Raw genomic sequence first — 57,115 nt, forward strand, 5'->3', positions numbered from 1 at the left:
CGCTCCAGCCCCGCTGAATGACTGGTTTATCAGTCGATTCAGGTCATCCTCGTTGCCCTGACTCCAGCATGGTTTCCGGACGAACCCATTGTTCGAATTCATCGTTGGTCAGGTAGCCGAGTTCCAATGCCGCTTCGCGCAGGGTACTGCCCTCTGCATAAGCCTTCTTGGCGATTTCCGCTGCCTTGTCGTAGCCGATGTGGGGATTCAGGGCGGTTACCAGCATCAAACCTCGTTCCAGATGTTCAGCCATACGCGCAGGGTCTGGTTCGAGTCCCGCTATGCAGTGGGTATTGAAGTTGCGGCAGCCATCAGCCAGCAATCGGATCGACTGCAGCAGGTTATGGGCGATCACCGGTTTGAACACATTGAGCTGCAAATGCCCCTGGCTTGCCGCGAAACCGATGGTCATATCGTTGCCCATGACCTGGCAGGCAAGCATCGACAACGCCTCGCACTGGGTCGGGTTGACCTTGCCGGGCATGATCGAGCTGCCGGGCTCGTTGGCCGGCAGTTTCACTTCGGCGAAGCCGCCGCGAGGCCCGGAACCCAGCAAGCGCAAATCATTGGCCAGTTTCATCAGGGCCACGGCCAGGGTCTTCAAGGCCCCGGAAAGCGCGACCAAGGGCTCATGCCCAGCCAATGCGGCGAATTTGTTGGGCGCGCTGACGAAGGGAAGCCCTGAAAGAGCTGCCAGTTCCGCAGCGATGGCTTCGGCGAAACCGTGCGGGGCATTCAGCCCGGTGCCGACGGCCGTGCCGCCTTGGGCCAGTTCATAGACAGCCGGCAGGCTCTGACGGATCGCCCGTTCGGCGATGTCGAGCTGGGCTACGAAGGCCGAGAGTTCCTGGCCGAAGGTGATCGGGGTGGCGTCCATCATATGGGTCCGCCCAGTCTTGATCAGCTTGTTATGGCGCGCGGCTTGCTCGGCGAGCCCACCGGACAGCTCGGATAACGCCGGCAAGAGATCGGCATGGATGGCCTTGGCGGTGGCGATATGCATCGCGGTAGGGAAGCAGTCGTTGGAGCTCTGCGCACGATTGACGTGATCGTTGGGGTGCACGGGGCTTTTGCCGCCCTTGCTGCCTCCAGCCAGTTCGTTGGCGCGCCCTGCTATCACTTCATTGACGTTCATGTTGCTCTGCGTGCCACTGCCTGTCTGCCAGACCACCAATGGGAACTGATCGTCGTGCTGGCCATGCAACACCTCGTCGGCGGCCTGTTCGATCAAGCGGGAAATATCGGGCTGCAGGTCTCCGATGCGGTTGTTAACCCGTGCTGCTGCTTTCTTGATCAGAGCCAGGGCATGCATCACTTCGATCGGCATGCGTTCGCCACCGATTGCAAAGTTGCTCAGCGAGCGTTGGGTCTGGGCACCCCAGTAAGCCTGTTCCGGCACCTCTACTGGGCCCAGGCTGTCGGTCTCGGTACGTGTCATGCCGTTGCTCCATGGTTCGAATTACTTGTTTAGGCTGCGTTACGACACTGGGGGTTCCGTGGTGTTGCAGCCCGTTGCTTGAGCCATTGGAACTCCAGGCGCAGAATGTGTCCATTGAGGGCTACCTATCGCCCATCCAAGGTATTTCCAATGTCCACGCACCGTACCTTCCGTTTTTGCTGCGCATTTGCCCTCAGCTGTATCGCCGTTTCGTCGATGGCCGACAATGCAACCCACGCTGACAGTGCCGAGCGCTTCCTCCAATTGGCGAATGCCGAGCGCCTCGCGGTGCCGGTTTATGCCCAGGTCCAGCAAATGTTCGCGCAGCGCTTTGCCGAAGCCCAGGCGCCGGGGAGCAAGAGGGCGCTGCTCGAGCGCTACCAGGCCAAGGCCGATGCGGCGTTGGACAAAGCCATCGGCTGGGACAAGCTGAAACCTGATCTGGTCGCGCTCTATACCAGCCAGTTTTCCGAGCCTGAATTGAACCAGCTGATCGACTTCTATCAATCGCCGTTGGGCAAGAAGATGCTCGCCAAGCTGCCGGAGCTCAATGCCCGTTCGGCGCAGCTGACCCAGGCGAAACTGGAAGCCGCTGTGCCGGAAGTGAACCAGCTGCTGGCCGACATGACGGCCGAACTCGATACCCAGAAGCCTTGAGAGAGCCAGGCATGCCCAAACTCGATTCGATCCAAGACGCCCTGCAAGCACTCCAGCCCGAGCACCTCGAAGTGTTCGATGAAAGCCACATGCACAGCCGGGGGCAGGAAACCCACTACAAGGCCGTGATCGTCAGCCCGCAATTCGCCGGCTTGAATTCGGTCAAGCGCCACCAGAAGGCCTATGCCGCGATGGGGGCGCTGATGCAGCAGATCCACGCACTAGCGCTGCATACCTACACACCGGAGGAGTGGCGCCAGCAAACTGCGGTGCCATCCTCGCCCGTCTGCGCCGGCGGGCATAAATAGACGGGACCAGCTTACCGCCCGCGCGCCCGTTGTGCCTTGTTTGTTAGACTTTTCCTCGCGCCGGCCGTTGCCGGCGCTTTCGTTTGTATCCGGTCCGCCCTTTACGCGGGCGACCACTGGTGGACATACCCATGACACAGAAGATCGTCGTCGCAGCGTTGTACAAGTTCGTGTCCCTACCGGACTACGTCGCGTTGCGTGAGCCCCTGCTCGAAATACTCAGCGACAACGACATCAAAGGCACGCTGCTACTGGCCGAAGAGGGGATCAACGGCACCGTGTCCGGCACTCGCCAGGCGATCGATGCGCTGCTCGCCTGGTTTCGGCGTGATGCGCGACTGGCCGATATCGATCACAAGGAATCCTACTGCGACGAACAGCCGTTCTACCGCACCAAGGTCAAGTTGAAGAAGGAGATCGTCACCTTGGGCGTGGTCGGGGTCGATCCCAACCAGCGCGTCGGTACCTATGTCGAACCGCAGGACTGGAACGCCCTGATCGCCGATCCGGAGGTGCTGCTGATCGATACGCGCAACGACTACGAGGTGGCCATCGGCACCTTCGACGGTGCGGTCGATCCGAAGACCCGCTCGTTCCGCGAGTTTCCCGCCTACATCAAGGCGCACTACGATCCGACCAGGCACAAGAAGGTGGCGATGTTCTGCACCGGCGGTATCCGTTGCGAGAAGGCATCGAGCTATATGCTCGGTGAAGGGTTCGAAGAGGTCTATCACCTCAAGGGCGGCATCCTCAAGTATCTGGAGGAGGTGCCCGAGGCGCAGAGTCGCTGGCGGGGCGACTGCTTCGTGTTCGACAATCGGGTCACCGTACGGCACGACCTGAGCACCGGCGATTTCGATCTGTGCCACGCCTGTCGCTCCCCGGTTTCCGTGGCGGATCGGCAATCCGAGCACTACGCTCCGGGTATCAGCTGTCCGCACTGCTGGAATACCCTGAGCGAGAAGACCCGGGCCAGTGCTCGCGAGCGACAGAAGCAGATCGAGCTGGCCCGCCAGCGCAACCAGCCGCATCCCATCGGACGCGACCCCCGGGAGCTGGAGCGCTGAGCAGGCCGCATGCGCCGAGTAGTGGAGTATCGAAGTGGCTCGACTGATTTACGTGATGGACCCCATGTGCTCCTGGTGCTGGGGGTTCGCACCGGTGCTGCAGGAGCTGGCCGAGCAGGCCGGGGCGCAGGGCGTGCAATTGGAATGGGTGGTCGGTGGGCTGCGCCGCGAGCGGGCGGCTATGGACCAGAGCGGGCGCGCGCGGACGCTCTCCTACTGGCAGGCGGTGCGTGCCGCTACCGGCCAGCCGTTCAATCTTGTCGCGGGGCTGCCGGAGGGCCTGGTCTATGACACCGAACCCGCCTGCCGGGCACTGGTGGCGGCACGCGGTATCGACCAGGCCCGCGTCTGGCCGCTGGCAACGCTGATCCAGCAGGCGTTCTATGGGCAAGGCCGCGACGTGACGCAGCCCTCGCTGCTGGTGGAGCTGGCCGAAGCGGCCGGTATACCGCGCGGCAGGTTCGCCGAGCATTACGACTCCCAGGAGGCGAGGGCGGCCACGGCGGCCGATTTCGCCTGGGTGGAAAATCTCGGGATCGCCGGCTTCCCGACCTGCTGGCCGAGGGCGGGGGACGGCTGGCATTGCTGACCAACGGTTACCAGCCATTATCGGTTCTGGCCCCGTTGCTGGGGCGCTGGCTGGAGCACAATACCCATGCCTGACCGGCTCAGTTGGGCGGAGATCCGCCGGCTCGCACTGCATCATCGCAAGGCGCTGCTCCTGGCTAACCTGATCGCGGTGCTGGCGACCCTGTGCAGTGTGCCGATTCCCCTGTTGCTGCCGTTGCTGGTGGACGAGGTGCTGCTGGGCGAAGGAGATGCCGCGCTGCAGGTCATGGATCGCTTCCTGCCCAGCGGCTGGGAGACCGCGGCTGGCTATATCGGCCTGATGCTCTGCATCACGCTGCTGCTGCGTCTCTCGGCGCTGGTGTTCAACGTACTGCAGGCGCGCCTGTTCGCCCGGCTGTCCAAGGACATCGTCTATCGCATTCGGATCCGTCTGATCGAGCGGCTCAAGCGCATCGCACTGGCGGAGTACGAGAGCCTGGGTGGCGGCACGGTGGCAACGCATCTGGTCACCGATCTGGAAACCATCGACAAGTTCATCGGGGAAACCCTCAGCCGCTTCCTGGTGGCGCTGCTGTCGATCATCGGCACGGCCGCCATCCTGGTCTGGATGCACTGGCAATTGGCGCTGCTGATCCTGCTGTTCAATCCGCTGGTTATCTACGCCACGGTGCAACTGGGCAAGCGCGTCAAGTACCTGAAGAAGCTGGAGAACGACAGCACCTCGCGCTTCACCCAGGCACTCACCGAGACCCTTGACGCGATCCAGGAGGTCCGCGCCGGCAATCGCCAGGGCTTCTTCCTTGGCCGTCTCGGGCTGCGCGCCCGCGAAGTGCGCGATTACGCGGTGGCCTCGCAGTGGAAGACCGACGCTTCCAATCGCGCCAGTGGTTTGCTGTTCCAGTTCGGCATCGATGTGTTCCGCGCGGCGGCAATGCTGACCGTGCTGTTTTCCGATCTCTCCATCGGCCAGATGCTCGCGGTATTCAGTTACCTCTGGTTCATGATCGGCCCGGTGGAGCAACTGCTCAGCCTGCAATATGCCTTCTACGCGGCCGGCGGTGCGCTGGGGCGGATCAACCAGTTGCTGGCCCGGGCCGACGAACCGCAGTATGCCGGTGGCCGCGATCCGTTTGCCGGCCAGTCGACTGTCGCCATCGACGTGCATGGCTTGCAGTTCGCCTACCAGGACGAGCCGGTTCTCGAAGGCCTGGACCTCAGCATCGCGCCCGGGGAGAAGGTTGCCGTCGTCGGCGCCAGCGGCGGTGGCAAGAGTACGCTGGTGCAGTTGTTGCTGGGGCTCTACCAGCCACAGGCCGGGCAGATTCGCTTCGGCGGCGTGCCGCTGGAGGAGATCGGCTTGAACACGGTGCGCGACAATGTCGCCGTCGTGCTGCAGCATCCGGCGCTGTTCAACGACACCGTGCGCGCCAACCTGACCATGGGGCGTGAGCGGGACGACGCGCTCTGCTGGCACGCCCTGGAAATCGCCCAGCTGGCGGAGACCATTCGCCAGTTGCCGAACGGACTGGACAGTGTGGTTGGGCGTTCTGGCGTGCGCTTGTCCGGTGGCCAGCGCCAGCGGCTGGCGGTCGCGCGCATGGTGCTTTCCGAGCCGAAGGTGGTGATCCTGGACGAAGCCACCTCGGCGTTGGATGCGGCTACCGAATACGCCCTGCACCAGGAATTGAACCGTTTCCTTAGAGGCCGCACGACACTGATCATCGCCCACCGTCTGTCGGCGGTGAAGCAGGCCGACCGGGTTCTGGTATTCGATGGTGGACGGATCGCGGAGGAAGGTGATCACCAGCAACTGATCGCCGAGGGCGGCCTGTACGCCCGGCTGTATGGGCACCTGCAGCACTGAGCGGAACGGAGTCATAAAAAGGCGATGCCGGGTTACTGGACTAGCCCGATGGGGTATGCGCCGATAGGCTGGCGCTGAGCGCAGCGAAGCCCAACTGGAATCGACACGAACGTGTTGGGCTTCGTCGCTTTGCTCCTCAACCCAACCTACGCGCCTCAGGCTATGCGCCCCGAGCCAACCTGCAACCTATGCAGTGGCAAGCGAGACATGGCCTAAAAAAACCGCCCCGTTGGAGCGGTTCAAAACCAAAGGTTTGCTTGGCCCGGCCGTCTCGCGACGGCCGGCACCCGGTCAGAAGGACTTGGAGACCGCGACGGTCAGGTTGGAGTCGCAGTAGTCGTCCTTGCCATAGGTGGCTTCGCAATCCGCCGAGGCGATGTCGGTGTCGGTATAGGTCAGCGTCACGTCCAGGCCGAAGAGGGTCTTGCCCACGCCGACGGCCCAGTCGTTGTAGTCCTCGCCACCGGCCTTTGCATCGGTGTAGCCGTAGCTGGCGAACAGGGTCGTTTCGTAGGGCAGCTCGTATTCGTAGCCGGCCCAGGTGTAGGACGGGTGCACGCCGGTCTCGACGCCGTACTTGTAGCCCAGGGTGAAGCCGTAGGCGGTGATGCTCGGGATGATTTCGTAGCTGTTCCACTCGCTGGCCTGCGGATAGGCGTACTTGGCCAGCTGCAGGTCGGCGGAGATGTCATCGGTGAAGCCATAGCCGTAGCCGACGTAGTAGTCGACTTCGATGTCGGCGCCGCTGGTGTTGCCCGGGAACGCCGCATCGTCGACGTTCGAGGCCCAGATCCCGGCATACAGACCGCTTTCGTGTGCGACGTCCAGGCTGCCTTGGATAGCGGTTTCGCCAGCGGTCTGCGATTGGCCGCGCCAGATGTAATCGCTGGCCAGAGTGGCGGTCATGCTGACGTCGAAATCGCCGAGTGGAGAGGGCACCGTCTCGCTGACGGCCAAGGCGCTGAAGCCCATTGCGGACGCTGCGGCAACTGCCACTGTGAGTTTTTTGAACATGCTTTGACTCCCTGTGTCGGTACGCGAGGGTGGGCCCTCGTCCTGGAAACCTGATTGCAGTAATCAGGGTGAGGCTCTCAAAGCAGGATGCTTGCCAATTCATAAAATTATCCATAAATCATATGGATACTGTTGTTTTTGGTGTGCTGCAGAAGCATCGCTGCGCTGCGCTGGGGCGCTTTGCCAGCATCCGAAAGAGACTGCACCGCTTCGATGCATCGGGTATGTCCAGGCCGTCAGTCTTAAGGCGCCAAAAAATCCTGTTTAATTACTCAACTATTAGTAATCTTTGCCGACTCACCTGGGGTGCCCTTCATTTGTGGAATGTTTTCGATGGAATCAGTGCTGAATTTCTTCACCAACATCCCGGTCGGCAAGAAGCTGATCTACGGCTTTGGCGTGGTACTGCTGCTGACCCTGGGCGTGGCCGGTACCGGCTTTATCGCCGTCGACGAAATCCTCGGGCGGGCGAGCCAGATCAATCAGTTTTCCACGCTCAACGCCTCCATTCTCGCGGCGCGGGGAAACGAGCGTGACTATGCGCTGACGCGTCAGCAGGCCTCGGCCGATGGGCTGCGCAAGTCACTGCAACAGCTCGACGACGAGCTGGTCGCGCTGGCCGCCAGTTCCGGCAACGTGGAGCACGCCTACCTGGCGCGGATTCGCCAGGCCGCGGACGAGTACGGGCGGCAATTCGATGAATACGGCGAGTTGATCCAGCGGGGTGTCGCGTTGCGCACGCAGATGCAGAACGCCGCTCAGGTCAGCCGCGAGGAGTTCGAATTCATCGAACTCGATATGTACGATGCGGTGCGCGTCCTGCGGCTGGAGGGGGATCGCCTGAAGGGCAGCGATCCGCTGACCATCGCCGAGGCCACCTCGGGGCTGACCAAGCAGATTCTCGACATGCGCACCCTGGAGAATGTCTATGTCGGCAACAGCTCCGATGCTGCGGTCAAGAGCTGGCAGGAGCTGCACGACAACGTGGCGGCTGTCGGTAGCAATCTGAAGGTCTGGCTGGGCGATGACCAGCAGGCTTCGATGGACAAGGCGCTGGCCGAACTCGAGAACTACCGTGCCGCCTTCGCTGAGTTCCGCCAGAATCGCGACAAGCGCCTCGCGCTGGAGCGCTCGATGGACCAGCAAGCGGAGGTGGTGATCGATGCCGCCGGCGAGGCGTTGGCCAGCGCGACTGCCGCCATGGAGCAGCAGCGCCGCAGCACCTATACGCTACTGGCCGTCATCGGTGCGTTGGCGATCTGCATCGGGCTGCTGGCAGCGGTGTCGATCTCGCGGATGATCGTCGGACCGCTGCGTGCGACCGTGCAGCAGGCCCAGCGCGTGGCCGGCGGGGACCTGACGTATTCCCAGGCGAGCACGCGGCGTGATGAGGTGGGCCAGTTGCAGAACGCCATGCACAGCATGACCGAAAGCCTGCGGGCCCTGATCGGGCGTATCGGTGGGGGCGTCAGCCAGATTGCGGCGGCGGCCGAGCAACTTTCCGCCGTTACCGCGCAGACCAGTGCCGGTGTGCAGACCCAGCGGCTGGAGACCGAGCAGGTCGCAACGGCCATGCACGAAATGGCGGCCACGGTGCAGGAGGTGGCGCGCAACGCCGAACAGGCCTCGACTGCCGCGCGCCAGGCCGATCAGCAGGCGCGCCAGGGCGATCGGGTGGTGCAGGATGCCGTCGGCCAGATCGGCAACCTGGCCGGCGAGGTCGACCAGTCGGCGCATGCCATCGAAGCGCTGCATGCCGAAAGCGGGCGCATCGGCAGTGTGCTGGAAGTGATCCGTGCGGTCGCCGAACAGACCAACCTGCTGGCCCTCAACGCGGCCATCGAGGCGGCCCGGGCCGGCGAGCAGGGCCGTGGTTTCGCCGTGGTGGCCGACGAGGTACGCGCGTTGGCGCGGCGCACCCACGATTCCACCGAAGAGATCGAAGGCCTGATCGGCAACCTGCAGCGGGTCGCGCAGCAGGCTGTCGAGCAGATGCAGAACAGCCGCGATCTCACCCAGCGCACGGTGGATCTGGCCAATGAGGCCGGCGTCGCCCTGGGGCGTATCACCGAGTCGGTTTCCACCATCGAGCAGATGAACCAGCAGATCGCCGCGGCGGCCGAGCAGCAGAGCGCGGTTGCGGAGAACATTTCCGAGAGCGTGACCCGCGTGCGCGACATCGGCGATCAGAGTGCCAGTGCCACCGAGCAGACGGCCGGGGCCAGTGCCGAGCTGGCGCGGCTCGGCGTCGAGCTGCAGGAGCTGGTCCGGCAATTTCGTACCTGAGCGAAAAAGGGCGAGCCTGCCCGGGCTCGCTCTGCCTCAGCGCTTGCCGTCCAGTTCCGCCGCCCAGGCTGCCAGCGGTAGCGGCGGATACTGTCGCCAGATGCGTGTCCAGATCTGCCGCAGGCGATCCAGGTCGCCGCGCTCGGCCGGCAGGCGTTCCGGCCGAGCGATCGGTTGCCAGCCGTTTTCCGTGCGTTCGGCCAGGGGGAAACGGAAGGGATGGAAGCCGGTCATGCCCAGGCGCAGGTCGGTGACCAGCAGGCGGCCAGCGCTTTCGTCGTAGCGCAACACATCGCCGGTGAACCAGCGCAGCCGCGCGTGTTGTGGCGAGTCCCGCAAGGCCGCGGCCAGATGGCCGCCGCGCGGAAGGCGCACCAGCTCCGGCGGGCCGTCGTCCAGCCAGCTGACCAGTGCCTCGTGATAGAACTCGCCGTCCACCACGATCACCCGCCACAACAGGCTGTTGAACGGCGTCGGCGTGCTGAACAGGCGTTCGGCCCGGATGCCGTCCCGGGCCATGATGTCCCGTACGCGCTGCTCGGCCATCTGCTTGCCGGCCAGGGTGAAGCCCAGGTACAGCGAGGAAACCACCAGCGCCAGCAGTGGCCAGCGCGCGATCCGTCCGTGCAGGCCGAACAGCGTGCCGGCCAGCACCGCCAGCAGTAGCGGCACGCTGTACAGCGGATCGATGATGAAGATGCTCGACCAGGCGACCGGCGATGTGTGCAGGGGCCATAGCAGCTGGGTGCCGAAACTGGTGAAGGCGTCCAGCAGCACGTGGGTCACCAGCACCAGCCAGAGTGTGAGGAACAGACGTCCGCCGGAATAGCCCGGGTGGGGGCGCCAGCGCCTGGCCAGCCAGGCCAGCAGCGCGGCGGCCAGGCTGACCACCAGCAGCGAATGGCTGAAGCCGCGGTGATAGGTCATGTTGGCCACGGCATCGCCGTAGTCGATGACCACGTCGAGATCGGGGAGCGTGCCGAGCAGGGCGCCGTAGAGCAACGCCTTGCGGCCCTGCCAGCGGCCGAGCAGGGCGGCCTGGACGCTGGCGCCGAGTACGGCCTGGGTGATCGAATCCATGGAGCGGTCCGTTCGAAGCGGGGTTTTACCTTAGCCCAATGCTTCTGCGCACATGCGGCGAAATTCAATTAAAAACATGTCGTAATTGCCGAGACATACGACAATGCCGGGCCTGATCCTCGCGACGAGCTGCCATGCTGGAAATCGCCAATTCCGTTCAGTTGCCGGATGCCGAAATCGAACTGACCGCCATCCGCGCCCAGGGCGCCGGCGGGCAGAACGTCAACAAGGTTTCCAGCGCGCTGCACCTGCGCTTCGACATCAATGCCTCGTCGTTGCCGCCGTTCTACAAGGAGCGCCTGCTGGCCCTGCGCGACAGCCGGATCACCCGCGAGGGCGTGGTCATCATCAAGGCGCAGCGTTACCGCACCCAGGAGCAGAACCGCGCCGATGCGCTGGAGCGCCTGGCCGAGCTGATCCGCAGCGTCGCCAAGGTCGAGAAGGCGCGGCGTCCGACCAGGCCGACGCTGGGCTCCAAGAAGCGCCGGCTGGAGGGCAAGAGCAAGCGCGGGGCGATCAAGGCCGGGCGGGGCAAGGTGGAATATTGAGGGGGGCGCTGCGCCGCCGCCGGCTGGACCGGGCGTTGGCCGCCCGGTCGCCGGCGCTCAAACTTCGATCGCCTCGGCCGGCAATGGCTGCTGCTGCAGCGAGCCGAGGAATTCATCGCCCCAGCGGCGAATATCGTTGAAGCTGACGATGCCGTACAGCTCGCGCAGCCGCGCGCGGGCTTCGCTTTTCGGCATGTTCAGCGCCAGATAGCAGGTTGCGGCGAGATCGGCCGTGTCGTGCGGATTGGTCAGGAGTGCGCCCTTGAGTTCCGCCGCGGCACCGGCGAACTCCGAGAGCACCAGCACGCCGCAGCCGTCCAGCAGCCCCTGGGTGGCGACGAATTCCTTGGCCACCAGGTTCAGCCCGTCGCGCAGCGGGGTGATCCACATGACGTCGGCCATGGCGTACCAGGCCACCACCTCGTCGAACGGATGGCTGCGAAAGAAGAACTGTACCGGCGTCCAGCCGATACTGGCGAAGCGGCCATTGATGCGGCCCACGGCCTGTTCGATCTGTCCCTGCAGCGTGTCGTAGACCGAGATTTCCTGCGCCGCCGGCACGCATATGCTGGCCAGGGTGACCTTGCCGTGCAGTTCGGGGTTGGCTGCCAGCATCGCTTCGAACGCCTGAAGCTTCTCCAGCACGCCCTTGGTGTAGTCGAGCCGCTCCACCGCGAGAATCAAGCGCACGCCGGCCAGCTCCTGCCGCAGCCGGCTCATGGCCTGTTGCACCGCTTCCCGTGCCAAGGCGTTGCGTACCCGGTCCAGGTCCAGCCCCACCGGATGCGCGCCGAGCTTGACCCGGCGCATGCCGGTGTCCACTTCGGTGGTCATGCTGTCGAGCCCGACGGCGCAGCCGTAGATGACGAAGCGCGGCGCGCAGTTCTGCCGGGCGAGGGTCTCCAGTGGAAACACGCCGCGGGCGACATCGACGAAGTTCTCCACCTGGCGGGGAATATGGAAGCCGATGTAGTCGCACTGCAGCAGGCTGCCGACGATCTGCCGGCGCCAGGGCACCACGTTGAATACGTCCGCCGAGGGGAAATAGGTGTGATGGAAGAAGGCCAGCCGCAGGTCGGGGCGCAGCTCGCGCAGATAGGCCGGCACCATCCACAGGTTGTAATCGTGCAGCCACACGGTCGCACCTTCGGCGGCTTCGCGGGCGGTGCGCTCGGCGAAGGCGCGGTTGACCTGCAAGAACACCTGCCAGTCGGCCTCGTTGAACGCGGCGCGCTCCCAGAAGGTGTGCAGGGTCGGCCAGAACGCCTCCTTGGAAAAGCGCTTGTAGAAGGTGTCGACCTGTTCCTTGCTCAAGGGCACGCGCGCCGCGGTGAGGCGTGGGTAGCGCTCGGCATCGACCGTGGTGTGGCTGTCGAACGGGCCGTCGGTCTCGTCGTGTTCGGCCCAGGCCACCCAGGAGCCTTGCGGCCATCAGCGAAGAAGCTCAGCAGGGTCGGGATGATGCCGTTGGGCGATGTCGGCCGGCGGCGCTGGATGCGCCCGTCCACCCGGTGTTCCTCATAGGGCAGGCGGTGATAGACGATGACCAGCTCGGCCTGCCCGGGCTCGGCGGCCTTGCGGCTCTCGGCGGCGAAGCCGTGTTCGCCGAGGAAGCCGAAGTGGGCGAAGGCCTGGATGATGCCACCGCAACCGGCTGCCTCGGCATGCAGCACGCGGGTGCAGTTGCGCGTCTGCTCCAGCAGGCCGGGCTCGGACTGCCCGACGCAGACGCCCTTGAGCCCGCAGCCGAGCATGCTCAGGTCGTTCAGGGTGTCGCCGGCGACCAGCACCTGCTCGGGATCCAGGCCCAGGGTCTCGATCAGGCGCAGCAGGCTGCTGCCCTTGTTCACGCCGCGCGGGAGAAAATCCAGGTAGAGGTCCGCCGAGTAGAGCAGGTCGCAACCCAATTGCTCGGCGACGGCCTTCAAGGCCGGGTCGGCGGCCTGTTCCGGCGTGCAGAAATAGGAGCAGCGGCGTGCCTGCGGCACATCCTGGCGGACCAGCTCGGGATACGACGCCAGGCTTCGGCGATGACCGTCTCGCCTGGCCAACGGGTTTCGATGTGCTGCTGCAGCGGCTGGATCGGCAGCAGGGTTTCGCCGTGATACAGGCTGGCGCCGACGTCGGCGATGATGTAGTCCGGCTGCGGCAGCGTCGGGTCCGCCAGCAAGGGCAGCACGGCTTCGAGGCTGCGCCCGGTGACATAGGCGAGCTGGATGTCCGGGTGGGCGGTGATGGTCTGGTAGAGGCTGAGGCGATCCTGCGGATCGCCGCCGAGAAAGGTTCCATCGAGATCGGTGGCAAGTAGCATGCGCTGTCTCCCTGTCCATGAGTGGTGCAGTGACGCGCCGACCTGGGCCGACGAGCAAACGGCATCCGGCCGTGGGCGGCCGGGTGTATTGGCAGATTGCAGGGCACCGGGCGGTAGCCGGGCGAACCCGGTCGTCGGTGCGGCGCCAGGCCGTGCTCAGCCGTGGCGCTGGCGGAGCGCACTCATGGTTGCGCTCTCGTGGTTCAAGGTGTGTTGGCTCGCTGGGGGGCCGGGTCTCGCTCTTCCAGGGGCGGTTGGTATTCGTCCAGAATGTCTGCTTCCGCGGTCTGCGCCTGCTCCGGGGCCGTTTCGGGCGTGTCGGGCATCAGTTCCAGCACGGTATGGCTGGTGCGCAGCATCGGCGTGAAGTGTCCGTGCGGCTCGGTGACCAGATCGACCACGCGCTTGGGCCGCCAGTACGAATAGAGCGCCAGCAGGCAGAGCGTCACGGCGAAGAACAGCGGCAGGGCGACGGCGCCGAACAGGTGCATCAGGCCGCCGGCCACCACCGGGCCGAGCGCGGCGCCGAAGCCGTTGGCCAGCAGCAGGCCGCTGGAGCCGGACAGAATCTCGTCCGGGTGCAGGTGATCGACCATCTGCGCCACGGCGATGGAATAGATCGAGAAGGCCAGGCCGCCCCAGAGGAACATCAGCCCCAGCAGCAGCGGTCCGGCCTGGATCGGTGCGACCACCAGGGCCAGCACCGCGGCGATGGCCACCACCCAGAGCATCACCACGCGGCGGTCATGCTTGTCGGAAAACAGCCCGATCGGCCATTGCAGCACCGCCCCGCCGAGGATGGTCATGCTCATCAGCAGGCCGACGCCGGCCGCATCGAAGCCGACCTGGCTGGCGTACACCGGCGCCAGGCCCCAGAAACCGCCGAGCGCCAACCCGGAAATGCCGGCGCCCATCAGCGGCAAGGGCGCGATGCGCGCCAGCTGCAGCAGGTCGGTGGCGGGCATGTCCGGCAGGCTGGGCTGCGCCTGGCGGGTCAGGGTGATCGGCATCAGCGCGCTGCAGATGAGGATCGCCGCCAGCGCGAAGAGAGTGAAGGTCATCGGGCTGTCGAGGTTCAGCAGTTGCTGGGCCGCCGCCAGGGCGCCGAGGTTGACGGCCATGTACAGGGCGAACACCTGGCCGCGCTTCTCGCCACTGACCTGGGCGTTGAGCCAGCTCTCGATGACCATGTACAGCGTTACCAGCGAGACGCCGTAGAGCACCCGCAGCACCAGCCACACCCAGGGATTGACGACCAGCACGTGCAGCAGCACGGCGACCGCGGCCAGGGCGGCGTAGAAGGCGAAGGTGCGGATATGACCGATGCGCCGGATCAACGACGGCGCGAGCCAGGTACCGAGCAGGAAGCCGGCGAAATAGCCGGACATCAGCAGGCCGATCAGTCCCGTCGAGTAGCCTTCGGCGACACCGCGCAGCGTCAGCAGGGTATTGAGCAGGCCGTGCCCGAGAAGGAGCAGGGCCACGCCGGCGAGCAGCGAACTGATGGGGGCGATTAGAGACCTCATGACGGACTACCCTAGGCAAGTGTGACGGCGATGGCAAGTTGCGAACGGCCCGGGCGAGTTCGTTTCATCTGCATAACCATTTGATTAACAAGAGAAATCATGAGTGCGAGAGGGTCGCGTGGAGAACGCCGATCCGCTTGCGCTGCTTTCTTGGGCAGCTCGAACGCCCGAGGATTCCACTGCTTTACCCGCAATCGGGTAGGGCTGGCTTAGACGGAATCCGGCGCCAGGGTCGCGATCAGCGCGCGCACGCTGCCGGGCAGGGCGTCCAGTTCGCGGACCAGGATGCTGCGCTCGCGTACCGCCCAGGACTCATCCAGTGTCACCAGGGCCAGTTGCATGGTGCGGCTGTGCCGGCGCGCGGCGGATTCGGGAATGATGCCGATGCCGACACCGGCCTCGATCATCCGGCACACCGCCTCGAAACTGGAGACCTGGATGCGCAGGGAAAGCTGCCCGCCGAGCTTCTCCACCTGATCGCGCAGAAAGGTCAGCAGGGTGCTGCCCTCGTGCAGGCCGATGTGCTGATAGGCCAGGGTCTGGCGCAGCGTCACCTGCGCTTGGCCGGCCAGTGGATGGCCGACCGGCACCGCCAGCAGCAGCCGGTCGGTACTGAAGTGCAGCACCTGCAGCCCCTCGGCCTGCACCGGCCCGGCGATGATGCCCATGTCGGTGCTGCCATCCAGCACGCCGCGCACGATGTCGCGACTCAGGCGCTCCTGCAGGTCCACCGTAACTCCGGGGCGCTGGGCGAGAAAGCCCGCCAGCACTTCCGGCAGGAACTCGGTTACCGCGGTGGTGTTGGCGAAGATGCGGATATGCCCGGCCGAGTCGGCGCCGTATTCGGTGAACTCGCTTTTCAGGTAGTCCACCTGGCGCATGATCAGCCGCGCGTGCTGCAACAGCTTCTGCCCGGCCGGTGTCAGCTCCACGCCGCGGCTGTCGCGATACAGCAGACGGCTGTCGAGCTGGTTCTCCAGCGCCTTGATCCGCGCGCTGGCGGCTGCGGGCGACAGATGAGCCCGGCGCGCGCCCTGGGTCAGACTGGGAGACTCGGCGATATGGATGAACAGGCGCAGGTCGGCCAGATCGAAATGCATGTGAACTCGTCTCTGGTTTGGCGTTCGTCTTAGCCGAACGCAGGTGTCGATAAATGCAAATTCTCAGAACGCCGACTTCGTAGCATGCTTCGGCAAAACAAGACAACAACCGGAATGCTCCCATGACCGATTTATCTGCCTGGATTGGCCGCAGCGAAGAAGTCCACGACCAGCTCAGCCGTAACCTGCTGATGCGCATCGCTGCGACCTTCGGTGAAACCACCCCGGCTTACGGCGAAGCGCTACCACCGCTGTGGCAATGGTGTTTCTTCCAGGAGCCGATCGCCGAAAGCGGCCTCGGCGAGGATGGTCACCCGGCGCGCGGTGGCTTCCTGCCGCCGGCGGATAACCGCAACCGCATGTGGGCGGGGGGGCGCGTCGAGTTCTTCCGCCCGCTGGAAGCCAGCGGCGAGGCACGGCGGGTCTCCACCATCAAGCACATCGAGGAAAAGCACGGTCGTACCGGCGCGCTGCTGTTCGTCACCGTGCAGCACGACTACCTGCAGGACGGCCGCCTGGCCATTCGCGAAGAGCAGGACATCGTCTACCGCGAGCCGAGCCCGCCGAAGGCCAGTAGTGGCGAGCCGATGGTCGCCGGCGACTGGCGCGAGGCGGTATCGCCGACCCCGACGCTGCTGTTCCGCTATTCCGCCGTCACCTTCAACGGCCATCGCATCCACTACGACTGGCCCTACGTCACCGAAACCGAAGGCTATCCGGGGCTGGTGGTGCACGGGCCGCTGATTGCCACCCTCAACTTGCGCGCCTTCTGTCGCGCCAACCCCGAGGCGCGCCTGCGCCGCTTCGCCTACCGGGGCCTGCGCCCGCTGATCGCGCCGCAGCCGTTCGAGGTTGGCGGGCGCATCGTCGCGCCGGGCAAGGCCGAGCTCTGGGCCGGCGACCACAACGGCCTGGCGCAGAAGGCCGAAGTGGAATTCGACTGAATAGCGAAGCGTAGGGTGGATAACGGCGCAGCCTTGTCCACCGTTGAGGCCATGCGCGCCGAACAAGCGAGGAACCGAGATGACCCCGAGCAAGACCGAAGAACTGAATTTCATCCGCGAAGGCGTGCGTGCCTCTGTGCCGAATTCCCCGCCGAATACTGGCGCAAGATCGACGAGGAGAAGGGCTTTCCCGAGGCCTTCGTTAGCGCGCTGACCCAGGCAGGCTGGCTGTCGGCGATGATCCCGGAAGAATACGGCGGCTCCGGCCTGGGGCTGGCCGAAGCGTCGGTGATCCTCGAGGAGGTCAACCGCTGCGGCGGCAACTCCGGCACCGTGCACGGGCAGATGTACAACATGTTCACCCTGCTCAGGAACGGCAGCGAGGAGCAGAAGCGCTACTACCTGCCAAGCTGGCCAGCGGCGAGCTGCGCCTGCAGTCCATGGGGGTCACCGAGCCGACCACCGGCACCGACACCACCAAGATCAAGACCACCGCGGTGAAGCGCGGCGACAAGTACGTCATCAACGGCCAGAAGGTATGGATCTCGCGCATCCAGCATTCGGACCTGATGATCCTCCTGGCGCGCACCACGCCGCTGGCCGAGGTCACGCGCAAGTCCGAGGGCATGTCGATCTTCCTGGTCGACCTGCGCGAGGCCATCGGCAACGGCCTGACCGTGCAGCCGATCGCCAACATGGTCAACCACGAGACCAACGAGCTGTTCTTCGACAACCTGGAGATTCCGGCCAACAGCCTGATCGGCGAGGAAGGCAAGGGCTTTCGCTACATCCTCGACGGGCTCAACGCCGAGCGCACGCTGATCGCCGCCGAGTGCATCGGCGACGGCCGCTGGTTCATCGAGAAGGCCAGCGCCTACGCTCGCGACCGCGTGGTGTTCGGCCGGCCGATCGGACAGAACCAGGGCGTGCAGTTCCCCATCGCCGAAGCGCATATCGAGGTGGAGGCCGCCGATCTGATGCGCTGGCGCGCCTGCGAGGAATACGACGCCGGTCGTAACGCCGGTGCCGCCGCCAACATGGCCAAGTACCTGGCGGCGAAAGCCAGTTGGGAGGCCGCCAACGCCTGCCTGCAGACCCACGGCGGTTTCGGCTTCGCCAACGAATACGACGTCGAGCGCAAGTTCCGCGAGACGCGGCTGTACCAGGTGGCGCCGATCTCCACCAACCTGATCCTGTCGTACGTGGCCGAGCATCTGCTCGAGCTGCCGCGCAGTTTCTGACGAGCAACGTAGGGTGGAAAACGACCGCAGGTCTTTTCCACGCGTATCCAACAGGCGACGCAATTGCAGGGAAAGACCTGGCGTTCGTTTTCCACCATGTGGGCGCCGCGATGCAGCGGAGCGGGTTCGGCCAAACGCGTGGAAAAGGCTTCGTCGTTTTCCACCCTGCGACGACCGAGCGAAGGAGTGATGCCATGCAGATCGACCATCTCGACCATCTGGTCCTGACCGTCGCCGATATCGAGGCCACGGTGGATTTCTACACCCGCGTGCTCGGCATGCAGGCGGTGACCTTCGGCGAAGGGCGCAAGGCGCTGGCCTTCGGCAACCAGAAAATCAACCTGCACCAGGCCGGGCGCGAGTTCGAACCCAAGGCCGAGCGGCCGACACCGGGCTCGGCGGACCTCTGCTTCATCGTCGCCACGTCGCTGGAGGCGGTCGTCGCCCACCTCGAACGGCAAGGCGCAGCCATCATCGAAGGCCCGGTGCAGCGCACCGGCGCGACCGGGCCGATCCGCTCGGTGTACCTGCGCGACCCCGACCAGAACCTGATCGAACTATCCAACCCATTGGCCACCCCACTGGAGCCGACCGCATGAGCCAGCACACCCAGGCGCTGACCGAATTCCTCGCCGGCCTGCATTACCAGCAGATTCCCGAGCCGGTGCTCGCCCGCACCGAAGACCTCTTCCTCGACTGGCTCGGCTCCGTGCTGGCCAGCGCCGGCTCGCACCCGATTCCCCTGTTCGAGCGCTATGCGCAGAAGATGGGGCCGAGCGAGGGGCCGGCACGCATCCTGGTCAGCGGCGGCAGCAGCTCGGCCTACTTCGCCGCGCTGGTGAACGCCGCCAGCTCGCATCTGGTGGAGCAGGACGACCTGCACAACAGCTCCGTGCTGCACCCGGCCACCGTGGTGTTCCCGGCCGTGCTGGCGGCGGCGCAGGATCTCGGCAAGTCCGGCCGCGAGCTGCTGGTGGCCGCGGTCGCCGGCTACGAGGCGGGCATCCGTATCGGCGAATTCCTCGGCCGCTCGCACTACCGCATCTTCCACACCACCGCGACGGTCGGCACCCTGGGCGCGGCGGTGGCGGTGGGCAAGCTGATGGACTTCGACCAGCAGCGGTTCACCCACCTGCTCGGCAGCGCCGGCACGCAAGCGGCGGGCTTGTGGGAGTTCCTTCGTGACGCGGCGGACTCCAAGCAGCTGCACACCGCCAAGGCCGCCGCCGATGGCCTGCTCGCCGCCTACCTCACGGCCGACGGCCTGAGCGGCGCGCAGAACATCCTCGAAGGCGAGCAGGGCATGGCTGCCGGCATGTCCAGCGATGCCGACCCGAGCAGGCTGTCCGATCGGCTCGGCACGCGCTGGGCGCTGGCGGAAACCTCGTTCAAGTTCCATGCCTCGTGCCGCCATACGCACCCGGCCGCCGATGCACTGCTGGCGCTGATGCAGCGCGAAGGCCTGCGTGCCGACGAGATCGCCAGCGTCACCACCCGCGTGCACCAGGGCGCCATCGACGTGCTCGGGCGGGTGAGCGTGCCGCAGACGGTGCACCAGGCCAAGTTCAGCATGGGCACGGTGCTCGGGCTGATCGCCGTGCACGGCAAGGCGCAGCTCACCGAGTTCCGCGACCTGGCCCTGACCGATCCGGCCGTGGCGGCCTTCCGCGAAAAAGTGAGCATGGTCCTCGACCCCGAGGTCGATGGCGCCTACCCGGCGCGCTGGCTCGGCCGGGTCGAGGTCAGCACCCGCGACGGACGCATCCTGAGCGGCGCCATCGACGAGCCCAAGGGCGATCCGGGCAACACCCTGAGCCGCACCGAACTGGAGGACAAGTTCCGCCGCCTGCTGCAGTTCTCCGGGGCGCGCAGCGCCGACGAGGCGGGCGAATTGATCGACAAGGTCTGGCGTTTGCGCGACCTGGAGCGGCTGGACGAGCTGGCCTGAACTGAATCGTAGGGTGGATGACGGCGAAGCCTCATCCACCAAAGTGGCGCCAGAGTCCCCAGGGGCTTGAACAAACGCGTGGAAATGGCTTCGCCGATTTCCACCCTACGCCGAATCTGCAGGAACCGGATATGAACGATACAACCGCCAAACCCCGCCCGCTCGACGGCATCACCGTGGTCAGCCTCGAGCACGCCATCGCCGCGCCGTTCTGCACGCGGCAGCTGGCCGATCTCGGCGCCCGGGTGATCAAGATCGAGCGCCCCGGCTCCGGCGACTTCGCCCGTGGCTACGACGAGCGCGTCGATGGCCTGGCCTCGCACTTCGTCTGGACCAACCGCTCCAAGGAAAGCCTGAGCCTGGACGTCAAGCAGGATGCCGCCGCGCAGGTGCTCGACCAGTTGCTGGCCAAGGCCGACGTGCTGGTGCAGAACCTCGCACCGGGCGCCGCGGCGCGCATGGGCCTGTCGTTCGAGGCGCTGCACGAGCGCTTCCCGCGGCTGATCGTCTGCGATATTTCCGGCTACGGCGAAGGCGGGCCCTATGCGCGGAAGAAGGCCTACGACCTGCTGATCCAGAGCGAGGGTGGCTTCCTTTCCGTCACCGGCGGACCGGGCGAGACCGAGATGGCCAAGGCCGGTTGCTCCATCGCCGACATCGCCGCCGGCATGTACGCCTACACCGGCGTGCTCTCGGCGCTGATGCTGCGCGACAGGACCGGCGAGGGCAGCCGCGTCGACGTGACCATGCTGGAAAGCCTGGTGGAGTGGATGGGCTACCCGCTGTACTACGCCTACGACGGCGCGCCGCCGCCGCCGCGCGCCGGAGCCGCCCACGCCACCATCTACCCCTACGGGCCGTTCCCCACCGGCGATGGCGGCACGGTGATGCTCGGCCTGCAGAACGAGCGCGAGTGGGTGCTGTTCTGCGAGAAGGTGCTGCTGCAGCCGGAGCTGGCGCAGGACGAACGCTTCTCGGCCAACTTCAAGCGTTCGGAAAACCGCGAGGCGCTGCGCGCCATCATCGTCGAGAGCTTCGCTCGGCTGAGCGCCGAGGAGGTGATCGCCCGGCTGGACGCCGCGCCGATCGCCAACGCCCACGTCAACAACATGGCCGGCGTCTGGGCCCACCCACAGCTCGCCGCGCGCCAGGCCTGGGGCGCGGTGGAGAGTCCCGCGGGGCGGCTGCCGGCGCTACTGCCGCCTGCGCGCAACAGCGCATTCGCGCCGCGCATGGACCCGATCCCGGCGCTCGGCCAGCACACCGATGCGCTGCTCGCCGAGCTGGGCTATGCGCCCGGTGACATCCAGCGCCTGCACGAGCAGGGTGCGGTGTGAGCGTGACGAGGAGCCAGCCATGAATTCATCCATCATCCGTAGCGCGCTGTTCGTCCCGGCGACCCGCCCGGAACGCATTCCCAAGGCGCTGGCGAGCGGGGCCGACGCGGTGATCGTCGACCTCGAGGACGCCGTTGCCGAGAGCCTGAAGGCCGAAGCGCGGAGCAATCTCGACGCGTTTCTTGCTGCCAATCCGGCCGCCCGTGTGCTGGTGCGCGTCAACTCGCCGCTGCATGCCGGACATGCCGAGGACCTGGCGCTGTGCGCACGGCATGCCGGCGTGGCCGGCGTGCTGCTGCCGAAAGTGGAAAGCGCGGTGCAGGTGGCCCTGGCGGCGGCCAGCGGCAAGCCGGTATGGCCGATCGTCGAGAGCGCCCGCGGGCTCGCCAGCCTGGCGGAAATCGCCAGTGCCGAGGGCGTCGAGCGGCTGTCCTTCGGCGCGCTGGACCTGGGCCTGGATCTGGGCCTGGCCAGCGGCAGCGCGGCCGCCGAGCGCATCCTCGACCAAGCGCGCTACGCGCTGCTGCTGCATTCGCGCCTGGCGGACCTGGCGCCGCCGCTGGACAGCGTATTCCCCGATATCAAGAACCTGCACGGCCTCGCCCGGACGGTTGCCGATGCCCGCGACATGGGCTTCGGCGGGCTGCTGTGCATCCACCCCAGCCAGGTCGCTGTGGTGCATGAAACGCTGATGCCCAGCGCCGAGGAGCTGGACTGGGCACGACGCGTCCTCACCGCCGGTGCGTCCGGCGACGGGGTCTTCGTGGTGGACGGACAGATGGTCGATGCTCCCGTCGTCGGTCGCGCCCGCCGCCTGCTGCAACGTGCCGGGCAAGCGGTGCCCTGAGAGGCGCTGCCTTGCCTGCCGTACGTACCAACCGACAAAAACAAGAGGGTACTCATCATGTTCAATCGCACCGCCAAGGCACTCGCCTGCGCGCTTTCGCTGTCCATCGCCGGGCTGGTCCATGCCGCTGATCCCGTGACCATCAAGTTCGCCCACGTGGTCGCGGACAACACACCGAAGGGGCAGGGCGCGCTGCTGTTCAAGAAGCTCGCCGAGGAACGCCTGCCGGGCAAGGTCAAGGTCGAGGTCTACCCGAACTCGTCGCTGTTCGGCGATGGCAAGGAGATGGAGGCACTGCTGCTCGGCGACGTGCACATGCTGGCGCCGTCGCTGGCCAAGTTCGAGCACTACGCCAAGGCCATCCAGATCTTCGACCTGCCGTTCCTGTTCGACGACCTGGCCGCCGCCGACCGCTTCCAGAGCAGCCCGCAGGGGCGTTCGCTGCTCACCGCCATGGAGGACAAGAACATCACCGGCCTGGCCTACTGGCACAACGGCACCAAGCAGCTGTCGGCCAACAAGCCGCTGCGCGAACCCAAGGATGCGCGCGGGCTGAAGTTCCGCGTACAGGCCTCGGCGGTGCTCGAGGAGCAGTTCAAGGTGGTGCGCGCCAACCCGCGCAAGATGAGCTTCGCCGAGGTCTACCAGGGGCTGCAGACCGGCGTGGTCAACGGTACCGAGAACACCTGGTCGAACTACGAAAGCCAGAAGGTCCACGAGGTGCAGCCGTACATGACCGCTTCCGACCATGGCCTGATCGACTACATGGTGATCACCAACACCACGTTCTGGAAAGGCCTGCCGGACGATGTGCGCAGCGAACTGGAGAAGATCATGGCCGAGGTCACCGTCGAGGTTAATCGCCAGGCCGACGAACTCAACCAGAAGGCCAGGCAGGCCATCGCCGCCTCGGGCAAGACCGAGATCATCGAGCTGACCCCGGAGCAGCGTGCCGAGTGGCGCGAAGCGATGCGGCCGGTATGGAAGAAGTTCGAAGACGAGATCGGTGCCGATCTGATCGAGGCGGCACAGGCAGCCAACCAGCACTGAGTCCGGGGTGGGGCACGGTGTGCAATGTGACGCCGTGCCGATTCTTGTCGATAGGCCGCTGCGGCGGTCGCGCACATGCGATGAACCCCCGTTTTTGCCCAGCCGAACGCCTATGCTGATGACTCGAACATTCGTCAGGAGACGCCGGCATGAGCGACTACGCCTTCGTCCGCACCCCGGTGCTGGACATCGCTTATCTCGAATGGAATCCCCGTGGCCGCCAGACGGCAGTGCTGGTGCATGGCTGGCCGGACAGCCCGGAAAGCTGGAACGCCGTCGCCGAGCATCTGGCAGCCGCAGGCTACCGTGTACTCTGCCCGACGCTGCGTGGCTTCGGGCAGACGCGCTTCGTCGATCCGCTGATCCCGCGCAGCGGCCAACTGGCCGCGCTGGGCCGCGACCTGCTGGATTTCATCGATGCGTTGTGCCTGGACCAGCCGGTGCTGGTCGGTCACGACTGGGGCGCGCGTGCGGCGGCCAATGCCTGTGGCCTGCGTCATCACGCGGCCGCACGGCTGGTGATGCTTGCGGTGGGCTATGGCACCAACGACCCGAACCAGCGGATCTCCCTGAGCCAGGCGCGCAACTACTGGTACCACTGGTACATGGCCACGCCGCGTGGCGAGCGTACGGTGACCGAGGATCGCCTCGCCTTCACCCGCCTGCTCTGGGACACCTGGTCGCCGGCCGGCTGGTACGCCGAGGCGGATTTCGCCGAGGCTGCCGCGGCGTTCGACAACCCGGACTGGGCCGCGGTGGTGCTGCATTCCTACCGGCACCGCTGGGGTTTCGCCGAGGGCGATCCGGCCTATGCGCAGGATGAAGCACTGCTGCAGCCCACGCCGGTGCTGGCGGTGCCGACCCTGGTGCTGCACGGCGAGGCGGATAGCTGCAACGCGCCGGATAGCTCGGCGGGACGGGAAGGTTTGTTCAGCGGTCCGTACCACCGCCACCTGCTGCCGGGCGTTGGCCATTTTCCCCAGCGTGAAGCGCCCGGTGCGGTGGTCGATGCGATCCTGACATTCTGCCAGGGCGTCTGAGAGCCACGTGCGCTAGCGCGCGAGCCCGGTCGGAAAGGCGCCTGGCTCGCGCGTTTCAGCCAAACAGGGTGCGGACGGAGAGACTCGAACTCTCAGACCGGATTGTTGAGCCCCGTACGGCATTCACTCGTGAGAACGGAAAAAGCCTGTTCGGATAAGCACAGAGAGTACGTTGTAGGAGCGCGCCATGCGCGCGAATCGCGGGCGTGGCCCGCTCCTACATGATCCTGCAACCAGCTTTTGGCCTTAAGTGAACTGCATGAGGCTCAGGCGCCGGCTTCCTGCAGCCATTTTGGCTTCGGGTAGCGGCGGTCGGCCTTGCCGGCCTTGAGCACGGCGCCCGGCACCTCGTGGCCGACCAGTTGCGGCAGGTCGGCCGCGCAGTGCAGCAGGCCATCCAGGTCCACGCCGGTATCCAGGCCCATGCGCTGGAACATATGCACCAGGTCTTCGGTGCAGATATTGCCGCTGGCGCCTGGCGCATAGGGGCAGCCGCCGAGGCCGCCGAGCGAGGCGTCGAAGCGGTCGATCCCGGCGTTCAGCGCCGCCAGGGCATTGGCCAGGCCCATGCCGCGGGTGTTGTGGAAGTGCGCGGTGAATACGGCTTCTGGCCAGCTGTTCAGCGCCTCGCGGCAGAGGCGCTCGACCTGCGCCGGGTCGGCCATGCCGGTGGTGTCGCAGAGGGTGATGCCCTGCACGCCGATCTCCAACAGGCGCTGCACCAGCTCGAAGACGCGGCGCTCCGGCACCTCGCCTTCGAAGGGGCAGCCGAAGGTGGTCGACAGCGAAGCGTTGACGAACACCGCGCTGCCGCGGGTGGCCTCGATGATCTCGCGGAACTGCGCCAGCGACTGCTCGGGCGTCATGCGCAGGTTGGCCAGGCCGTGGGTGTCGCTGGCCGACATCACCAGGTTGATCTCGTCCACCGCACAGGCCAGCGCGCGTTCGCAGCCCTTCACGTTGGGCACCAGCACGGTGTACTCGACGCCCGGCACGCGGCGGATGCCGCGCATCACCTCCTCGGCGTCGCGCAGGTTGGGAATGGCCTTGGGCGAGGTGAAGGAGGTGACCTCGATCTTCGCCAGCCCGGTTTGCGAGAGGCGGTCGATCAGCGCGATCTTGTCTGCGGTCGGCACGAAGTCCGGCTCGATCTGGAAGCCGTCGCGGGTGGCGACTTCCTGGATATACAGGCGTTTGCTCATGGTTGAGTCCTGTCGGTTCTGGGCGTCGTAGGTGGATGACGCTCCACCCATCCACCGTTACGGGAATGTCACGGTGGATGAAAAGTCATCCACCCTATGAAGCTTGTGGCTTTTTCAGATGATCCCGCGCTCGCGCAGGCCCTGGCGTTGTTCGTCGGTGAGGCCGAGGCCAGCCAGCACGTCGTCGGTGTGCTCGCCCAGTTGCGGGCCGCCGTGGCCGATGCGTCCCGGCGTGCGCGACAGTTTGGGCAGTACGCCCGGTACCTTCAGCGGGCCGGCGAAGGTCTCGACCTGCTCGATCATCTGCCGCGCCAGGTAGTGCGGGTCCTTGACGATGTCGGCGGCGGTGTAGGGATAGCCGGCCGGCACGCGGGCGCCCTTGAGCGCCTCGATCACCTCGTCGCGGTCATGGCGGAGGTCCATTCGCCGATGGCCGCGTCGATCAGCTCGGCGTGCTGCGCGCGGCCGTCGTTGTGGGCGAAGCGCGGGTCGTCGGCCAGGTCCTGGCGGCCCATCAGGGTCATCAGGCGCTTGTAGATGCTGTCGCCATTGCCGGCGATCAGTACGTAGGCGCCGTCCCTGCACAGGTAGGAGTTGGACGGCGTGATGCCGGGCAGCGCGCTGCCGGCCGGCTCGCGGACGTAGCCGAAGGCGTCGTATTCCGGCACCAGGCTTTCCATCATGGCGAATACCGACTCGTACAACGCCACGTCGATTTCCTGGCCCAGGCCGCTGCGGCGGCGCTCCTGCAGGGCCAGCAGCACGCCGATGACGCCGTAGAGCGAGGACAGCGAGTCGCCGATGCTGATGCCGACGCGCACCGGCGGCTGGCCCGGGTGGCCGGACAGGTGGCGCAGGCCGCCCATGGCCTCGCCGATCACGCCGAAGCCCGGCAGGTCGCGGTAGGGGCCGCTCTGCCCGTAGCCGGAGATGCGCAGCATGATCAGCCGCGGGTTGAGCTTCGATAGTTCGTCCCAGCCTAGGCCCCATTCCTCCAGCGTGCCGGGGCGGAAGTTCTCGATCAGGATGTCGGCCTCGGCCACCAGCTGGCGGACGATGGCCTGGCCTTCGGCAGCCTTGAGGTCCAGCGTCACCGAGCGCTTGTTGCGCGACTGCACGTGCCACCACAGCGAGGTGCCGTCCTTGAGCTTGCGCCACTTGCGCAGCGGGTCGCCGACCTTCGGCGGCTCGATCTTGATCACCTCGGCGCCGAATTCGCCGAGCAGCTTGCTGGCGAAGGGGCCGGCGATCAGCTGGCCCATCTCGATCACCTTGAGGCCCTGCAGCGGCAGGCTCTTTTCCGTCTGTTGGCTCATCGCAGCACACCTGTGCGGGTTGATTCGTGGCGCAGAGCATGACCGACGCCAGCGAAGCCGACAATTGATCGATGGCCAAGGTGTGCTTCGCCTTTCGCGAAGGGGTTTCCTGCCTGGGCTTTGAAGTAAAGGGGCGAAACGGTGCATCCTTCGCCACCTGCGAATACGGGAGAGCCCTATGCGTCGTATCGATTTCGTCACCCTGCGCCTGTTCGCCGCCATCGCCGACGAGCGCAGCCTGACCCGCGCCGCCGAGCGCGAGCACCTCGCCCTGGCGGCGGTGAGCAAGCGCGTCAGCGATCTGGAGGGCCAGCTCGGCGTCAGCCTGCTCTATCGCCAGCCCAAGGGCGTCGAGCTGACACCGGCCGGCCACGCCCTGCTGCACCATGCGCGCAACCTGCTGGACAGCCTGCGGCAGCTGGATGCCGACCTCAGCGAATTCAGCCAGGGGGTCAAGGGCCATGTGCGCATCCACGCCAACACCTCGGCGGTGATCGAGTTTCTCCCCGAGGACCTGAGCGCCTTCGCCCGCCAGCACCCGGAAGTGAAGATCGACCTCGAGGAGCGCGTCAGCAGCGATACCCTGCGCGCCCTGCGCGAGGGGCTGACGGATATCGGCATCTTCGCCGGGCACATGCCGGCCGAGGATTTGCAGGTCTTCGCCTACCGCGAGGACCGGCTGGCGCTGGTCACGCCGCGTGAGCATCCGCTGGCGACGCGCGAGCGCATCGCCTTGAGCGAAGCGGCCGGCTTCGACTTCATCGGCCTGCAGCAGGACGCCTCGCTGCACGCCCTGCTGCAGCAGTCGGCCCAGCAGATGGGCATGCCGCTGCGCCTGCGCATCCAGGTGCGCAGCTTCGAGGCGATCTGCCGGATGATCCATACCGGCATGGGCGTCGGTGTGCTGCCCGAGCAGGTGGTACGCAACTACCTGCCGGCGCTGGACGTGGCGATCGTCCCGCTGAGCGACGCCTGGGCGCGACGCGAGCTGAAGGTCGGCGTACGCAACCTGGACAGCCTCTCGGTTACCGCGCGGCAGATGCTCGAATACCTCACCGCTCGCGAAGGCAGGAGCCGGGAAATAGCGGAATAAGGCGGTATGAGGGGGCAGCCTTCGCGAACAGCGAAGCCAAGCTTGGCCAAATAGGAATTCAGCGGAGGCGGGTACGGGGGTAGAGTCGTGTCAGCTACATGGCTCACACAACTACAAAACGGAGCTCCTCATGACACGACTCACCCGTGGCATCACCCGTCTGCTCGCCGCTTCGGCATTGTTCACCGTCCTCGGTGCGCAGGCCGATCCGATCCTGATCAAGTTTTCCCACATCACCGCCGACAGCACGCCCAAGGGGCAGGGCGCCTGATGTTCAAGAAGCTCGTCGAAGAGCGCCTGCCGGGCCAGGTCGAGGTGCAGGTGTTCGCCAACTCCTCGCTGTATGGCGACGGCAAGGAGATGGAAGCGCTGCTGATGAACGAAGTGCAGATGCTTGCGCCGGCCCCCTCCAAGCTCGAGCAGTACACCAAGCAGTTGCAGCTGTTCGACCTGATGTTCTTGTTCGACGACATGGCCGCCGCGCAACGCTTCCAGCAGTCGGATAAGGGCCGCGCGATGCTCAAGTCCATGGAGGACAAGGGCATCACCGGGCTGGCCTACTGGCTCAACGGCATGCGCCATTTCACCGCCAACAAGCCGCTGCGCGAGCCGGCCGATGCCCGTGGCCTGAAATTCCGCGTGCAGCCCTCGGATCTGCAGGCGGCCCAGTACACCGCGTTGCGCGCGGTGCCGCGCAAGATGGCCTTCGCGAGATCTACCAGGGCCTGCAGACCGGCGTGGTCAATGCCCAGGACAACCCCTGGTCGAACATCTACAGCCAGAAGTATTACGAAGTGCAGAAGTACATGACCGAGTCCAGCCACGGCATCGGCAACTACCTGCTGATCACCAACACCAAGTTCTGGAACGGCCTGCCGGCCCCGGTGCGCAGCGAGCTGGAGGCGATCATCGAGGAGGTCACGGTCGAGGTGAACCGCCAGGCCGAAGCGCTTAACCAGAAGGCCAGGCAGGGCGTGGTCGATTCGGGCAAGAGCGAGATCCTGGTGCTCACCGACGAGCAGCGCGCCAAGTGGCGTGAAGCGGTGCAGCCGGCCTGGAAGAAGTTCGAGGACGAGATCGGCAAGGACCTGATCGAAGCGGCGCAGGCGGCGAATTCCGGGAGCTGAGGTTGCCGGCGAGGCAGGCCGCAGGCCTGCCAGAAGCTCAAAAGCATCGCCCCGGGGTCGGGCCTCCCACAAAACAGCCAGCAAACACCGAACTCTGTGGGAGGCGCGCCCCGCGGCGATTGCAGGCCGAAGGACTGCCAGCAGGCCCGACGTCGGGAGTGGCCTGCCAAAGAGCTGGCGGCACTGAGCCCGGCGGCCGCATACCGCGGCGATTGCGGCTCTGAGCTCAAGGGAGTGGTCTTCGGTCTATGCTTCACGGTAGTTCGATCACCGGCCGAAGGAACGCCTGTCGGGTGGTCGGCTCAAATGCAACGTCTGCCAGGCGCTTGGGTTGGTTATTTGGTTCGCCTGTTGGACAGGGTTCTGCAAACCAACAAGACAGACGAGGTATCTGCCATGAGTGCTGCGTCCACATATCCGGTACGGCCCGAGGTGGCCGCCCAGACCTTGACCAACGAGGCCAGCTACAAGGCCCTCTACCAGCAGTCGGTGGTCAACCCTGATGGATTCTGGCGGGAACAGGCGGCACGCCTGGACTGGATCAGGCCCTTCACGGAGGTCAAGCGCACCTCGTTCGACGACCACCATGTGGACATCAAGTGGTTCGCCGATGGCACGCTGAATGTCTCCTCCAACTGCCTGGACCGCCACCTGCAGGCGCGCGGCGACCAGGTGGCGATCATCTGGGAGGGGGACGATCCCGAGGAGCATCGCGAAATCACCTATCGCGAGCTGCACTTGCAGGTCAGCAAGTTCGCCAATGCCCTGCGTGGCCAGGACGTGCATCGCGGCGACGTGGTGACCATCTACATGCCGATGATCCCCGAGGCGGCCGTCGCCATGCTCGCCTGCGCGCGCATCGGTGCGATCCATTCGGTGGTGTTCGGCGGCTTCTCGCCGGAGGCGCTGGCCGGACGCATCATCGACGGCAACTCGAAGGTGGTGATCACCGCCGACGAAGGCATCCGCGGTGGCAAGCGCATCCCCCTGAAGGAGAACGTCGACGAAGCGCTGACCAACCCGCAGACCAATTGCGTGCAGAAGATCATCGTGGTTCGCCGTACCGGCGCCGACATCCGCTGGCACCCGCATCGCGACATCCGCTACGACGACCTGATGCGCGTTGCCAGCGAAGTCTGCGCACCGAAGGAAATGGGCGCCGAGGAGCCGCTGTTCATCCTCTATACGTCCGGTTCCACCGGCAAGCCGAAGGGCGTGATGCACACCTGCGGCGGCTACCTGCTGTACGTCGCGCTGACCCATGAACGCGTCTTCGACTACCGTCCCGGCGACATCTACTGGTGCACCGCGGATATCGGCTGGATCACCGGCCACAGCTACCTGATCTACGGCCCGTTGGCCAACGGTGCGACCACGCTGATGTACGAGGGGGTGCCGAACTATCCGGACGTCACCCGTGTCGCCCGGATCATCGACAAGCACAAGGTCAACATTCTCTACACCGCGCCAACGGCGATCCGCGCGATGATGGCCGAGGGCGCGGCTGCCGTGCAGGGCGCCGACGGTTCCAGCCTGCGGCTGCTCGGCACGGTAGGCGAGCCGATCAACCCCGAGGCCTGGCACTGGTACTACGAAACCGTGGGACAATCGCGCTGCCCGATCGTCGATACCTGGTGGCAGACCGAGACCGGCGGCATCCTCATCAGCCCGTTGCCGGGCGCGACCACACTCAAGCCGGGATCCGCCACCCGGCCGATGTTCGGCGTGGTGCCCGGGCTGGTGGACAATCTCGGCAACCTGCTGGAAGGGCCGGCCGAGGGCAACCTGGTGATCCTCGATTCCTGGCCGGGGCAGATGCGCACCATCTACAAGGACCACGACCGCTTCGTCGACACCTACTTCAAGACCTTCCGCGGCATGTACTTCACCGGTGATGGCGCCCGGCGCGACGAGGACGGCTACTACTGGATCACCGGCCGGGTCGACGATGTGCTCAACGTCTCCGGCCACCGCATGGGTACCGCCGAGATCGAGAGCGCCATGGTCGCCCACGCCAAGGTCGCCGAGGCCGCGGCGGTGGGGGTGCCGCATAAGCTCAAGGGCCAGGCGATCTACGTCTATGTGACGCTGGTGTCAGGCGTGCAGCCGTCGGATGCGCTGCGCCAGGAACTGCAGCAGTGGGTGCGCCGCGAGATCGGCCCGATCGCCGTGCCGGACGTGATCCAATGGGCGCCGGGCCTGCCGAAGACGCGTTCGGGCAAGATCATGCGCCGGTTGCTGCGCAAGATCGCCACCAACGAATACGACTCGCTCGGCGATACCTCCACGCTGGCCGACCCGAGCGTGGTGGACCAGTTGATCGATAACCACAAGGCGATGGAACGCGTATGAGGGATGAGGCCGGGCAGTACCGTTCGCTTGGCCTGCCAAAAGCATCGCCGCGAGGTCGCACCCACAAAAAGCAGCGAGCCCACATCGGACCCCGTGGGAGGCGCGACCCCGCGGCGATACGGGCCGTAGGCCCGCCTGCGCTAGCCCCCGGCCGGGGGCGTCTTCAGCGTGTCGCTGCCGGTGGCGACCTGGGCATTGTGCCTCGGTCGCTGCAGCTCGGCGTCGGAAGGCTCCAGTGGGCAGCCTGCAACTCCGCCCGCTCCAATTACCCGAACAGCCCCGGGTGCCGACGCTACCCGGCCATACCGAACACCTTGAGGATGAACGCATATTCCAGCGCCACGTCCCTGAGCGCCTGGTAGCGCCCGCTCATGCCGCCATGGCCGGCACCGAACTCGGTCTTGAGCAGCAGCAGGTTGTCGTCGCTGCGGGTGGCGCGCAGCTTGGCCACCCATTTGGCCGCTTCCCAGTACTGCACGCGGCTGTCGTTGTAGCCGGCCACCGCCAGCAGCGCCGGGTAGGCCTGGGCGCGGACGTTCTCGTAGGGCGCATAGGCCTTGATCCGCTCGTGCACCTCGGGTTGGTTGGGATCGCCCCATTCGTCGTACTCGGTCACGGTCAGCGGCAGGTCGGCGTTGAGCATGGTGTTGAGCACGTCGACGAAGGGCACTTCGGCGATGGCCGCGCCGAACAGCTCCGGGCGCAGGTTGAGCACCGCGCCGATCAGCAGCCCGCCGGCGCTGCCGCCGCTGATGGCCAGGCGCTGCGGCGTGGTGTAGCCGTTGGCCAGCAGCTTCTCGGCGCAGGCGATGAAGTCGTTGAAGGTGTTCGGCTTGTGCTCCAGCTTGCCGGCGCGGTACCAGGCCTCGCCGAGATCGCCACCGCCGCGCACATGGGCGATGGCGAAGACGAAGCCGCGGTCGAGCAACGACAGCCGCGCGTGCGAGAACCAGGGGTCGAGGCTGTGGCCATAGGCGCCGTAGCCGTAGAGATAGAGCGGCGCCGACTTGCCGAAGCTGTCGCGGCGCGCCACCAGGCTGATCGGGATTCGCGTGCCGTCCTCGGCGGTGGCCCAGATGCGCCGGCTTTCGTAGGCGTCGGCGTCGAACGGCCCTTCCACCGGGGTTTCCTTGAGTACGGCCTGGGTGCCATCGGCCAGGGTCAGCTGGCGGATCTGCGCCGGGCGGTTGAGCGCCTCGTAGCGCAGGCGGATCACCGTGCTGGTGAATTCCAGCGAGTTCTGCACGTGCAGGCTGTAGGCCGCATCGGGCAACTGCAGGCGATAGGGCTGGACGCCCTGCGGCCGCACCTCGATCACGGGTAGGCCGCTTTCGCGCAGGGTCAGGGTGATCGCCTCGGCATTCAGGCTGACGTCCTCGAGCATCACCGCGTCGCTGTGCGGCACCAGCTCCTGCCAGTGCTCGCGGCCCGCTCGCGCCTCGTCGGCGCGATACAGGGCGAAGTTGATCCCGGCCTGGTTGCTGCGGATCAACCAGCTCCACTGGCCTTCGTAGAGGCCGTGGTCGGGGAAGTATTCGTGCTCCTCCTGGCGCGGCGCCAGGCAGGTCCACTGGCCCTGCGGTTCGTCGGCCGGGAGCACCCAGGCTTCGCTGGTGGTCTTGCTGTGGGAGAGGATCACCAACTGGCGATCGGAACTGGCGCGGTAGCAGTGCACGAAGAAGCGCCCGTCGGGGTCGTGGAAGACCTCGCTGCTGTCGCTTTCGCCGAGACGGTGGCGATGAATCCTGTGTGGCCGGTGGGTCTCGTCGAGTTCGCCGAAGAACAGCGTCTGGCTGTCGTTGGCCCAGGTCATGCTGCCGTCGCAGTCGTCGAAGGGCAGGGCGCTGACTTCGCCACTGGCCAGGTCCTTGACGTACAGCCGGTAGATCTCGTCGCCTTCGCGGTCGAGGCTGTAGGCCAGCTTGCCGTGGTCCTGGCTGATGCTGAACGCGCCGAGCGAAAGAAAACCGCCACCGGCCAGTTCGTTGGGGTCGAGCAGCAGCTGCTCGGCGCTTTCGTCCACGTTCAGCGAGCCATCCAGCGGGCGCGGGCAGCGGTAGTGGCGTGGGTACTCGTCGCCGGCGGTGGTGCGCTGGTAGTACAGCCACGGACCCCAGGGCGAGGGCAGCGACAGATCGGTTTCGCGGATGCGCCCCTTGATTTCCTGGAACAGCGTTTCGCGCAGTTCGGCCTGGTCGGCGAGCTGTTCCTCGAGATAGGCGTTCTCCGCCTTGAGGTAGGCGAGCACGTCGTCGGCGTCGCGATTCTCCAGCCAGCGGTAGGGATCGATGCCGGTGTCGGCGCGGGCGATGGGGGCTTGGGACATACAGTACTCCGGAGTTGGTCCGCTCATGGCATGCAACGAAATGCGGCAGTGTACCTGCTCGACTACGTCTAGGATTGACTCGGTTGGTAGGGCGCGGTTTCAGCCATTCGGCTCGCAGGGCAACTTGATCATCGCCGCAGTGAATGCAGGCAGATCGGCGCTGTCGATGATGACCAGGCGGTCGCGAAATGCCCGCTTGCAGGTGTCTTTCGCTTAGGTAAACCAGCCGATTGACAACGCTGCGCTTTTCCCCGAAGGTGTGCCGACCCAAATCAAACGGGCGTATGAATCGAGCGTTTGCCTCTGCAAATGCCGGTCACCCGGATTATCGTGTCGCTGGGTGTCGTTTCGCCGGTCAGGCGACGGTCGTGTCCGGGCCGAAGACGTGAGACACGTAACGTTCAGTTTCCATACCTGGAGATCAGTTGATGATTTACGAAGGTAAAGCCATCACGGTTAAGGCTCTTGAGAGCGGCATCGTCGAATTGAATTTCGACCTCAAGGGTGAGTCCGTCAACAAGTTCAATCGCCTCACGCTCAACGATCTGCGCCAGGCCGTCGATGCCATCAAGGCCGACGCGTCGGTCAAGGGCGTGATCGTCACCAGCGGCAAGGACGTGTTCATCGTCGGCGCCGACATCACCGGGTTCGTCGACAACTTCAAGCTGCCCGACGAGGAACTGGTCGCCGGCAACCTCGAAGCCAACAAGATCTTCAGCGATTTCGAAGACCTGGGCGTGCCCACCGTCGTCGCCATCAACGGCATCGCCCTGGGTGGCGGCTTCGAGATGTGCATGGCGGCGGACTATCGCGTCATGTCCGCTACTGCCAAGGTCGGCCTGCCGGAAGTCAAGCTGGGCATCTACCCGGGCTTCGGCGGCACCGTGCGCCTGCCGCGCCTGATCGGTGTCGACAACGCCGTCGAGTGGATCGCCTCAGGCAAGGAAAACCGCGCCGAAGACGCCCTCAAGGTGCACGCGGTCGACGCCGTGGTCGCACCCGAGAAGCTGCAGGCAGCAGCCCTGGACCTGGTCAAGCGCGCCATCTCCGGAGAGCTGGACTACCAGGCCAAGCGCCAGCCGAAGCTGGACAAGCTCAAGCTCAACGCCATCGAGCAGATGATGGCCTTCGAAACCAGCAAGGCGTTCGTCGCAGGGCAAGCCGGCCCGAACTACCCGGCCCCGGTCGAAGCTATCAAGACCATCCAGAAGGCTGCCAACTTCGGCCGTGACAAGGCGCTGGAAGTCGAGGCCGCCGGCTTCGTCAAGCTGGCCAAGAGCTCGGTCGCCGAGAGCCTGGTCGGGCTGTTCCTCAGCGACCAGGAGCTGAAGAAGAAGGCCAAGGCCTACGACAAGCAGGCGCGCGACGTGAAGCTCGCTGCCGTACTCGGCGCCGGCATCATGGGCGGCGGCATCGCCTACCAGTCGGCCGTCAAGGGCACGCCGATCCTGATGAAGGATATCCGCGAAGAGGGTATCCAGATGGGCCTGGACGAGGCCTCCAAGCTGCTTGGCAAGCGTGTGGAAAAAGGTCGCCTGACCGCCGAGAAGATGGCCCAGGCGCTCAACGCGATCCGCCCGACCATGTCCTACGGCGACTTCGGCAATGTCGACATCGTCGTGGAAGCCGTGGTGGAGAATCCGAAGGTCAAGCACGCCGTGCTGGCCGAGGTGGAAGGCCAGGTGCGCGAAGACGCGATCATCGCCTCCAACACCTCGACCATCTCCATCAGCTACCTGGCCCAGGCGCTCAAGCGTCCGGAAAACTTCTGCGGCATGCACTTCTTCAATCCCGTGCACATGATGCCGCTGGTGGAAGTGATCCGCGGCGAGAAGACCAGCGAAACCGCCATCGCCACCACCGTCGCCTACGCCAAGAAGATGGGCAAGAGCCCGGTGGTGGTCAACGATTGCCCGGGCTTCCTGGTCAACCGCGTGCTGTTCCCGTACTTCGGCGGCTTCGCCCGCGCCATCGCCCACGGCGTCGACTTCGCCCGTGCCGACAAGGTGATGGAGAAGTTCGGCTGGCCCATGGGCCCGGCCTACCTGATGGACGTCGTCGGCATGGACACCGGCCACCACGGCCGCGACGTGATGGCCGAAGGCTTCCCGGACCGCATGAAGGACGACAGCAAGACCGCCGTCGACGTCATGTACGAGGCCAACCGCCTCGGCCAGAAGAACGGCAAGGGCTTCTACGCCTATGAAGTGGACAAGAAGGGCAAGCCGAAAAAGGTGGTCGACCCCCAAGCCTACGAGCTGCTCAAGCCGATCGTCAGCGAGACCCGCGAGCTGTCCGACGAGGACATCGTCAACTACATGATGATTCCGCTGTGCCTGGAAACCGTCCGCTGCCTGGAAGACGGCATCGTCGAGAGCGCTGCCGAAGCCGACATGGGCCTGATCTACGGCATCGGCTTCCCACCCTTCCGTGGTGGTGCGCTGCGCTACATCGATTCGATCGGTGTCGCCGAGTTCGTCGCGCTGGCCGACAAGTACGCCGACCTGGGCCCGCTGTACCACCCGACCGCGAAGCTGCGCGAGATGGCCGCCAACGGCCAGCGCTTCTACGGTTAATCGAGTGAGAGTGAAGATATGAGCCTGAATCCGAGAGATGCAGTCATTGTCGACTTCGGCCGTACCCCGATGGGGCGTTCCAAGGGCGGCATGCACCGTAACACCCGCGCCGAAACCCTGTCCGCGCAGCTGATCGAAGGCGTGCTGGCGCGCAATCCGAAGGTCGATCCGGCCGAGGTCGAGGACGTGATCTGGGGCTGCGTCAACCAGACCCTGGAGCAGGGCTGGAACATCGCCCGCATGGCCTCGCTGCTGACCCGCATCCCGCACACCAGCGCCGCGCAGACCGTCAGCCGCCTGTGCGGTTCGTCGATGAGCGCGCTGCACACCGCCGTGCAGGCGATCCAGACCGGCAACGGCGACGTGTTCGTCGTCGGCGGCGTCGAGCACATGGGCCATGTGGGCATGATGCACGGCGTCGACCCGAACCCGCAGCTGTCGCTGTATGCCGCCAAGGCCTCGGGCATGATGGGCCTGACCGCGGAAATGCTCGGCAAGATGCACGGCATCGGCCGCGAGCAGCAGGACGCCTTCGGCGAGCGTTCGCACCGCCTGGCGCACAAGGCCACCGTCGAGGGCCTGTTCAAGGATGAGATCATCCCGATGCAGGGCTACGACGAAAACGGCTTCCTCAAGGTGTTCGACTACGACGAGACCATTCGTCCCGAGACCACCCTCGAGAGCCTGGCCGAGCTCAAGCCGGCGTTCAACCCGAAGGGTGGCACCGTCACCGCGGGCACGTCCTCGCAGATCACCGACGGCGCGTCCTGCATGATCGTCATGTCCGCGCAGCGCGCCAAGGACCTGGGCATCCAGCCGATGGCCGTGGTTCGCGCCATGGCAGTGGCCGGTGTCGATCCGGCGATCATGGGCTACGGCCCGGTGCCGTCGACGCAGAAGGTGCTCAAGCGCGCCGGCCTGACCATGGACGACATCAGCCACGTCGAGCTCAACGAAGCCTTCGCGGCACAGGCGCTGCCGGTGCTCAAGGATCTCAAGCTGCTCGACAAGATGGACGAGAAGGTCAACCTGCACGGCGGCGCCATCGCCTGGGGCATCCGTTCGGCTGCTCCGGTGCGCGTATCTCCGGCACCCTGCTGAACGTGATGAAGCAGAACAACGGTACCCTCGGTATCGCCACCATGTGTATCGGTCTGGGCCAGGGGATCAGCACGGTCTTCGAACGCCTCTGACAGACAGATGCAAATGACTGCGCTAGGCTGATAGCCGCGTCCGCAGGTTCGCGGGCAGGGTTTGTCAGCCGGTGCATGGAAGCCGGGGCCTGGTGCCCCGGTTTTTCTTTTTTTGTCGTTGCGTGGAGGTAGGCATGCAGTTGCAGCCGGGGCGTTATCGCCACTACAAGGGCCCCGAATACCGCGTATTCGCCGTGGCGCGGCATTCCGAGACGGAGGAGCCGATGGTGTTCTACCAGGCGCTGTACGGGGAACGTGGCCTCTGGGTTCGGCCGCTGTCGATGTTCAGCGAAACCGTCGATGTCAATGGCGAAACCGTCCCGCGGTTCGCTTGATCGAGGTCGAGCCGAGCCTTTTTGAGGGTTGAACTGGCATGCGGCCAGCAGGCTCGCGCTTGACCTCACCTCCATCGCCACTATATATAGCGGTGCTTTTTAGACAGAGCGAAACCTTCAGCGTCCGGTTTACCGGCATTCAGTGGTGCTGATTCGCGCCAGACGTCATCGGGGGATAACGGGCAGGCTTGTGGGCCGCCGTTCGCAAATTCCGCGCTAGCGTTCGCTGATGCCTTGCCGACCGCCGCTGGCACGGGTATTCACACTGCCGAAGCGTCGCCTCTGTTCACCTCTCGATTCAGGAACTCTCCTCTCCATGGGTAAATCGCTGGTCATCGTGGAATCACCGGCCAAGGCCAAGACAATCAACAAGTATTTGGGTAACCAGTACGTGGTGAAGTCGAGTATCGGCCATATCCGCGACCTCCCTACCAGCGGTTCGGCCAGCAAGGAGCCGGTCAAGCGCGGCAAGGCCGCCGCCGAGGCGCCCGCGCTGTCGCCCAAGGAAAAGGCCAAGCGCCAGTTGGTCGCGCGCATGGGCGTCGATCCCGAGCACGGCTGGAAGGCCAAGTACGAGATCCTGCCCGGCAAGGAGAAGGTGATCGAGGAACTGCGCCGCCTGGCCAAGGAAGCCGACACCATCTATCTCGCGACCGACTTGGATAGGGAAGGGGAGGCCATCGCCTGGCACCTGCGCGAGTCCATCGGTGGCGACGACAGCCGCTACAAGCGCGTGGTGTTCAACGAGATCACCAAGAAGGCGATCCAGGAAGCCTTCGCCGAACCCGGCGAACTCGACCTGAACCGGGTCAACGCGCAGCAGGCGCGGCGCTTCCTCGACCGCGTGGTCGGCTACATGGTTTCGCCGTTGCTCTGGGCGAAGATCGCCCGTGGGCTGTCTGCCGGTCGCGTGCAGTCGGTGGCGGTGAAGCTGGTGGTCGAGCGCGAGCGTGAGATTCGCGCCTTCGTTCCGGAAGAATACTGGGAAGTGCATGCCGACCTGGCCACCGCGCAGCAGGCCAAGGTGCGTTTCGAAGTCGCCCGCGAGAACGGCGAGGCGTTCAAGCCGCTGAACGAGGCGCAGGCCACTGCTGCGCTGGAGAAGCTCAAGGGCGCGAAGTACAGCGTCAGCAAGCGCGAGGACAAGCCGACCAGCAGCAAGCCGTCGGCGCCTTTCATCACCTCGACGCTGCAGCAGGCGGCGAGCAATCGCCTGGGCTTCGGTGTGAAGAAGACCATGATGATGGCCCAGCGGCTCTACGAGGCGGGCTACATCACCTACATGCGTACCGACTCGACCAACCTCTCGGCCGACGCCATCGCCATGGTGCGCGGCTTCATCGAGGACGAGTTCGGCAACAAATACCTGCCCGAGAAGCCCAACGTCTATTCGAGCAAGGAGGGCGCTCAGGAGGCGCACGAGGCGATCCGCCCGTCCGACGTCAACCTGCGGCCCAACCAGCTGTCCGGCATGGAGCGCGACGCCGAGCGCCTGTATGAGCTGATCTGGCGCCAGTTCGTCGCCTGCCAGATGCCGCCAGCGCAGTACCTGTCCACCAGCGTGACGGTCAGCGCCGGTGACTTCGAGTTGCGCGCCAAGGGCCGCATCCTCAAGTTCGACGGCTACACCAAAGTCATGCCGCAGCAGAGCAAGGCCGGCGAGGACGACGTGCTACCGGAAATGAACAAGGGCGACGACATGAAGCTGCTCAAGCTCGATCCGAGCCAGCACTTCACCAAGCCGCCGGCGCGCTATTCCGAAGCCAGCCTGGTCAAGGAAATGGAGAAGCGTGGCATCGGCCGGCCGTCGACCTACGCGGCGATCATCTCGACCATCCAGGATCGCGGCTACGTCTCGCTGCACAACCGTCGTTTCTACTCGGAGAAGATGGGCGACATCGTCACCGAACGCCTCTCCGAGAGCTTCAACAACCTGATGGACTACGGCTTCACCGCCGGCATGGAAGAGCACCTGGACGACGTCGCCCAGGGCGAGCGCGACTGGAAGCACGTGCTCGACGAGTTCTACGGCGATTTCCGCAAGAAACTGGAAGTCGCCGAGGCCAGCGAGAACGGCATGCGCGCCAACCAGCCGACGCTGACCGACATCCCGTGCAAGGTCTGTGGCCGGCCGATGATGATCCGCACCGCCTCGACCGGCGTGTTCCTCGGCTGCTCCGGCTACAGCCTGCCGCCGAAGGAGCGCTGCAAGTCGACGGTCAACCTGATCCCAGGTGACGAGATCGCCGCCGATGACGAGGGTGAGTCCGAGTCCCGCGTGCTGCTTGGCAAGCGCCGCTGCCCGATCTGCAGCACCGCAATGGATGCCTATCTGCTCGACGAGACGCAGAAACTGCATATCTGCGGCAACAACCCGGATTGCTCCGGTTATGAAATCGAGAAGGGCCAGTACCGCATCAAGGGCTACGAGGGGCCGAGCCTGGAATGCGACAAGTGCGGCAGTGAAATGCAGCTCAAGACCGGCCGTTTCGGCAAGTTCTTCGGCTGCACCAATGCCGAGTGCAAGAACACCCGCAAGCTGCTGAAGAACGGCGAGCCGGCGCCGCCGAAGATGGATGCGGTGAAGATGCCGGAACTGCGCTGCGAGAAGGTCGACGACACCTACGTGCTGCGCGACGGCGCTTCGGGGCTGTTCCTCGCCGCCAGCCAGTTCCCGAAGAACCGCGAAACCCGCGCGCCGCTGGTGCAGGAGCTGATCCCGCACAAGGGCGAGATCGATCCGAAGTATCACTTCCTGCTCGAGGCGCCGCAGCAGGACCCGGAAGGCCGTCCGGCAGTGATCCGCTACAGCCGCAAGAGCAAGGAGCAGTACGTCCAGTCCGAGGTCAACGGCAAGCCCACCGGCTGGAAGGCCTTCTACGACGGCGGCAAGTGGAAGGTCGAAGACAAGCGCTGACAGGCCTTGCCGGCCCGGTGGTCCGATGAGCGGGCGCCTGGGCCGGCGCGCTTCGATACCGGCGCCGTGGCCAGCTTCCGTTATCCCCCAGTGGCACGGACGTGCTATTGGCGCGATGCCGCGCGAAGGTTCATTCTCTGCAACATCCCCTTTTCGGAGAGCATCCCATGGCTCACGAGCTCTACACCCGCACCAACCAGAAGATCTTTTTCGCCGGCCTGTCGCTGGATAGCTGGCGCAAGGCCGAAGAGGCCGCGTCGCTGAACTCCCAGGGGTTGATCCAGGCCGAGCGCGAAGCCTGCCTGTTCCATCTCTACGGCGCTCTGCTGGGGCTGTGCCACGAGATCGCCGGCTACTATCGCACGTCCGGCGCGGGTGCCCGCGCGGTGGCGGCGTTCCTCACCCGTGACGTGCTCGAAGCCGCGCCGAGTCCCGAGCTTGCCGAATTGCTGGAACTGTCCGAACAGCCGGACACCTGGCTGTCTCAACTGCTCGGTGCCTATGACGCGCTGTTCGAGGCGCCACGGGCGCCGGCGAAGGTCAAGACCGATCCGCGCCAGCCGCTGATCGAGGCGGTCAGCTCGAAGAGGAAGTCCCGCCCTTGCCACGGGCCGAACTGGAGGCCTGGCGGCAGAACCTCAAGGGCTTGGCGTTGCGCTTTCGCGAATCGCTGACGGAGTGGTGAGACGCGCCCGCCGCGGCATCATGCGCGGTACCTGATCCTCAGCACCAGGGCGATGCCGCCGAGTATGGCCGCGCCGGAGACGAGCAGCGTTGCCGTCAGCGCCTCCCCCAGCAGCAGGCGCCGGCAATCGCGGTGAGCAGGGGAACGCTGAGCTGTACGCTGGCGGCCTGTATCGCCACCAGACCGGGCATGGCCGCGTACCAGATGGCGTAGCCGATGCCTGAAGTCAGCGCGCCGGAGAGTAGCGCATAGACTACGCCCGCCCGATCCCATTGCTGCTGTCCCATCAGGATGAGACACAGCAGCGCTGCGAATGGAACGGCCCTGACGAAGTTGCCCGCGGTTGCCGCGAGCGGGTTGCTGGCCGCCCGTCCCCGCAGCGAATACACGCCCCAGGCCACACCTGACAGCAGCATCAGCATGGCGCCATCGAGCGCCGGTGCGCGGCTTCCCGGCAGCAACAGGATCAGCAACCCGCTCAGGGCGAGCAGTAGGCCGATTATCTGCCCTCGACTGAACCGCTCGCCCTTCAGCAAGCCCCAGGCCAGCATGCTCAGCTGCACCGCGCCGAACAGCAGCAGCGCACCGGCCCCCGCATCCAGGCTGAGATAGGCGAAGGAGAAGCTCGCGGCATAGGCGAACAGGGCGCACGCACTGAGCCAGTCTCCGCTCAGCGGTTGGTTGGGCCGGCGGATGCGCAGCAGCAGCCAGAGCGCGATTGCGCCGGCGAATATACGCAGCCCGGTAAAACTGGCAGGGTCCATGCCGGTGTCCCTCAGGGCAATGCGGCAAAGAATCGAGTTGCCGGCGAATGCGAGCATGGCCAGGGTGGTGAGCAGCAAGGTGCGGATCGTCATGTGCAGTCCTGTTCTCGGGGCGCGTCGAGACGCCCACTTTCTTTTTCAGCACATCCTACGTTGTTGGCATTGCCACGTGCAGGATCGCTCTTCCGATTGGAGGCAATGAAGGCCTGCTTCGGTCGGCCAACAGCTGTTCTGTCGGTAGTCGGCTGGTACAATGCCCGCCTTTCATGCGGAGCTGATCCATGCCTACATCTTTTCTGGAAATCGTCGAGCTACCCGACGGGCGCATCGTGCTTCGCCGCGCCGAGGACGAGGAGGTGCTGGTCACGCTGGATTTCTCCGATGATGCCAAGTTGTTCCTGCAGGGGCAGCATGTCGAAATCGCCAAGGCAATGTTCAATGTCGGGGTGCAGATGGCCGGCCGCATGACGGAAGGCGATTTCGAGCGGGAGGACGAGGAGCCGCGCGTTCTGCATTGAGGCGGGAGGCGGTCGGTGGCAGCAGGTCGAGGGCCTGCTTCGGAGGGGGCAGCACGTTCCCTGTGCTTTGCGACTCAACAACCCAGGCGGATATTGAGGCTTTGCGCTTCGCCAAGCGCGGCGGCGGCGCGCAGCTTGTTGCGGGTGAGGGCGTCGAGTTGCCCGAGCCAACTGACGACGGTGTGGCTGCAGCCCGAAGCGAGCGCCTTGCAGGCGAGCTCCAGTGCGCCTTCGGCGTCGCGCGGCTGCAGCAGGATGATGCGTTCACGGTTCAGCCCGCACTTGCGCAGCCAGTTCTGCGAGAGAAAGGCGGGCGGGGCGATCAGGGTCAGCCAGCGGCTGTCCGCGGCATCACCGAGTTCGCGCAGGATGGGCGCGAGCAGCAGGTGGCAATGTTCACTGCTGCCGCTGAGGCTCAGTTCGCTCAGGTGTTCCTGCTCGGGCTTGCTGCGTGGCTTCATCTCGCCGAAGGGCGTCAGGCTATGGGCGATGACGCCGTCGAACAGGGAAAGTTGTGGCCGGGAAGTGCTGGTCTGGTACTGCATGAACCTCTCCTTAGCGGCGTATGACGCCGACGCTCAAGCCTTCTATCACCAATTCCTGATGTTCGAGATCGACCTCGATGGGGGCGAATTCCGGGTTTTCCGCCAGCAGCCAGACTTTCTTGCCGTCGCGCTTGAAGCGCTTGACGGTAACCTCGTCGCCGACCCGCGCGACCACGATCTGGCCATTGCGTGCTTCACGGGTGGTGTGCACCGCCAGCAGGTCGCCATCGAAAATGCCGATGTCCTTCATGCTCATGCCACGAACACGCAGTAGATAATCGGCGCGTGGATGGAAAAAAGCGGGGTTGATCTGGCAGGATTCCTCGACATGCTGCTGGGCCAGGATCGGAGCGCCCGCCGCGACGCGGCCGATGATCGGCAGACCGGATTCCTGGGTGGCGGGTTCGAAGTCGGGAATACGTATCCCGCGGGAAGCGCCGGGCGTCATCTCGATGGCGCCTTTGCGGGCGAGCGCCTTGAGATGCTCCTCGGCCGCATTGGGGGACTTGAAGCCGAGCTCCTGGGCGATTTCCGCGCGGGTAGGCGGGTAGCCATTGTCTTCCAGGCAACGCTTGATGAAGGCGAGGATTTCCGACTGGCGGGGCGTCAGCTTGATCATGGCGGTCTCTGTTCTTTTATACAGTGCCTGGGATTATATACAGTGATCGGGCCTTGGCAATGACTGTTTCGCCGGTCCCGGGGCAGGCGGGGTGCGGGGGAGAAAGCCCTGCGACGATGACGCTAGTCTCGTGCGGGGTTTCATGGTTGACTTGTGGGTGGCTGAAACGTAAGTTTCAAACGGATGTTTGTCTTTCGGAGGGGGCATGGCGCAGTCGGAAACAGTTGAGCGCATTCTTGATGCAGCGGAACAGCTGTTCGCGGAAAAAGGCTTCGCCGAGACTTCGCTTCGCCTGATCACCAGCAAGGCTGGGGTCAACCTGGCGGCGGTGAATTACCACTTCGGCTCGAAGAAGGCGCTGATCCAGGCGGTTTTCTCGCGTTTTCTCGGTCCTTTCTGCGTCAGCCTCGAGCGTGAACTGGACCGCCGCGAGGCCTTGACGAGCAAGCCGGACACGCTGGAGGAGCTGCTGGAAATCCTCGTCGAGCAGGCGCTGGCGGTCAAGCCACGCAGCGGCGACGATCTCTCCATCTTCATGCGCCTGCTGGGGCTGTCCTTCAGCCAGAGCCAGGGCCACCTGCGACGTTACCTCGAAGATATGTATGGCAAGGTGTTCCGCCGCTACATGCTCAAGGTGCACGAGGCGGCGCCGGCGATTCCTCCTCTCGAGCTGTTCTGGCGCGTGCATTTCATGCTCGGTGCGGCGGCCTTCAGCATGTCGGGCATCAAGGCGTTGCGGGCGATCGCCGAGAACGACTTCGGCGTGAAAACCTCCATCGAGCAGGTCATGCGCATGATGGTGCCTTTTCTCGCGGCGGGCATGCGTGCCGATAGTGGCGTCGAGGATGCCACGCTCGCGCAGGCGCAGCCGGTGGCCAGGCGCAACGCGGTGGCGATGCCGGCCAAGGCTTGAGCTACAAGGCCGGCGGTCTATCGGCTAAGCTAGCCGCCTATGACGCCTCTCGACCTGTTGCATATCTCCATTGCCGATCAACGACTTTACGGCTTCGCCGAAGGCCGGCTACGCCTTCGTCTGCCCGTTTCCACCGCGCGTAACGGCGTTGGCGAGCGCAATGGCTCCGGTTGCACGCCGCGCGGGTTGCACCAGGTACGCGCGCGTATCGGCGAAGGGTTGCCGGCCGGGGCGGTGCTGCGCGGGCGGCGCTGGACCGGCGAGGTCTGGTCCGAGGCGCTGCACGAACGGTTTCCCGGTCGCGACTGGATTCTCACCCGGATACTCTGGCTCAGTGGCTGCGAACCCGGTGTGAACCGGCTTGGCGAGGTCGATACGTTCCGCCGCTATATCTATCTGCACGGCACACCGGACCACGAGCCCCTGGGCGTGCCGCTTTCCCACGGCTGCATCCGCCTGCACAGTGCGGATTTGCTGGAACTTTTCCCACAGGTGCCGGCCCATTGCGCAGTGCGCATCGAAGAGGCCGCCTGCCCGGCCTGGGCCGTCGCCGCACTCGACTGAGGACTCGCTCATTTCATGCAAGGTTCATTGATGCTGGACATCGGCGGCACCTGGCTGACCGCCGAGGACCGCCACCTGCTGCGCCAGCCGGAAGTCGGCGGGCTGATCCTGTTCGCCCGCAATATCGAGCACCCGCGCCAGGTGCAGGAGCTGTGCCGGGCGATTCGCGCGCTGCGCCCCGACCTTTTGCTGGCGGTGGATCAGGAGGGCGGTCGCGTGCAGCGGTTGCGCCAGGGCTTCGTGCGCCTGCCGGCGATGCGTGAGCTTTCCCGTTGCGCCGATGGACGACAGTTGGCCGAAGCCTGTGGCTGGGTGATGGCCACCGAGGTGCTGGCGGTGGGCCTGGACTTCAGTTTCGCGCCGGTGCTCGATCTGGACCACCAGCGCAGCGCGGTGGTCGGCACCCGGGCCTTCGAGGACGATCCGCAACGTGCGGTAGCACTGATCGAGGCCTTCATCGCCGGCATGCACGCCGCTGGAATGGCGGCCACCGGCAAGCATTTCCCCGGCCATGGCTGGGCCGAGGCCGATTCCCACGTGGCGATTCCGCTCGACGAGCGCAGCCTGGATGAGCTCCGCGGGCATGACCTGATTCCTTTCCGGGCCTTGAGCCCGACGCTCGATGCGGTGATGCCGGCCCATGTGATCTACCCGCAGGTCGACGAGCAGCCGGCCGGCTTCTCGCGCCGCTGGCTGCAGGACATCCTGCGTGGCGAGCTCGGCTTTCGCGGCGTGATCTTCAGCGACGACCTGTCGATGGCCGGCGCCCATGTTGCCGGCGATGCTGCCGGGCGCATCCAGGCCGCGCTGGGCGCCGGTTGCGACATGGGCCTGGTGTGCAACGATCGTGCTGCCGCCGAATCGGCCCTGGCCGCGCTGCAGCGACTCGGGGTCAAACCTTCGCCGGCCCTGGCGCGGATGCGCGGCCGGGCGGCCGAGGCGCTGGACTACAAGCAGCATCCGCGCTGGCTCGCATCGCTCGGGGCGCTGAAGGCCGCCGGCCTCATCGAATGACGCCCTCTCTGCCAAAGGAACGACCATGACTGTCCATGCCATCATCGGCGGCACCGGCCTGACCGAACTGAGTGGTTTCGTCCTGCACGAGGCCCAGCACATCGATACGCCGTACGGCGCGCCCTCGGCGGTAGTCCTGCGCGGCGAATACGCCGGCAGGGAGGTCCTGTTCCTCGCCCGCCACGGCCATCCGCACCGGATCCCGCCGCATCAGGTCAACTACCGCGCCAATCTCTGGGCGCTGAAGCAGGCCGGCGCCGAGGCCGTGCTGGCGGTGAACGCGGTGGGTGGCATCCATTCGGCAATGGGCCCGGGGCACTTCTGCGTGCCTCACCAGTTGATCGACTACACCTACGGTCGGGCGCATACCTTCTTCGAGGACGACCTCGAGCATGTCACCCACGTCGATTTCAGCTATCCCTACGACGAAGAGCTGCGCGAGCGGTTGATCGGGGCATTGGCCGCCGAACGCTTCGCCTTCAGCAGTCATGGGGTATATGGCTGCACCCAGGGGCCGCGCCTGGAAACCGTCGCCGAGATCGTTCGAATGGAGCGCGATGGCTGCGATATCGTCGGCATGACCGGCATGCCCGAGGCGGTACTCGCCCGCGAGCTGGAGTTGCCCTATACCTGCCTGGCGCTGGTGGTCAATCCCGCAGCGGGCAAGTCGAGCGGCGTGATCACCATGGCTGAGATCGAGGCTGCGCTGCGCGAGGGCATCGGCAAGGCCCGCGCGGTGCTCGCCCGGGTACTGGCGGGCTAGACAGCGCCGTGGTCATGCCCCTCGCCGGTGCCTTGGCGAGGGGGGCGGAAACCTCGTTGTCATACGGCGGCACGAGACTGGTAATTTTGCGGTGGGCCCCATTGCGGCAAGCATGTTGCTTGCTACACTTGGCCGTCCTATGGAGTACCGGAATGTTTTGCCAGGCACGCACGATAAGAATAGTGAAAATAGTGGTGTTGCTGAGTTTGCTTGGCGGCCTGGTGGGTTGTTCCACTTGGTTCACCGGTGACTTCAAGGACCCCGAGGTCCAGCTCACCAAGGTCGATATCATCAAGGCGAGATTGCTGGAACAGCAGTTCATGCTGCGCTTTCGCATCGACAACCCCAACGACCGCAGCCTGCCCGTTCGCGGGCTGATCTATACCGTTCACCTCAACGACATCGAATTGGCCAGCGGCGAGTCCAGCGGCTGGCTGACCGTGCCGGCCCATGGTTTCGAGTACTACGAGGTGCCGGTGCACACCAACCTGTGGCGCCATATGAAATACATCGTGCGGTTGCTGGAGAAGCCCGACCGTCCGATCCGATATCGCCTGGATGGCGAGATCAAGACCGGCCTGATGCTCGGCCGGCGCGTGCACATTTCCAGCGATGGCGAGATAATCCCGGGTAACTTTATTCCGGAGTAGTACCCAGATGAATCATGAAGCCACGTGCACGGTCCCGATTGCAACCACGATCACGACCATGAACACCACCACGTGCATGGTCCGCATTGCAGCCACGGCCAGGAGCCGGTGCGCAACCCGCTGAAGGATGTCGGTCGCAACGACCCTTGCCCGTGCGGCAGCCAGAAGAAATATAAAAAGTGCCACGGCGCCTGAGCCTGCCATGACACCCCTGATGCTGAGTCTGCTGGTGGTCGGAGCGCTGCTGATTGTGGCGCTAGCCGGCTGTGCGCTGTATCTCTGGCGCCGCGTCTGGCGCAATGAGCGGTTGCAGGCGCAGACTCGCGAGCAACAACAGCTGGCACTGGCGGAGGACCTGCGAATCCTCGCCAACTGCCTGCTGGACGAGCAGTTGCCGTTGATCGAAGGGGCGATCCGCATCAAGGTGCTGCTCGACAACTACGACGCCAGTCTCGGCCAGCATCCGCGTTGCCAGGTCTTCCAGGTGCTTTTCGAGGCGACCAGGGAGGTGCCGACCCATGCCGCCTGGAGGGCACTGGACAAGCGCGAGCGGCGCCACCACGAAGCCACTTTCAGCGCGCTGGAGCTGCAACACAAGGCGGAGGCCCGCCGCTCGGCCCGTTGGCTGCTCGACGAGGCTCTGCCAAAATTCCCCGACGCCGCCTGATCGCCCGATCGTCATCGCTGCGCGCCATCCAGTCTGATAGTCCTTCCTTGCCCAGCCCGCACAGGAGCCGTCGATGTCTTCGCGTCTGCCATTCCCTCTGGTTCGCCTGGCCCTGGTGGCCACATTCGGCGTGTTCGGCCTCAGCGGCTGCCAGGCCTATCTCGACAATCGCTACAGCGCCAGCCTGCCGCCGGCGCAGGGCATCCAGCCGCTGACCGGGCTGGCGGGCAGTGCGAGTATCCGGCGCAATTCGCTGGGCATGCCGCTGATCGAAACCTCGTCGTTTCACGATGCGCTGTTCGCCATGGGATACGTCCACGCCAGCGACCGGCTGAGCCAGATGGTCAGCCTGCGCTTGATGGCCCAGGGTCGCCTGGCGGAAATGGTCGGCCCCGGCGTGCTGGAGACCGACCGTTTCATGCGCGCGGTCAATCTGCGCCAGAGCGCCGAGCTGCTGTACCGTGAATCCTCGCCGAGGATGAAGAAGTTCTTCGAGGTGTACGCCCGTGGCGTGAACGCCTACCTGTATCGCCATCGCGACAAACTGCCGATGGACCTCGCCGAGTCCGGCTACAAGCCGGAGTACTGGAAGCCCGAGGATTCGGTGCTGGTGTTCTGCCTGCTGAATTTCGGCCTGTCGCAGAACCTGCAGGAAGAGGTCGCCGCGTTGCTGATGGCGCAGAAAGTGGGTAGCGACAAGCTGGCCTGGCTGTTGCCCATCTACCCGGACGAGGCGTTGCCGTTCGACGAGGCGGACAAGCTCAAGGGCTTGAAGCTGGGTGGCAGCGTGCCCGGGCTGGCGGCACTCGAACGTGCCACGCAGCCGCTGGCGGCTCTGACGCCGGCCGGCATGGCGGCCTCCAACAACTGGGCCATCGCCGGCAGCAACACGCGCAGCGGCAAGCCGATCCTGGCCAACGACACGCACCTGCCGCTGTCGATGCCCTCGTACTGGAATTTCATGCAGGTCCGCGCACCGAAGTTCCAGGCGGCGGGCGTCACCATCGCCGGCGTCCCTGCCGTGGTGGCTGGCTTCAACGGCAAGCTCGGCTGGGGCATGACCATGGTCATGGGCGACAACCAGGACCTCTATCTCGAGCAGGTGCGTCGCGAAGGCTCGCGGCTGATGTACCTGGCCGATGGCAAATGGCTGCCGGCCCGCGAGCGCCACGAGACCTACTTCGTCAAGGGCGAGCGGCCGATCCGCGAGACCATTTTCGAGACCCGCAACGGCCCGCTGCTCAACAGCGTACTCGGCGAGCGCAAGCACCCGCTGCAACCGTTGCAGCTCGGTAGTGGCTACGGCCTGGCACTGAAGACCACGCAGCTGGAAGCCGATCGCACGCTGGACGCCTTCTTCGACCTGTCCCGCGCGCAGTCGGTGGACCAGGCCTTCGAGGCGACCCGGGAGATTCGCGCCGCCGCGCTCAATCTGGTCTTCGCCGACCAGCAGGGGATCGGCTGGCAGGTTACCGGGCGTTTCCCCAACCGTCGCGAGGGGCTGGGGCTGGTGCCGTCGCCGGGCTGGGACGGTCGCTACGACTGGGATGGCTATGCCGACCCGATGCTGCATCCCTACGACCAGGACCCGTTCCAGGGCTGGCTAGGCACCGCCAACCAGCGCAGCGTGCCGCGCGGCTATGGCATGCAGCTGTCCAGCTCCTGGTACGGCCCGGAGCGCTATGAGCGGCTGGCGGAGCTGGCCGGGCGCGGCAAGCATGACACCCGCAGCACCATCGCCATGCAGTACGACCAGGTCACGCCGTTCGCCGCCAAGCTGCGGGCGATGTTCGAGGCGCCGGGTATGGCCGGGCCGCTGCGCCGGGCGATCGATGCGCTGCCGGCCGCCGAACGCAGCAAGGCGCGTGAGGCGCTGGATCGGTTGCTCGCCTTCGATGGCAAGCTCGCGGCCGATTCGGCCAACGCCGCGCTGTATGGCGCCTTCCTGCACGAGAGTGCGCGGCAGATCTTCCTCGACGAACTGGGGCCTGAGGACTCGCCGGCCTGGCGTGCGCTGGTGCAGACGGCCAACACCTCCTATTCGGCCCAGGCGGACCATCTGCTCGGCCGCGAAGACAGCCCGTTCTGGAACGACCAGCGCACCGCGCAGCGCGAAGACAAGCCGGCGATCCTGGCGCGCAGCCTGGCCGTTGCGGTGAGCCTGCTGGAAAGCCGTCTCGGCAACGAGCGCAGCGCCTGGCGATGGGGCAAGCTGCATACGGCTCGCTGGACCTCCGGCGCGACGCAGCTGGCGCCGCACATGGCGGCCGGCCAGCGCAGCAAGATCAACGCCATCGGCAACTACCTCGATCGTGGTCCCTATGCCATGGGCGGCGATCACAGTACGCTGAATGCCTCGGCCTATCACCTGGGCACGGACTTCGATACCTGGCTGATCCCGGCGATGCGCATCATCGTCGACTTCGGGCTGGACGAGCCGATGATCGGGCTGAACAGTTCGGGCCAATCCGGCAACCCGGCCAGCCCGCACTACGCCGACGGCATCGAGGCGTGGCTGAAGGCACAGTACCTGAGCTTCCCGTTCAAGACGGAGAATCTCGACAAGGTCTATGGCACGCAGCGCCTGTTGCTGACCCCGGCCGGCAAGTGAGGTCGCGCCGCGCCGGCCTCAGGTCGGTCGCGGCGTCGCGGGTATCACCTCGAGCACGCGGATCGTGCCCGGCGCAGGGTAGTGCCAGCGCACGTCGACATCCCAGAACTGCGCGCCGTAGCGCCGCTCGGGCTCCGGCTTCTGGTACGCGGGGCGCGGGTCCTGCGCCAGGCATTGCTCGATGAGTTCCACCAGCGGCTCGCCGAGGCGCAGCGCTTCGCGGCGGGCCTGCTGCAACCCGCTTTCCGTCCACTGCACCTCGATCAGCGCCGGCGCGTCCGCAGCCATTTCGTTGCGCGCATCCGGCAGCGCGTCGGCGTAGGGCACATAGGGCTTGATGTCCAGCACCGGCGTGCCATCCAGCAGGTCGATGCCGGAGACGAACAGCCGATCCGCTTCGACCCGATCCAGCCTGACCACCGATTGACCGATACCGTTGGGGCGATGCGTCGCGCGGGTGGCGAACACGCCGACCATGCGATTGCCGCCCAGGCGCGGCGGTCGCACCTTGAGACGTGGCGTGCTTTCCAGCGCCTGATGGAAGAGGAACAGCAGCCATACATGGCTGACCTGTTCGAGCCCGGCCACCGCATCGCCCTTGTCGAACGGCGGAAGCAGTTCCAGCACGCCGCGTGCGGCCGGGGCCAGGCTGGGTTGGCGCGGAATGGCGAACTTCTCCTTGAAGCAGGAGCGGACGTAGCCGATCGGCGAGACGCTGTGTTGCATGGGGCAGGCCTGGATACGGACGGGCGGCTGGGCATCTTACCCGCTATGGCGCCGCGTTGCGCAGCGGGCCGCTCCGGTTACGGCGACGGCCCGCTGCGAAGCGTTACAGACCGAGCAGCTTGGCGACGTAGTCGGCATCCTTGTCGCCGCGGCCGGAGAGGTTGACCAGGATGTGGCTGTCCTTGCCCAGCGTCGGTGCGGTGCGAATCGCCCAGGCCACCGCGTGGGCGCTTTCCAGGGCAGGGATAATGCCCTCCACGCGCGACAGGGTCATGAAGGCATCCAGACACTCCTGGTCGGTCGCGGTCTGGTAGTTCACCCGGCCGATGTCCTTGAGGTAGCTGTGCTGCGGGCCGACGCCGGGATAGTCCAGGCCGGAGGCGATGGAGTGCACCGCGGACGGGTTGCCCTCGGCGTCCTCCAGCACGTAGCAGGCCATGCCGTGCAGTTCGCCGGGTTTGCCCTTGGACAGGGTCGCCGAATGGCGGCCGGGCTTGTCCAGGCTTTCGCCGGCCGGCTCGATGCCCACCAGCTCGACCGCGGCGTCTTCGAGGAAGGCGGTGAACATGCCCATGGCGTTGGAGCCGCCGCCGACGCAGGCGACCACGTGATCCGGCAGGCGGCCGTGTCTGGCGAGGAACTGGCCGCGCGCCTCGTTACCGATGATCGACTGGAAATCGCGGACCATCTTCGGGAACGGATGCGGGCCGACCACCGAGCCGATGGCGTAGAGGTAGTTGTGCGGGTCTTTCAGGTATTCCTCGAAGGCGCTGTCCACCGCTTCCTTGAGCGTCGCCGCGCCGCGGGTGACTGCCACCAGCTTGCAGCCGAGGATCTTCATCTTGGTGACGTTGGGATGTTCCTTCTCGATGTCCACCTGGCCCATGTGGATTTCGCAGGGGATGCCCACCAGCGCGCAGGCGGTGGCCAGGGCGACACCGTGCTGGCCGGCGCCGGTCTCGGCGATCACCTTGGTCTTGCCCATGAACCGGGCAAGCAGTGCCTCGCCCAGACAGTGATTGATCTTGTGTGCCCCGGTGTGGTTCAGGTCCTCGCGCTTCAGGTGGATCTGGGCGCCACCGAGCTGCTCGGAGAGGCGCCGGGCATGGAAGATCGGGCTCGGCCGGCCCACGTAGTCGGCGAACAGCGCCGCCAGTTCCTGCTGGAAATCCTCGCGTTGGCGGATCTCTTCGTAGGCCAGGTCGATGTCGTCCATGGCCTGCTTGAGGTGCGGCGGCACCAGCTGGCCACCGTAGGGGCCGAAGTAACCGTGGGCATCGGGCATGGCAGTGAAGCGAGAATCGGACGACATGGTTTTTCTCCGGAGGCGAAGGCGGGCTGCCGATCATAGCCATTGGCCGCGATGCTGCAAGCGGGCGCAGCGCCGCATTGCCAGGCGGTAGAAATGAAAACGCCCCGTCTGTGCGGGGCGTCTCGCGACGGGCGGGTCAGATTGCCTCGGCCCAGAGGTCATACTCATCGGCGTTGGTCACCCGTACGCGTACCTTGTCGCCGGGCTGCAGTGGTCGCTCGCTGTCGACGTAGACCATGCCGTCGATCTCCGGAGCGTCGGCCCAGGAGCGGCCGATGGCGCCGTCCTCGTCGACTTCGTCGATCAGTACGTCCATTTCCTGGCCGACCTTGCGCTGCAGGCGGGCGGCGCTGATCGCCTGCTGGTGTGCCATGAAGCGGTCCCAGCGCTCCTGCTTGATCTCGTCCGGTACCGGCTCCAGGCCCATTTCCTCGGCCGGCGCGCCCTCGACCGGCGAATACTGGAAGCAGCCGACGCGGTCGAGCTGGGCTTCGGTGAGCCAGTCGAGCAGGTACTGGAAGTCTTCCTCGGTCTCGCCGGGGAAGCCGACGATGAAGGTGGAACGAATGGTCAGCTCGGGGCAGGCCTCGCGCCACTGCTGGATGCGCGCCAGGGTCTTGTCCTCGAAGGCCGGGCGCTTCATGGCCTTGAGCACCTTCGGGCTGGCGTGCTGGAAGGGGATGTCGAGGTACGGCAGGATCTTGCCGGCGGCCATCAGCGGGATCACGTCGTCGACGTTGGGGTACGGATAGACGTAGTGCAGGCGCACCCACACGCCCATCTGGCCGAGCGCCTCGCACAGCTCGAGCATGCGCGTCTTGACCGGCTGGCCGTTCCAGAAATCGAGCTTGTACTTGAGGTCGACGCCATAGGCGCTGGTGTCCTGGCTGATCACCAGGATTTCTTTCACGCCGGCCTTGACCAGGCGCTCGGCCTCGGAGAGCACGTCGCCCACCGGCCGGCTGACCAGCTTGCCGCGCATCGACGGGATGATGCAGAAGCTGCAGGTGTGGTTGCAGCCTTCGGAAATCTTCAGGTAGGCGTAGTGGCGCGGAGTGAGCTTGATGCCCTGCGGCGGCACCAGGTCGACGAAGGGATCGTGCTCGATGCTCGGCGGTACGACCTCATGCACGGCATTGACCACCTGCTCGTACTGCTGCGGACCGGTAACGGCCAGCACGCTGGGATGCACGCCGCGGATGTTGTTCTCGTCCACGCCCATGCAGCCGGTGACGATCACCTTGCCGTTCTCGGCGAGCGCCTCGCCGATGGCATCCAGCGATTCGGCCTTGGCGCTGTCGATGAAGCCACAGGTATTGACCACCACCACATCGGCATCCTCGTAGGACGGTACGATCTGGTAACCCTCCAGGCGCAGCTGGGTGAGGATGCGCTCGGAGTCGACGGTTGCTTTTGGACAGCCCAGCGACACGAACCCGATATTTCCGACTTTCTTCGACATTGCAGGCCGCCTCGGTTCTCACGGCATGGAAAAAATAGCGCGCGAGTATACAGCTATCCGAGGATTTTCGATGCCTGTCGCGTAGCTGAAGCAGCGCCGATCGTCAGTGCGCAGATACCGTGGTTCGGCGTGGCCGGCCTTGCTGCTTCAGGACAGTTTTTTTCCGTCGAACTGCATGCGAGGACGCGCCAGCTGGTCCATGAGCCCGGGATTGGCGGCCTCGAGATGAACCTCGACCGTGCGTATCAGTTGGAAGAGTTCGGCATGGGACAGCGAGGTCGCGCAAGGAATGCCGTCAAGAGTGCAACTGACGCCGGCTTCGTCGCGGATGGTGACCGTGATGGTGCTGGGTGAGTCCATCGCGGCATAGAAGTGGAGGGGGGAAAAATACGCCCGAATCGCATTGAACGCTTCAGGCAGTCGCAAGGATTTCATCGCTGGGTTCCCATGGCAGGCAGGACGCTCGGCGCTGCCGAGCGTTACTGATCGATTCGTTCTCACCAGTGCAAAATCTTTGCCGTTGAGCAATGGGTACGAGGCGAACCGAGGTCGATGCTTGCGTTGCGCCATTGCAATCCGGGGGCGCGCCGTCACTCGTGCTGCTCCATGGGGTACCGCAAGCGCTTTCCACCTATGCCTCTACCAGTGGCCCGTTGCTCCTAGGTGAAGCGTAGTTCCTCCCCGACGCCTTCTTGCCCCACCCGGGGCACCATCGGGACTATCCGACGAGCGGGTAAAACCCTGTAAGCGCGGGCAAGCGAAGCGGCGAGGCGGGCAGGCACGGGATGTCTGGCGGGGCGGCATTCCTTGACTGGCTCGCTTCATCGGTCATCCGCGCCTGGAGCACTTTTCCGCCTGGCGGGGGCAATTGAATTCTCGGCGCGGCTCACCGGTCAGCCTTAAGGATCGCCCACTTCCCGGCGCGATCCCTGATTGCCCGATATTCACGCACGACAACGGAGGCTCCATGGAGACCCTTTCCGGAATTTTCGACAACAAAGGTACGCCCCTGGATAAACAGAAATTCACATGGAAGGAAATGGCCGGCAAACCGATCAGCAAGCTCGATGACGATGCGTTTACCCGCGTGCGCATCATCCTCATGAATGGGGTGGAAACCGATTCGCTACGCCTCAAGCACGGCATTGCCCGTTTCAACAAGGAGCTGCGCTTGCCGCTGGCCGAGATTCGTCGCACCGAGCAGCACCAGGCGACCATGATCAATTGGCTGATCGGTGCCGACCACTCGCCGCTGGAAACCACCGTCGCCTATGAACAGGTCGCGATCGAGGTCACTGCCGCGGTGGCGCAGAACGAGCCTGATCCCTACCAGGCACAGACCTATCGCTTCGGTCTGCTGGAGGATTTCGACCACCTGTATCGCTACTCGGCCATGCTCGACCGCCTGGAAGGCAAGGATGCCAACAATATCCTGCAGGGTTATACCGATATCGTCCCAGGGCGCAAAACCTCCGAGCATCATCGCCATCCGCAGAACGACATCCGCGACAACTACGAGAAGAACACGGCGGCGCTGATCACCAAGATTCACGCGGCACTGATCACCGGTGCGGAATACCAGACCCACGACTATTACCAGAACATCGGTCCGCTGTTCGCCGATCCGCTGGCGCGGCAGCTCTATGCCGAGATCGCCTCGGTGGAAGAGCAGCACGTCACCCAGTATGGCTCGTTGTCCGACCCCAGCGAGAGCCACATCGAGAAGTGGTTGGTGCACGAGGCGATGGAGGTCTACATGTACGCCAGTTGCGCCGAGCAGGAAACCAATCCGCGGATCAAGGCGATCTGGGAGCGCTTCCTAGACTACGAACTGGGCCACCTGAACGTCGCCTGCGAATGGTTCAAGAAGATCGAGGGCCGTGATCCGGCGGAGATCCTGGCCGGCCCGCTGCCGAAGATGGTGGAGTTCAAGAGCCAACGCGATTTCGTGCGCCAGGTACTGGCGGCCGAGGTCGACCTGCGCTCTGCCGGAACGGCCTACGTGGACAAGGCCAAGGAGCCGCAATCCTCGCTTGACTACCGTAAACACCTGGCTTCCCAAGGGCTCGCATCGGACATCGTGTCCGCGGGCTACCAGTGGGCGCCGGGTGGTGAACTGTTTCGCAAGGCTTCCTGAGGAGAACCAAGATGGCGACTGCAGCAAAGCTTGGCACCAATTTCACCGGTGTGCAGATGTCTCCGAAAGATACTCAGCGGCTGATGGAGGCCGTCGAACATACGCATCCCGATGTCGCAGGTGACGACAGCCTGCTCATGATCGAGCGTAGCAAGCGCAATGAAGAGGCCGACCGTATCGGCTCGGTCCCCGTTCCCGGTTCGGCGAAGGGAATGCTCAAATCCACTTTCGACATGGTCAAGGGCAAGAGCCCTGAAGTACTGGTCGACAAGCTTGGCGAACGGATCGCCTTCGAGCGCAATGGGGTTCGCCTGTACGACGCGATGCTCGCCAAGGTCAAGGCAATGGATGTCGTGGGCTCCGACCTGGTGGCAGTGCTCCAGCATATTCGCGACGAGGAGTTCGAGCATATGTTGATGGTCGAGGATGCCATCAGGAATCTGGGCGCCGACCCCACCGCGCAGACACCGTGCGCCGATGTCGCCGCGGTAAAGTCCATGGGCCTGATGCAGGTACTGACCGATCCGCGAACCAACATCGCGCAGGGCCTCA

42 protein-coding genes and 10 pseudogenes (1 of these 52 cut by a window edge) are annotated in these 57,115 nt (G+C 65.3%); 35 read left to right on the plus strand and 17 right to left on the minus strand.

The window, feature by feature from the left end; genetic code table 11:
- Window positions 1-43 precede the first annotated feature (43 nt).
- Window positions 44-1,438 carry a class II fumarate hydratase gene (locus BAY1663_RS08125; RefSeq protein WP_037039373.1) on the minus strand — a complete coding sequence of 465 codons (1,395 nt, stop codon included), beginning with the start codon at window positions 1,436-1,438 and terminating at the stop codon, window positions 44-46.
- A gap of 150 nt (window positions 1,439-1,588) precedes the next feature.
- Here BAY1663_RS08125 and BAY1663_RS08130 point away from each other — a divergent pair, with 150 nt between their 5' ends.
- From BAY1663_RS08130 to BAY1663_RS08150, 5 genes and pseudogenes are all read left to right on the plus strand, one after another.
- Window positions 1,589-2,095 (plus strand): DUF2059 domain-containing protein, encoded by a 507-nt coding sequence (locus BAY1663_RS08130; RefSeq protein WP_037039375.1) that lies wholly within the window; start codon window positions 1,589-1,591, stop codon window positions 2,093-2,095.
- An 11-nt stretch (window positions 2,096-2,106) separates the two neighbouring features.
- A complete protein-coding gene (locus BAY1663_RS08135) occupies window positions 2,107-2,403 on the plus strand; it encodes a BolA family transcriptional regulator (RefSeq protein WP_037039378.1) in 297 nt (98 codons plus the stop codon).
- 131 nt (window positions 2,404-2,534) lie between these two features.
- A complete protein-coding gene (locus BAY1663_RS08140) occupies window positions 2,535-3,470 on the plus strand; it encodes a rhodanese-related sulfurtransferase (RefSeq protein ID WP_037039380.1) in 936 nt (311 codons plus the stop codon).
- 64 nt (window positions 3,471-3,534) lie between these two features.
- Window positions 3,535-4,133 (plus strand): annotated as a pseudogene (locus BAY1663_RS08145) (DsbA family protein).
- On the plus strand, window positions 4,126-5,904 hold the full coding sequence (locus BAY1663_RS08150; RefSeq protein ID WP_037039383.1) for an ABC transporter ATP-binding protein: 1,779 nt from the start codon (window positions 4,126-4,128) through the stop codon (window positions 5,902-5,904). The pseudogene BAY1663_RS08145 and the gene BAY1663_RS08150 overlap by 8 nt, the downstream one beginning before the upstream one ends.
- Window positions 5,905-6,195: 291 nt before the next feature.
- Here BAY1663_RS08150 and BAY1663_RS08155 read toward each other — a convergent pair whose 3' ends face one another.
- A complete protein-coding gene (locus BAY1663_RS08155; protein ID WP_037039385.1) occupies window positions 6,196-6,918 on the minus strand; it encodes a TorF family putative porin in 723 nt (240 codons plus the stop codon).
- 333 nt (window positions 6,919-7,251) lie between these two features.
- Here BAY1663_RS08155 and BAY1663_RS25865 point away from each other — a divergent pair.
- Together BAY1663_RS25865 and BAY1663_RS25870 are read left to right on the plus strand one after the other, a co-directional pair.
- Window positions 7,252-8,349, plus strand: a pseudogene (locus tag BAY1663_RS25865) (HAMP domain-containing protein); the annotation flags it as partial.
- 141 nt (window positions 8,350-8,490) lie between these two features.
- A complete protein-coding gene (locus BAY1663_RS25870; protein WP_371257597.1) occupies window positions 8,491-9,204 on the plus strand; it encodes a methyl-accepting chemotaxis protein in 714 nt (237 codons plus the stop codon).
- Between the two features lie 36 nt (window positions 9,205-9,240).
- On the opposite strand, the gene BAY1663_RS08165 is transcribed toward BAY1663_RS25870, so the two are convergent.
- Window positions 9,241-10,284: a metal-dependent hydrolase gene (locus tag BAY1663_RS08165; RefSeq protein ID WP_037039390.1), complete on the minus strand. Its 1,044-nt coding sequence runs from the start codon at window positions 10,282-10,284 to the stop codon at window positions 9,241-9,243.
- A 134-nt stretch (window positions 10,285-10,418) separates the two neighbouring features.
- Here BAY1663_RS08165 and arfB point away from each other — a divergent pair, with 134 nt between their 5' ends.
- Entirely contained in the window at window positions 10,419-10,832 is a 414-nt protein-coding gene (gene arfB / locus BAY1663_RS08170; RefSeq protein ID WP_037039392.1) for an alternative ribosome rescue aminoacyl-tRNA hydrolase ArfB, read from the plus strand.
- 57 nt (window positions 10,833-10,889) lie between these two features.
- Here the strand turns inward: arfB and ggpS are convergent, their stop codons facing one another.
- The 4 genes and pseudogenes from ggpS to BAY1663_RS08185 all read right to left on the minus strand — a co-directional run bounded on the left by ggpS (window position 10,890) and on the right by BAY1663_RS08185 (window position 15,769).
- The gene (gene ggpS / locus BAY1663_RS25100) at window positions 10,890-12,245 is read right to left on the minus strand and encodes a glucosylglycerol-phosphate synthase (RefSeq protein WP_256206613.1); all 1,356 of its coding nucleotides are present in this window, start codon (window positions 12,243-12,245) and stop codon (window positions 10,890-10,892) included.
- Window positions 12,143-13,143 (minus strand): annotated as a pseudogene (locus BAY1663_RS25105) (HAD-IIB family hydrolase). The gene ggpS and the pseudogene BAY1663_RS25105 overlap by 103 nt, the downstream one beginning before the upstream one ends.
- A 203-nt stretch (window positions 13,144-13,346) precedes the next feature.
- Complete coding sequence (locus tag BAY1663_RS08180) at window positions 13,347-14,669, minus strand: MFS transporter (protein ID WP_037039394.1); 1,323 nt, start codon at window positions 14,667-14,669, stop codon at window positions 13,347-13,349.
- A 209-nt stretch (window positions 14,670-14,878) separates the two neighbouring features.
- A complete protein-coding gene (locus BAY1663_RS08185) occupies window positions 14,879-15,769 on the minus strand; it encodes a LysR family transcriptional regulator (RefSeq protein WP_037039396.1) in 891 nt (296 codons plus the stop codon).
- Between the two features lie 122 nt (window positions 15,770-15,891).
- Between BAY1663_RS08185 and BAY1663_RS08190 the strand changes: the two genes are divergently transcribed.
- The 8 genes and pseudogenes from BAY1663_RS08190 (at window position 15,892) to BAY1663_RS08225 (ending at window position 24,176) form a co-directional block, all read left to right on the plus strand.
- On the plus strand, window positions 15,892-16,713 hold the full coding sequence (locus BAY1663_RS08190; protein WP_037039399.1) for a MaoC family dehydratase N-terminal domain-containing protein: 822 nt from the start codon (window positions 15,892-15,894) through the stop codon (window positions 16,711-16,713).
- 79 nt (window positions 16,714-16,792) lie between these two features.
- Window positions 16,793-17,954 (plus strand): annotated as a pseudogene (locus BAY1663_RS08195) (acyl-CoA dehydrogenase family protein).
- Between the two features lie 194 nt (window positions 17,955-18,148).
- Window positions 18,149-18,553 (plus strand): VOC family protein, encoded by a 405-nt coding sequence (locus tag BAY1663_RS08200; RefSeq protein ID WP_037039401.1) that lies wholly within the window; start codon window positions 18,149-18,151, stop codon window positions 18,551-18,553.
- Window positions 18,550-19,902, plus strand: a complete 1,353-nt coding sequence (locus tag BAY1663_RS08205) for an MmgE/PrpD family protein (RefSeq protein ID WP_037039403.1) — start codon at window positions 18,550-18,552, stop codon at window positions 19,900-19,902. The genes BAY1663_RS08200 and BAY1663_RS08205 overlap by 4 nt, the downstream gene beginning before the upstream one ends.
- Before the next feature lie 131 nt (window positions 19,903-20,033).
- Window positions 20,034-21,239 (plus strand): CaiB/BaiF CoA-transferase family protein, encoded by a 1,206-nt coding sequence (locus BAY1663_RS08210; RefSeq protein WP_037039406.1) that lies wholly within the window; start codon window positions 20,034-20,036, stop codon window positions 21,237-21,239.
- Window positions 21,240-21,258: 19 nt separating this feature from the next.
- Entirely contained in the window at window positions 21,259-22,086 is an 828-nt protein-coding gene (locus tag BAY1663_RS08215) for a CoA ester lyase (RefSeq protein WP_037039408.1), read from the plus strand.
- Between the two features lie 57 nt (window positions 22,087-22,143).
- Entirely contained in the window at window positions 22,144-23,136 is a 993-nt protein-coding gene (locus BAY1663_RS08220; protein WP_037039409.1) for a TRAP transporter substrate-binding protein, read from the plus strand.
- A 149-nt stretch (window positions 23,137-23,285) separates the two neighbouring features.
- A complete protein-coding gene (locus BAY1663_RS08225) occupies window positions 23,286-24,176 on the plus strand; it encodes an alpha/beta fold hydrolase (protein WP_037039410.1) in 891 nt (296 codons plus the stop codon).
- A 266-nt stretch (window positions 24,177-24,442) separates the two neighbouring features.
- On the opposite strand, the gene BAY1663_RS08230 is transcribed toward BAY1663_RS08225, so the two are convergent.
- Both BAY1663_RS08230 and BAY1663_RS08235 read right to left on the minus strand, forming a co-directional pair.
- Complete coding sequence (locus BAY1663_RS08230) at window positions 24,443-25,378, minus strand: hydroxymethylglutaryl-CoA lyase (RefSeq protein WP_037039411.1); 936 nt, start codon at window positions 25,376-25,378, stop codon at window positions 24,443-24,445.
- A 114-nt stretch (window positions 25,379-25,492) separates the two neighbouring features.
- Window positions 25,493-26,694, minus strand: a pseudogene (locus BAY1663_RS08235) (CaiB/BaiF CoA transferase family protein).
- A gap of 178 nt (window positions 26,695-26,872) precedes the next feature.
- On the opposite strand from BAY1663_RS08235, the gene BAY1663_RS08240 reads away from it, so the two are divergent.
- The 3 genes and pseudogenes from BAY1663_RS08240 (at window position 26,873) to acs (ending at window position 31,266) form a co-directional block, all read left to right on the plus strand.
- Window positions 26,873-27,787 carry a LysR family transcriptional regulator gene (locus BAY1663_RS08240; RefSeq protein WP_037039413.1) on the plus strand — a complete coding sequence of 305 codons (915 nt, stop codon included), beginning with the start codon at window positions 26,873-26,875 and terminating at the stop codon, window positions 27,785-27,787.
- Window positions 27,788-27,917: 130 nt separating this feature from the next.
- Window positions 27,918-28,914, plus strand: a pseudogene (locus BAY1663_RS08245) (TRAP transporter substrate-binding protein).
- A 396-nt stretch (window positions 28,915-29,310) separates the two neighbouring features.
- A complete protein-coding gene (acs, locus tag BAY1663_RS08250; RefSeq protein WP_037039415.1) occupies window positions 29,311-31,266 on the plus strand; it encodes an acetate--CoA ligase in 1,956 nt (651 codons plus the stop codon).
- A 292-nt stretch (window positions 31,267-31,558) separates the two neighbouring features.
- On the opposite strand, the gene BAY1663_RS08255 is transcribed toward acs, so the two are convergent.
- Complete coding sequence (locus BAY1663_RS08255; RefSeq protein WP_037039418.1) at window positions 31,559-33,592, minus strand: S9 family peptidase; 2,034 nt, start codon at window positions 33,590-33,592, stop codon at window positions 31,559-31,561.
- Between the two features lie 428 nt (window positions 33,593-34,020).
- Between BAY1663_RS08255 and fadB the strand changes: the two genes are divergently transcribed.
- From fadB to BAY1663_RS08280, 5 genes and pseudogenes are all read left to right on the plus strand, one after another.
- Window positions 34,021-36,168 carry a fatty acid oxidation complex subunit alpha FadB gene (gene fadB / locus BAY1663_RS08260; RefSeq protein ID WP_037039421.1) on the plus strand — a complete coding sequence of 716 codons (2,148 nt, stop codon included), beginning with the start codon at window positions 34,021-34,023 and terminating at the stop codon, window positions 36,166-36,168.
- 18 nt (window positions 36,169-36,186) lie between these two features.
- Window positions 36,187-37,361, plus strand: a pseudogene (fadA, locus tag BAY1663_RS08265) (acetyl-CoA C-acyltransferase FadA).
- Window positions 37,362-37,495: 134 nt separating this feature from the next.
- Window positions 37,496-37,728 (plus strand): annotated as a pseudogene (locus tag BAY1663_RS08270) (DUF1653 domain-containing protein).
- A gap of 284 nt (window positions 37,729-38,012) precedes the next feature.
- A complete protein-coding gene (topA, locus tag BAY1663_RS08275; protein ID WP_037039426.1) occupies window positions 38,013-40,613 on the plus strand; it encodes a type I DNA topoisomerase in 2,601 nt (866 codons plus the stop codon).
- Window positions 40,614-40,780: 167 nt separating this feature from the next.
- Window positions 40,781-41,298, plus strand: a pseudogene (locus tag BAY1663_RS08280) (DUF6586 family protein).
- Window positions 41,299-41,316: 18 nt separating this feature from the next.
- Here the strand turns inward: BAY1663_RS08280 and BAY1663_RS08285 are convergent.
- A pseudogene (locus tag BAY1663_RS08285) lies at window positions 41,317-42,155 on the minus strand (DMT family transporter).
- Between the two features lie 188 nt (window positions 42,156-42,343).
- On the opposite strand from BAY1663_RS08285, the gene BAY1663_RS08290 reads away from it, so the two are divergent.
- Window positions 42,344-42,580, plus strand: a complete 237-nt coding sequence (locus tag BAY1663_RS08290; RefSeq protein ID WP_037039428.1) for a hypothetical protein — start codon at window positions 42,344-42,346, stop codon at window positions 42,578-42,580.
- Between the two features lie 74 nt (window positions 42,581-42,654).
- On the opposite strand, the gene sulA is transcribed toward BAY1663_RS08290, so the two are convergent.
- Complete coding sequence (sulA, locus tag BAY1663_RS08295) at window positions 42,655-43,125, minus strand: SOS-induced cell division inhibitor SulA (RefSeq protein WP_037039430.1); 471 nt, start codon at window positions 43,123-43,125, stop codon at window positions 42,655-42,657.
- A 10-nt stretch (window positions 43,126-43,135) separates the two neighbouring features.
- Complete coding sequence (gene lexA, locus BAY1663_RS08300) at window positions 43,136-43,744, minus strand: transcriptional repressor LexA (protein ID WP_037039434.1); 609 nt, start codon at window positions 43,742-43,744, stop codon at window positions 43,136-43,138.
- A gap of 205 nt (window positions 43,745-43,949) precedes the next feature.
- Here lexA and BAY1663_RS08305 point away from each other — a divergent pair, with 205 nt between their 5' ends.
- From BAY1663_RS08305 to BAY1663_RS08340, 8 genes are all read left to right on the plus strand, one after another.
- Entirely contained in the window at window positions 43,950-44,657 is a 708-nt protein-coding gene (locus tag BAY1663_RS08305; protein WP_037039436.1) for a TetR/AcrR family transcriptional regulator, read from the plus strand.
- 39 nt (window positions 44,658-44,696) lie between these two features.
- The gene (locus BAY1663_RS08310; protein WP_037039439.1) at window positions 44,697-45,221 is read left to right on the plus strand and encodes a L,D-transpeptidase; all 525 of its coding nucleotides are present in this window, start codon (window positions 44,697-44,699) and stop codon (window positions 45,219-45,221) included.
- A 15-nt stretch (window positions 45,222-45,236) separates the two neighbouring features.
- On the plus strand, window positions 45,237-46,235 hold the full coding sequence (nagZ, locus tag BAY1663_RS08315; protein WP_037039441.1) for a beta-N-acetylhexosaminidase: 999 nt from the start codon (window positions 45,237-45,239) through the stop codon (window positions 46,233-46,235).
- A gap of 25 nt (window positions 46,236-46,260) precedes the next feature.
- Entirely contained in the window at window positions 46,261-46,998 is a 738-nt protein-coding gene (locus BAY1663_RS08320) for an S-methyl-5'-thioinosine phosphorylase (protein WP_037039444.1), read from the plus strand.
- 152 nt (window positions 46,999-47,150) lie between these two features.
- Window positions 47,151-47,648 carry an LEA type 2 family protein gene (locus tag BAY1663_RS08325; RefSeq protein WP_037039447.1) on the plus strand — a complete coding sequence of 166 codons (498 nt, stop codon included), beginning with the start codon at window positions 47,151-47,153 and terminating at the stop codon, window positions 47,646-47,648.
- 24 nt (window positions 47,649-47,672) lie between these two features.
- Window positions 47,673-47,843, plus strand: a complete 171-nt coding sequence (locus BAY1663_RS23525) for an SEC-C metal-binding domain-containing protein (protein WP_128576167.1) — start codon at window positions 47,673-47,675, stop codon at window positions 47,841-47,843.
- A gap of 7 nt (window positions 47,844-47,850) precedes the next feature.
- The gene (locus tag BAY1663_RS08335; RefSeq protein ID WP_037039449.1) at window positions 47,851-48,315 is read left to right on the plus strand and encodes a DUF2489 domain-containing protein; all 465 of its coding nucleotides are present in this window, start codon (window positions 47,851-47,853) and stop codon (window positions 48,313-48,315) included.
- Window positions 48,316-48,388: 73 nt separating this feature from the next.
- Window positions 48,389-50,926 carry a penicillin acylase family protein gene (locus BAY1663_RS08340; protein ID WP_037039452.1) on the plus strand — a complete coding sequence of 846 codons (2,538 nt, stop codon included), beginning with the start codon at window positions 48,389-48,391 and terminating at the stop codon, window positions 50,924-50,926.
- An 18-nt stretch (window positions 50,927-50,944) separates the two neighbouring features.
- On the opposite strand, the gene tsaA is transcribed toward BAY1663_RS08340, so the two are convergent.
- The 4 genes from tsaA to BAY1663_RS25115 all read right to left on the minus strand — a co-directional run bounded on the left by tsaA (window position 50,945) and on the right by BAY1663_RS25115 (window position 55,020).
- Window positions 50,945-51,652 (minus strand): tRNA (N6-threonylcarbamoyladenosine(37)-N6)-methyltransferase TrmO, encoded by a 708-nt coding sequence (gene tsaA / locus BAY1663_RS08345; protein ID WP_037039454.1) that lies wholly within the window; start codon window positions 51,650-51,652, stop codon window positions 50,945-50,947.
- 103 nt (window positions 51,653-51,755) lie between these two features.
- On the minus strand, window positions 51,756-52,964 hold the full coding sequence (trpB, locus tag BAY1663_RS08350) for a tryptophan synthase subunit beta (protein WP_037039456.1): 1,209 nt from the start codon (window positions 52,962-52,964) through the stop codon (window positions 51,756-51,758).
- A 136-nt stretch (window positions 52,965-53,100) separates the two neighbouring features.
- The gene (rimO, locus tag BAY1663_RS08355; RefSeq protein WP_037039458.1) at window positions 53,101-54,426 is read right to left on the minus strand and encodes a 30S ribosomal protein S12 methylthiotransferase RimO; all 1,326 of its coding nucleotides are present in this window, start codon (window positions 54,424-54,426) and stop codon (window positions 53,101-53,103) included.
- A gap of 147 nt (window positions 54,427-54,573) precedes the next feature.
- Window positions 54,574-55,020: a DUF1652 domain-containing protein gene (locus tag BAY1663_RS25115; protein WP_256206617.1), complete on the minus strand. Its 447-nt coding sequence runs from the start codon at window positions 55,018-55,020 to the stop codon at window positions 54,574-54,576.
- A gap of 373 nt (window positions 55,021-55,393) precedes the next feature.
- On the opposite strand from BAY1663_RS25115, the gene BAY1663_RS08365 reads away from it, so the two are divergent.
- Both BAY1663_RS08365 and BAY1663_RS08370 read left to right on the plus strand, forming a co-directional pair.
- Window positions 55,394-56,563 carry a hypothetical protein gene (locus BAY1663_RS08365; protein WP_037039463.1) on the plus strand — a complete coding sequence of 390 codons (1,170 nt, stop codon included), beginning with the start codon at window positions 55,394-55,396 and terminating at the stop codon, window positions 56,561-56,563.
- An 11-nt stretch (window positions 56,564-56,574) separates the two neighbouring features.
- A protein-coding gene (locus BAY1663_RS08370) for a ferritin-like domain-containing protein (protein ID WP_037039465.1) crosses the window boundary here: on the plus strand, window positions 56,575-57,115 show its 5' portion. Its footprint extends 182 nt past the window's final position; only the first 541 of its 723 coding nucleotides appear in the window; the start codon lies at window positions 56,575-56,577; the stop codon falls past the right edge of the window.

This window comes from Pseudomonas sp. BAY1663 (assembly GCF_000582595.1).
GTDB lineage: Bacteria > Pseudomonadota > Gammaproteobacteria > Pseudomonadales > Pseudomonadaceae > Stutzerimonas > Stutzerimonas stutzeri_AF.

What these genes read in the sequence shown, in the direction of transcription:
- BAY1663_RS08165 (WP_037039390.1), bottom strand. Translation starts at nt 10,284, where the DNA reads ATGGATTCGATCACCCAGGCCGTACTCGGCGCCAGCGTCCAGGCCGCC.
- topA (WP_037039426.1), top strand. Translation starts at nt 38,013, where the DNA reads ATGGGTAAATCGCTGGTCATCGTGGAATCACCGGCCAAGGCCAAGACA.
- BAY1663_RS08230 (WP_037039411.1), bottom strand. Translation starts at nt 25,378, where the DNA reads ATGAGCAAACGCCTGTATATCCAGGAAGTCGCCACCCGCGACGGCTTC.
- tsaA (WP_037039454.1), bottom strand. Translation starts at nt 51,652, where the DNA reads ATGCAACACAGCGTCTCGCCGATCGGCTACGTCCGCTCCTGCTTCAAG.
- BAY1663_RS08340 (WP_037039452.1), top strand. Translation starts at nt 48,389, where the DNA reads ATGTCTTCGCGTCTGCCATTCCCTCTGGTTCGCCTGGCCCTGGTGGCC.
- lexA (WP_037039434.1), bottom strand. Translation starts at nt 43,744, where the DNA reads ATGATCAAGCTGACGCCCCGCCAGTCGGAAATCCTCGCCTTCATCAAG.
- arfB (WP_037039392.1), top strand. Translation starts at nt 10,419, where the DNA reads ATGCTGGAAATCGCCAATTCCGTTCAGTTGCCGGATGCCGAAATCGAA.
- BAY1663_RS08185 (WP_037039396.1), bottom strand. Translation starts at nt 15,769, where the DNA reads ATGCATTTCGATCTGGCCGACCTGCGCCTGTTCATCCATATCGCCGAG.
- BAY1663_RS08305 (WP_037039436.1), top strand. Translation starts at nt 43,950, where the DNA reads ATGGCGCAGTCGGAAACAGTTGAGCGCATTCTTGATGCAGCGGAACAG.
- BAY1663_RS08135 (WP_037039378.1), top strand. Translation starts at nt 2,107, where the DNA reads ATGCCCAAACTCGATTCGATCCAAGACGCCCTGCAAGCACTCCAGCCC.
- nagZ (WP_037039441.1), top strand. Translation starts at nt 45,237, where the DNA reads ATGCAAGGTTCATTGATGCTGGACATCGGCGGCACCTGGCTGACCGCC.
- BAY1663_RS08205 (WP_037039403.1), top strand. Translation starts at nt 18,550, where the DNA reads ATGAGCCAGCACACCCAGGCGCTGACCGAATTCCTCGCCGGCCTGCAT.
- BAY1663_RS08240 (WP_037039413.1), top strand. Translation starts at nt 26,873, where the DNA reads ATGCGTCGTATCGATTTCGTCACCCTGCGCCTGTTCGCCGCCATCGCC.
- BAY1663_RS08320 (WP_037039444.1), top strand. Translation starts at nt 46,261, where the DNA reads ATGACTGTCCATGCCATCATCGGCGGCACCGGCCTGACCGAACTGAGT.
- BAY1663_RS08255 (WP_037039418.1), bottom strand. Translation starts at nt 33,592, where the DNA reads ATGTCCCAAGCCCCCATCGCCCGCGCCGACACCGGCATCGATCCCTAC.
- BAY1663_RS08200 (WP_037039401.1), top strand. Translation starts at nt 18,149, where the DNA reads ATGCAGATCGACCATCTCGACCATCTGGTCCTGACCGTCGCCGATATC.
- BAY1663_RS08325 (WP_037039447.1), top strand. Translation starts at nt 47,151, where the DNA reads ATGTTTTGCCAGGCACGCACGATAAGAATAGTGAAAATAGTGGTGTTG.
- acs (WP_037039415.1), top strand. Translation starts at nt 29,311, where the DNA reads ATGAGTGCTGCGTCCACATATCCGGTACGGCCCGAGGTGGCCGCCCAG.
- BAY1663_RS08155 (WP_037039385.1), bottom strand. Translation starts at nt 6,918, where the DNA reads ATGTTCAAAAAACTCACAGTGGCAGTTGCCGCAGCGTCCGCAATGGGC.
- fadB (WP_037039421.1), top strand. Translation starts at nt 34,021, where the DNA reads ATGATTTACGAAGGTAAAGCCATCACGGTTAAGGCTCTTGAGAGCGGC.
- rimO (WP_037039458.1), bottom strand. Translation starts at nt 54,426, where the DNA reads ATGTCGAAGAAAGTCGGAAATATCGGGTTCGTGTCGCTGGGCTGTCCA.
- trpB (WP_037039456.1), bottom strand. Translation starts at nt 52,964, where the DNA reads ATGTCGTCCGATTCTCGCTTCACTGCCATGCCCGATGCCCACGGTTAC.
- BAY1663_RS08150 (WP_037039383.1), top strand. Translation starts at nt 4,126, where the DNA reads ATGCCTGACCGGCTCAGTTGGGCGGAGATCCGCCGGCTCGCACTGCAT.
- BAY1663_RS08310 (WP_037039439.1), top strand. Translation starts at nt 44,697, where the DNA reads ATGACGCCTCTCGACCTGTTGCATATCTCCATTGCCGATCAACGACTT.
- BAY1663_RS08130 (WP_037039375.1), top strand. Translation starts at nt 1,589, where the DNA reads ATGTCCACGCACCGTACCTTCCGTTTTTGCTGCGCATTTGCCCTCAGC.
- BAY1663_RS08290 (WP_037039428.1), top strand. Translation starts at nt 42,344, where the DNA reads ATGCCTACATCTTTTCTGGAAATCGTCGAGCTACCCGACGGGCGCATC.
- BAY1663_RS08140 (WP_037039380.1), top strand. Translation starts at nt 2,535, where the DNA reads ATGACACAGAAGATCGTCGTCGCAGCGTTGTACAAGTTCGTGTCCCTA.
- BAY1663_RS08125 (WP_037039373.1), bottom strand. Translation starts at nt 1,438, where the DNA reads ATGACACGTACCGAGACCGACAGCCTGGGCCCAGTAGAGGTGCCGGAA.
- BAY1663_RS08220 (WP_037039409.1), top strand. Translation starts at nt 22,144, where the DNA reads ATGTTCAATCGCACCGCCAAGGCACTCGCCTGCGCGCTTTCGCTGTCC.
- BAY1663_RS08180 (WP_037039394.1), bottom strand. Translation starts at nt 14,669, where the DNA reads ATGAGGTCTCTAATCGCCCCCATCAGTTCGCTGCTCGCCGGCGTGGCC.
- BAY1663_RS08210 (WP_037039406.1), top strand. Translation starts at nt 20,034, where the DNA reads ATGAACGATACAACCGCCAAACCCCGCCCGCTCGACGGCATCACCGTG.
- BAY1663_RS08225 (WP_037039410.1), top strand. Translation starts at nt 23,286, where the DNA reads ATGAGCGACTACGCCTTCGTCCGCACCCCGGTGCTGGACATCGCTTAT.
- BAY1663_RS08335 (WP_037039449.1), top strand. Translation starts at nt 47,851, where the DNA reads ATGACACCCCTGATGCTGAGTCTGCTGGTGGTCGGAGCGCTGCTGATT.
- sulA (WP_037039430.1), bottom strand. Translation starts at nt 43,125, where the DNA reads ATGCAGTACCAGACCAGCACTTCCCGGCCACAACTTTCCCTGTTCGAC.
- BAY1663_RS08365 (WP_037039463.1), top strand. Translation starts at nt 55,394, where the DNA reads ATGGAGACCCTTTCCGGAATTTTCGACAACAAAGGTACGCCCCTGGAT.
- BAY1663_RS08215 (WP_037039408.1), top strand. Translation starts at nt 21,259, where the DNA reads ATGAATTCATCCATCATCCGTAGCGCGCTGTTCGTCCCGGCGACCCGC.
- BAY1663_RS25870 (WP_371257597.1), top strand. Translation starts at nt 8,491, where the DNA reads ATGCACGAAATGGCGGCCACGGTGCAGGAGGTGGCGCGCAACGCCGAA.
- BAY1663_RS08190 (WP_037039399.1), top strand. Translation starts at nt 15,892, where the DNA reads ATGACCGATTTATCTGCCTGGATTGGCCGCAGCGAAGAAGTCCACGAC.